We start from the raw sequence: 56,285 nt of genomic DNA on the forward strand, positions 1-56,285 counted from the left end.
GCCACTCGGTCCAGCCGGGACCGCCCGGCCTCTCCTCGGTCCAGCGCACGATGCCGCCGCCCACGGCGGCGTAGGCGGCGAGCCGCCCGTCGGTGGGGCAGATGCCCCCACACCCCCGGAGTGCGCCGGCTTCGCGCCGCGGGGTCCCCGCCGGGTGGCGATGCCGTGCCACCGCGCTCTCTCAGCCGATGGTGACGACACGCGCCCAGGACGGCGGGGTGTCCGGGACGTAGTCGGGGTTCTCCTCGGACACGGCGCGGACGGGACGGGGGAAGAGACCGACGACGGTGCGGCAGGGCGGCTGCGCGGAGGGCCACGACGTCTGACCGTCCGTCAGGGCGACGATCACGTCCGGTCGGGGCCGGGAGCGGAGCGCCCGGGCGAAGCCGGAGCGCAGATCCGTTCCTCCGCCGCCGACCAGCTCGATGTTCTCGGCGCGGCAGAGCGGGACGGCCACCCCGGCCGCCGCGTCGCAGGAGATCACCGAGACCAGGTCGCGCCGCCCGCCCACCGCCCGCGAGATCGCCGCCACCTCCAGCAGCGCGCTGCCCAGCTCGGCGTCGCTCACCGACCCGGAGGTGTCGATCACGACGCAGACCCGGGGCGGCGTTCGGCGCAGGCTGGGCAGCAGCACCCCGGGGACACCGGCCGAGCGCCGGGACGGACGCCGGTAGCTGTGGTCCTCGCCCACCCCGGGCGCACCCGCCGCCGAGCGGACCGCCGCCCCCAGCAACTGCCGCCACGGCTGTGGTGGATGGAACGCCTCGTCCGCCCACCGGCGCCACCCCTCCGGAGCGTCGCCCGGCCGGCCCTTGATCCCCTCGGCGACCCGGAAGCGGACCGCGTCCCGCTGCTGCCTGCTCAGCCCGTGTGCCCCGTCGGGCCCCAGCTCCCACGGCCGGTCCTGCCCGTCGGCACCACTGCCGCAGTCCAGCCAGGCCAGGTCCGCGGCGAGCCCGGACATCGACGCCGTCCGCAGGTACTCCTCCATCAGCCGCCCGTCGGGCAGCCGCAGCAGCGACGGCAGCACCGCCCCGGCAGGCAGGGGCAGACCGTCACCGTAGATGTCGTCGTTGATCTCGAAGTCGGCGGCGATGTTCCGCCGCAGCCTCTCCCAGCCTTCGGCCGAGGGGACCCTCCCCCTGCCTCCGGCGGGGGCACCCCCACTCTCGCCTCGCTCGCCCGGCCCGTGCTCCGCGTGCTCCCGCGCATACCGCTCGCCGCGCCCGTGGTGGTCCCGGAGCAGATGGGAGACCTCGTGCACCCAGACGCCCGCCAGCTCCTCCACCGGGGTGCGCTCCACGAAGCCGGGGGAGACGTAGCAGCGCCAGTGCGCGTCCACCGCCATCGTCGGCACCGACCGGTCCTCCACCACGTGCAGCGCGAAGAGCGCGGCGGCCAGGTAGGGGCGGACCTTCACCGCGTGCAGCCGGGCGGCCAGCAACTTCTCCATGTCCAGCGGGAGTCCGGGCCGGCCGTCCGGCCCGCCGGAGCCGGCCGGCGAGCCCGGCACGGTGGCCCGCACCGGGCGCGGCGGCGCGGGCGGGGACATCGGGCGCGGCACCGGGCGCGGCCCCCGGCGCTTCGCGGCCCCTGTCATCGGCGCGACCCCGTCGGACGCCCGGCGTCGGCCGCCGCCGCGGCCCGCCCCACCGACCGGTCCGCCCGCCGGGCGAGACCGACCACACCGGCCAGCCGCTCCACCGCCTCCGGTACCTCCCAGTCGTCGCGCCGCAGCGAGGCCAGCGCCGATGCCGGGGCGACCAGCAGGTCCGGGGCACCGGTCTCCAGCGCCCGGACCAGCACCGCCCACCCCGCCTCCCACCGCTCCCGCTCCGGCCGCGCCCCGACGGCGGCCACGACCGCCTCCAGCGCGGCCTGACGCAGATCGCCCCGCACCGGCAGCTCGGCGGAGGCCGGATCGGCCAGCAGCGTCTCCGGGTCCGGCAGGTCCATCCGGTCCAGATGGGCGAGGAGTTCGAGCCCCGGCCCGTCCCCCACCGCACCGCGCACCAGCAGCGCCAGCACCTCCCGGGAGACGGAGGCCGCCGTGCCGAAGGCCAGCAGGGTCAACGCAGCCTCCCAGCTCCGGGGCGAGGGCCAGGCACCGCCGCGCCGCGTCTCGGTGTTCGGCAGCCGGTGGATCAGTGTCGGCCGGGCTTCCAGGAAGCCGCAGACCGCGCGCCGGGCGAAAGCCACCGCCTCCGAAAGCCGCTCCGGCACCAGCCGGGGCAGCTCCGCACGGGGCCAGACCCCGCCCAGCCCGCGCACCACCACCTCCCGGTCGTGCACCCAGTACAGATGCACGAACCGGTTGGCCAGCGGCGGGCTCAGCTCCCACCCGTCCGCCGCCGACGCGCGCGGATTGGCGGCGGCCACGATCCGCACCCCCGGCGGCAGTTGCAGCGCACCGACCCTCCGCTCCAGGACGACCCGGAGCAGCGCGGCCTGGACGGCCGGGGTGGCGGTGGAGAGTTCGTCCAGGAAGAGCAGCCCCCGCCCGGCCCGCACGAGCTCCACGGCCCACTGCGGCGGCGCCATCGGCACCCCCTGCACCGCCGGGTCGTCGCCCACGACGGGCAGCCCGGAGAAGTCGGACGGTTCGTGGACGCTGGCGATCACGGTCGTCAGCGGCAGGTCGAGGGAGGCGGCGAGCTGCGTCAGGGCAGCGGTCTTGCCGATGCCCGGCTCGCCCCAGAGCAGTACCGGCAGGTCGGCCGCGACGGCCAGGGTGAGCGCCTCGAGCTGTTCGTCGGGGCGCGGCTCGGTGGTGTTCTGCCGCAGGAGGGTCAGGAGGTCGTCGGCGAGGGCGAGTTGGGGGCGGGATGCGGATGCGGATGTGCCGGCGGTGGTGGGTGCGGACGTGCCGGCGGCCGGAACCGGGGCGGGCAGGAGGGTATGGGAGGTCATGGGCATCACCTGGGGTGGGATATAGGGAACGGGACGGCCCGTCCGGGATGTCGTGGGGCGCGGAAGGCGCAGTGCGAGCGGACTTGGGGTGGGGGTTGGGGGGGTGGGGTGGCCGGTCAGCCGGTCAGCCGGTCAGCCGGTCAGGCCGGTGCGGGGCCGGGCCCGGCTGCTCCGCTTGCGACGCACCGCGAGAGGCGTACGGCGGTCGAGCCGGGGACGGTGGCCGGCGTCCGCGTGTCCGACGCCCGAGGCGTTCCCGCCCCCTGCCCCACCGGCACCGGGGTGCACGGCGACCAGCCCCGAGCGGAAGAGCCCGTGGTCGATGCGGCGCGCCGCGGCCGACTCCAGCTCCTCCCGGAGCGGCCCGTCGCGCAGGATCGCACCGGGGCCGAGCAGCCCTTCGACCACGGCCAGCGCCCCGGCGACGTCACCGTGGCCGAGCCGCTCCCGGACCGCGGGCAGTGCCTCCGGGTTGCGGTGCACCGCGTCGATCGCCCGCAGACAGGGCAGCGCCGGGCCGCCGAGCGCCACCAGCAGTTCTTCCCGGCGCAGTTGGGCCGCGTCGTGATCGATCGCCGTCAACACACCGTCCCGCAGCGCGATCCGGTGGACCTCGCCCCGGCATTCCACCCGGTGCGGATCGCCGGGCTCGGGGGCGGCGCCGGCCGCCGGTGCCGAGCCGTACGCCGCCACGTAGCCGGACGCCGTCAATGCCGCGGCGACGAGCGGATGCAGCCGGTCGGCCGCGACCAGCCCGGCCCGCAGCAGCTCCAGGTCCGGAAGGACCCGGACGGCCGCCTCTGGCAGCACCGGCAGCGCCGCGACCTCCTGGGGCGGGAGCGCCTCCCTCAGCGGCCGGAACGTCGGGGCATGGCTGTCGTCGGGGGCGACGAGTTCGAGCACGGCGCGGCTCCGCGCACCGAGCCGCACGGTGAAGGCCCCGCGAGGGCGGCCCTCGGCCCGCAACAGCAGTTCCGCCTCGGCGGCCCAACATGCCGACACCCACGAGTCGTCGTGGACGGTGGGCCGAGCGGGCCGATCCGGCAGATCTGGCGCATACAGCAGACCCATCGGGCCAGGCCGGCCGGGTGCGCGGGGCCGGTCGGGCGGCCCCATGGACGGTGTCCCGCCCGCACCGCACCGTCGCGCCAGCTCGCCGCTCCGCCCGGCGTCCCACAGATGCCGGTGCAGGTCGAGCCGGAAACGCCGGTCGGGATGCGGATGCGGGTGCTGAGGGTGCCCGGGGACACCGTTCCCCGACTCCTCCCACAGGGCCAGGGACATCCGCTGTCCGGCGTCCGCCCGGGCCGGCGGCGTCCGCACCACCAGTTGCAGCGGCGTGGCACCGGAACGCCCGTAACGGGCAAGGGAGATGGTGAGGCCGGGGCGGAGCCGCCCGTCAGGGGCGGTCCGGGGCATGTGCCAGCGGAGCAGATCCGGCGCCAGCCGACGCAGATCTGCACGGAGCCGGGTGACGAGATCGGTGCCGTGGCGGTCGCGCACGGCGCGCAGATCGAGATCGACGTCGATCCGGGCGGCGGCGCAGGCCCCCGCCCAGTCACCGACCGCACGCCGTGCGGTCGCGGTCTCGATCATGGACAGTGGCACGGCGTACTCGCGCACGCGCTGCCACATCAACAGGCGGGCCGGAATCGGATTCGCGAAGTGATGTGCCATCAGCACTCACCTTGCGCGAATGATTCCCCCAATCCGTACGAGGAGAAGTTCTTCATCCCCGGCATCATAAGCACCACGATGTGGATCTGTCAGTCCACTTCGACCGCCCGACCCCTCGGTCGGTGTGCTGCCCTGTCCGGAGGTCGCGACGCCCTGCCGAGTCACCAGGGGATGACGGCCAGGGCCTCCACCTCGAGCAGCAGTTCCCGTCGGAAGAGGGCGGCCACCTGACCTGCCGTGCCGGCCGGCGGACGCGCGGTGTCGACGTAGGCGTCGCGGGCGGCACGCACCTCCGGCAGGACGGCGATGTCGGTGACGTAGTAGGTGAGCTCGGCGACGTCCGCGAATGTGGCGCCACCTGCCGCCAGGCAACGCTGACCTGGCGCGCCTGGGCAGCGGCGTCGCCCTCGCCGACCACATGTCCCTTGCGTGCTCATCCTGGCTGCACCTCGTCGAGCGATGGTTCGCCGAACTCACCACCAAGCGGATACGACGAGGCGTCCACAGGTCCGTCCAAGCCCTGGAGAAGGGCGTCCGCAACTGGATCGCAGCCTGGAACACCGACCCGAAGCCCTACGTCAGAGCCGGGCTGGCACTCAGCCGACGACAACCCGACTTCAACCTCGATGTGGCGCCGGCCGGGCAGGACGCACCGGCCGCCGTGCACCGCGCCTCGATGTCAGCGTCGCTCGTCGGTGCGCCGAGGCGTGCACGCCGGCGCGGGCATCGGCATGTCCACCGCACGGGCCAGGGCGGCGGTGACGGGGACGACGTAGCCAGGGAGACGGACGGCTGCCCAACCGGCGGCCAGCTGGAGGAAGTCGGCCAGATCGCGCTGGGCGCCCGCGAGCAGGCGGCGCAGTTCGGTGACGGACACTTCGATCACGGGACTGTCGTCCCGCTCCGCGTCGACGGTCAGCCGGACGACATCGCCGACGCGTTCGGCAAGCGGGCTCGGGTCGTGGCCGAACCAGCCGGAGCCGCCGTCACCGTCGAGGACGCCGAACCATTCGCGCCAGTCCTCGAGCCCGCTGCAGCAACCCGGTACCAGGGTGGCCCCGATGGCGGTGTCGGTGATGCGCAGGCCCCCGGACGCGAAGAGCGGGTCCATGGTGAGCAGTCCGTGCAGAAAGCTTCCGAGCGGGTCGCCGGGGTGCGGCGGGCGGTCGTCGTGCTCCGGATCGATGTCGTTGCACGCGGCGATACGCATCACCGCCGTGCCGACCTGAGCCGCGTCGAGCGCACCGTTCAGCGGCAGGAAGCCGTACGGCTCGGAGTCGGCCACCGGCCAGAGGTCGAAACCCGCGGGTACGTACGTCTCCAGGACGGGCTGCAAGGCGATCACCCGGAGAGTGTGCGGCACGTCCCGACCGCGCCGCATCCGGATTTCGGTCGGCTCCCGTGGCCACCTCCTCGCGTCCGCGGTCGAAGGGAGGACCGGCACCACGGCGAGGAAGGTCATGTCCGGCGGGGAGGTCCAGACGCCCGCCAAGGGGGTGATGACGTATCCATCATGACAGGTCAGCGAGGGTTTTCGTAGGACGAACGGCATAGCCCCGGGAGCCTTGTTGGCCGCTGTCCGCGGCTCGCAGAATCACAGGGCGGACCGGCCATGCCGAGAACATCCGTTCGGTGTTCTCCTGGGAGAGGCGCACTCACCTCATTCTTGAACCTCTCCGGCCCCTGTTCGACGAAGGAGTCGTTCTCGCACGCCGACTGGCCGAGACGGACGAGTACGCAGGCCGGGCCGTGCTCGCCAGAGCGCTGACGGACAGGTCCACGCTCCTCGTCGCCGCAAAGCGGTACGCGGAGGCGCGGGACGACTTCCTGGAGGCGACCGGACCGCGCGGCTGACGGCGGCAGCACGCCCGCGTCCGCCCTCGCGTGAGCCCGCGTCGGTGACCGGCCCCGACCAGGCCCGGAGTTGAACGCCGGGGCCGGGACGGACGTACCTGTGGGCGGCCGTGCGATCCGTGCGGCCGACCACAGGCAGGGGAGGCACGTCTTGGCCGGCAGCAACGTCACGGCGCTGTTCCGCGCGTCCACCGCGCACAGCCCGTCCTACTTCTCCCTGAACAGGGCGGGTGGCGGCGCCGAAGAGATCCTCGACTTCTGCATCCCCTGCAACCCGTACTTCCCCACACCCGCCATGTTCGACGAACTCGGCCGGGGACTGCGCGAGATCCTCACCTACTACCCGAGCAGCGCCGACACCATCATCGGCGAGCTCTGCCGGCTGCTGGGCCTCAACCCGCAGACCGTCGCCATGGGCAACGGCTCCACCGAACTGATCACGTGGATCGACCACCTGCTGGTGCGCGAGTCCCTGGCCGTGCCCGTACCGACCTTCGGCCGCTGGACCGACCAGCCGATGGAGACCGGCAAGCGCGTCGACATGCTGCTCCTGCCGGAGGCACGCGGGTTCGCCCTCGACCCCGCAGCCTTCGTGCAGTTCGTCCGGAGCAGAGGCTCGCGCGCCGCCGTCGTCTGCAACCCGAACAACCCCGACGGCGGAATGCTGTCCAAGCAGCAGGTCGTGTCCCTCCTCGACCAGCTGCAGGACCTGGACCTCGTCGTCGTCGACGAGTCGTTCCTCGAATTCGCCGAGGGAGGCCAGGAGGCGAGCGTCGCCGCCGAGGCCGTGCTGCGGCCCAACGTGATCGTGCTGCGCAGCCTCGGCAAGAACTTCGGCCTGCACGGAGTGCGCTTCGGCTACCTGGTGGCCAACCCGGCCCTCGCCACGCGCGTCCGGGGCGCCCTGCCGAAGTGGAACCTCAACTCCTTGGCGGAGACCGTCGTCTTCATGCTGGCCGAGCACCGCGAGGAGTACGCGCAGAGCCTGCGCCAGGTGTGCCGCGACCGGCAGGAGATGATCTCGCGGCTCTCCCAGGTGCCGGGCCTGACCGTCTACCCGTCCCAGGGCAATTTCGTCTACGTCCGCCTGCCCGAAGGCGCGGACGGACAGGTCCTGCGGGACCGGCTGCTCGCGGAACACGGCGTCCTGGTCCGCGAATGCGGCAACAAGATCGGCAGCTCCAGCCGGTTCGTACGCCTCGTCGTGCGCCCCGACCCCGATGTGGTGCGGCTCGTCTCGGCGATGGAACTGGTGCTGTACGGGCAGCAGACCCCCGTCCAGACACCCCCGCCCTGGCCGGAGCCGGTGCGTCCGATGCTCGCGCAGGCCGGCCCGCTCGCCCTCGCCCAGCAGCCCCTCGCCGCCCAGGGCCTCGTCCCGGCAGACGGAGGCGGCCGGCCCGCCGTCCAGGCCGGGGCCATGGCGGCGGGCTACACCTCCGGCACCGCCGCCGTCGACCGCCTGATCGCCCCGAGCTGACCACCCCGGGGAGCCGGAGAGGCCCGCCGTCCGGTCCGGACGGCGGGCCCGGGGCGCACCGCGCCCTACGCGTAGGCGAACGGCTGGTACTCGGCCAGCAGCCTGAAGTCCCGGTACAGCGCGTCGAAGTCACGGTTCCACACCAGGAACGTGCCGCCCACCGTCACCAGGTCCGAGGTGCCGTCGACCCGGTCACCGGGGCGAACCGTCCACCGCATCTCGTACGAGCTGTCGATCTTCGGCTCCAGCCGCTCGCCGACCACTCCGGCGCGCAGCGGCATGCACGCGTCGAAGCAGTACACCTGCTCGCCCTCCCACCGTCGGCTGCGGACACCGCTCTCGATGCCGAACGCGACGTTCACCAGGGCCTCGCCGTAGTGGCGCTGCATCGCGGCCAGACCCGACATGCCCTTGAAGCGCGCACCGACCTCCAGGAACACCAGCTCGTCGTCCCCGGTGAGGAACAGCTCCAGATGCGAGGCGCCGTCCGGCCTGCCCAGGGCGTCCAGGGCCTTGCCGGCGAAGGCGACCATGCGCGCCACGCGCGGGTCGTCGTCGAGCAGGTTGATGTCGGCGTTGACCCGGCCGCCGGCCACGTCCGCCGAGTTCACCAGGTACTCGGTGACACCACCGAAGACGGTCTTCCCCGCCGCCGAGATGATGTTGACGCTGTAGATGCGGCCGTCGATGAACTCCTCGTACTCGTACGCCCGTCCCAGCTCTCCGTCCTCGGGAAGCGCCGCGAAGTCGTCGTAGCTCTCCACGGTGACGACGCCGATGGAGCCCGCGGAGTCGGTCGGCTTGAGCACGAACGGCAGCCCGACCCGGCCGGTGATGTGGTCGAAGTGGGCACGGACGCCCGCCCGGTGCCGCTCCGGCTCCCAGGAGCCGAACGCCGGCGCGCGCACGCCCGCCGCCGCCACCCGCCGCTTCATCTCCAGCTTGTCGAGGAAGGGGATCACATCGGCGGGGTACGGCCCCGAGAGCCCGAGCCGCTCGCGGATCTCCGCCGCGCCCAGCACGTTCTGCTCCAGATACGTGTGGACGGTCAGCCCGTCCCGGCTCGTGCCCCGCAGCAGCGCGGCGACGATCTCCGTCCCCGCGTCCACGTCGATCTGCGGGGTGAGGAGCGGGGACGGGTCGGCCTCCGCCGTCGGCACGACATGGACCTCGTCGAACCAGCCGCGCCACTCGTCGGTGAGGTGGGCGGCGTCGGGCGTGGAGAAGATCCCGACGAGCCGTACGGACTCAGGGTCCTCGAACAGGGCGGGGTCGAACGCCTCGAGGCCCCGGGTGCCGATGAACACGGCGGTGTGCGGTGCGGCGTGCGCGGGGGCCAAGTCGGCGGCGGTCATGCCGTTTCCTCCTTCGTGGGACGCCCCGCGGCCGGGGCGGTCACCGATACGAGCGGGCGGGCGGGCAGGGTGCCCGCGGGGCGGGAAGAGCCGGGCTCCGGGGAGCCGGGGGCGGTGCGCTGCCGGCGGCGCAGGGCGGCGTACTCCCAGCCCGCGACGAGCAGCACGATCACGGCCACGTCGATGCCGATGGCCCATTCGACGCCGATGGTGTCCATGCCGAGCGAGAAGGCGAAGCCGGCCAGCGCCATGAGGCTGTAGTAGACCGCCGTCAGCAGCCCGACCACCGAGGACACCCGGCTGTCGGGGGAGTGGGCGATCAGCCGCTTGTACTGGTGGGCCCAGACGACCTCACCGGCGAAGACCAGCAGCACGAACACCGCGAGCGCGGGCCCGAGACCGCCGCGTGCCAGTGGCAGCACCGCGTACATGAGGGCCGCGAAGCCGACGAGGGCCACGGTGAGACGCGCCTGCAGGCGCTCCGGCACCATCCCGCGCCGGCTCAGGTACTGGTAGACGAAGACGCCCGCGAACACCGCGAGCCACTCGGCGGTGAAGAAGACCGCCATACCGGACCGGCCCATGCCGAACCAGAGCTCGGGCACCGCGGTGATCAGCACCTCGTACGTCGCCTGGAGCGCGGTGACCGCGAGAACGATGTAGAAGAAGGCGGAGGAGATCACGGGGCTGCGGGCGATGAGGACGGCGGCCGAGCGCAGGTTGGCGACGACGTTCTCCCTGACTCCGGCGCTCTCCCGCCGTGCCGCCTCGATGCGCCGCCGGTTGGGCCGCACCAGCGCGAACAGCGCGGCCGACAGCAGGAACGTCGCCACGTCCAGGAGCACGACCGTCCGCAGATCGACGAAGCGGAGGATGAAGCTGCCCACCGCTCCGGCCGCGGCGATGGCCAGGAAGAGACTGGAGTTGAAGACCGTCGAGTAGGTGTCGGTCTGCTCCTCGTCGAAGAACTGCACCAGCGCCTTGACCCGGGCCGCGTTCACCGCGCTGCCCAGCAGGGCGCGGGCGAAGACCACGCCGACGGCGAGCGGGAACATCCGGGGCGACAGGGCGCTCAGGAAGAGCAGGGTGACGGCGGCGGCCACCACGTTCAGCAGCACGAGAAGCCTGCGCGCGTCGGCACGGTCGATGTACCGGGTGGCGAGCAGGCCGACGAACAGGTTCGCGATCCAGTCGGCCGCGAAGACGGCCGAGGCGAGCGTGGCACTGCCGGTCTCGCCGTAGACGAACGCCACGTACGAGATCATCAGCAGCTTCGAGCCGAACAGCGAGACGAACGACGCGACGTAGGACAGAAGGAAGTTGCGGTTCAGGTAGACGCCCATGACACGGTCCTCGGTAGGCGTGCGGACGGGGCCCGCCGGCGTCGGCGCGCTGCGGGCCCCGCTGCTCACACAGCTGAAGCGGCGGTCACGGGCGGTGGACGCTCTCGGGCCACTTCTTGTCCTCGCCCACCCGCGACACCAGCGGGATGTCCCGGATGTCGTCGTGGTTGAGGACCCACATCAGGAACCGCTCGAGACCCATGCCGAAACCGGAGGTCCGCATGGGCAGTTCCTGCTTCATCTCGGCGTACCAGGCGTAGTCGCGCTCGGGCACCTGGTGCATCACCAGCGCCTTGCGGATCTGCTCGGCGTTGGAGTGGCGCTCACCGGAGCCGACGACCTCGCCCATGCCGAAGAACAGGTCCGCGTTGGCCGCGGTGCGCTGCTCCTCGTCGCCGAAGGCCTGGTAGAAGGGCACCGAGAGGTGGTCGAAGTGCGTGACCCACATGAACTCGTTGACCATCTCCATCAGCTTGTGCTCGCCGCGGCGGGTCAGCGTGCGCCAGGTGCCCTCGTCACGGACGCAGTCCTCCTCGCCCTCCAGGAGGGAGACGGCCTCCTCGAACGTGATCCGCGGGAAGTGGCCCTTGTACTCGGCCATGCGGCTCAGGTGCGAGGTGTCGCCGGCGGCGGCCGCGATGCGGTCGCCGTACGCCTCCAGGGCGGCCCCGGCGAGCGCCTTGACGTAGCCCTCGACGTAGTCGATCAGCTCGTCTATGCCGCCGGGGATCTCCGCCTCGCTGTGGCTGTACTGGTTCAGGTGCGTCGTGTCCGGCTCCTCGCCGCGGAACGACGGCATGATGTTGTAGCAGCCGCCGGGGGCGAGGCGCATGCCGTACTCGAGCATGAACTGGTTGGAGTCCGGCAGGTACGTGTCGACCCCGTTCACGGTGACCGGTACGGGCTCGGAGTCGCTGCCGAGGCCCGTCGGGCACGTGATGGTGCGGACCGTCAGCGGGAGGTAGAGCGCCTTGAGTCCGCGCGACGTCGCATACTCGGCCGTGGTCCTGTGGATCAGATCCTGAAGATCGGCCACGAGTTTGTACCACGGCGAATTGAGAGCCTTCAGGAATTCGCCGGGCTCATTTCCCCACGCGTTCGGCGGCCGGACGGCTGCGGGCTTGACGGAGGAAGTGGTCGTGGTGTCCAGAATCGTCATGTTTCCACTCCAGTTCAGCGGTGATCGACGGTGATCAGCAAATGCATCGGTAGCGTCCAGGGCGACCGCTTCGATACGCGGCCGGGCGATCGAGACGTAATCCTCGGAATTCAGCGCGACGGAAAGGTCGAGCCGGGCCGCGTTGAAGAAGATCTCCTCCTGCCGCAGCAGTTCCGGATCCACCACCGCTTCGAGATCGGGGTGGAACGAGAACGGCGTGATCGAACCGCACACCGCTCCCGCCAGCTCCTCGGCGGTGTCCCGCTGCGCGAAGGAGACGTCCTTGCCCCCGTAGAGGCGCCGGATCCCCTCCAGGTCCACGAGCCGGTCGCCGGGGACGACGGCCAGGACGTACCGGCTGCTGCGCTTCGTGATCTTCACGCGGACGACAATGCATTTGGCGGCCTGGTTCAACGGGTGTCCGCGCAGCCGGCTCGCGACGTCCGTACGGCCCTCCGGTGCGTGGTGCAGCAGCCGGAATCGTGCTCCCTCGCTCTCGAGGAGTTCCAGAATTCGCCCGCACACCCCGGTGTCATTGTTGAGGTCGAGGAGTTCGGATGGCGGAGCCATGTGATTTCCCCCATCTGGCGCCCAGGCGACCAATTGTTTGGCCGCCGAGTACGCGAATGACGGTAGGCGGGCGGTCACTTGGCCGAGAACGCGTGCCGGGTGACTTCATCAGGTTTCCGGCGGCCGCCGGTCGCGAGCCGGTGGAATCCCGGCCGCGCGGTACGCCGCCGACCTACGGTGGTTCGCCGGAAGCACCGGAGACGGTCACGGGTCACACCGAAAACGGGAGACGGATCCGAGAGTGCCGGCAGCGGGAACCGCGGGCCCGGCCCCATCGGCACCGCCGCCCGGCAGCGGCGCGGGCCGCGACGGTCGGCCTGTGACGGCGCATGCGGCGGCGAGCGCGCCGACGGCACCGGCCCCGAACTCGACGTGGTTCGGGGCCGGTGCGCAGTGGGGGCGTGACGGGGCCGTGCGTGGATGAACAGGTCCTGCCGGCCCGGCGGCGTGCTGGATGTCGAAGAGCGGTGGTCGCGGGTCGCCAGCCGGCGGCCTCGGTGTGCCAGATCTCCGTTCCCGGGTACGCCGTCGTCACCGTCAGGTGCACGATCTCCGGTACGGCGAGGGCGAATTCGCGGACGAGCCGGAAGCGTTCCGCGTCCCAGGCCGGGTCGACGATGAGGTTGATCGCGACCATCATGCCCACACGGCGCGCCGCCTCCAGCGCCCGGAGGTTGTCGTCGGGGCTCACGCGCCTGCGGGACAGGTGCTGTCGGGCAACGTCGGGGCGGGGCCGCGTCCGTCCGCGCAGACGATGGCGGGAACGTCCGTGAGTCCTCCGTCGCGGGCGGCCCGGAGCAGAGGCGCGACGGCAGGTTCCCCAGGTTCCCCCTCGCCGCGCACGATCGCGTCGACCGCGCCGCCGGCCTTCTGTCTCCTCGGCCCTGCCGTCCGTGGGAGCCAGGCCGTCGCCGACCGGTGTGCCCAGGTGACGGACGGCGCGGCGCTCAGGAGGATCCGTCCGGCGCGCCGGGGGCTGCGCGCGGGCGGCGGTGTGCGCGGGGAGCCGCGCCGACCCGGCGGCACGCGCGGTACGAGCACCGCGGTGCCGCCGGGTCGTGGGCGTCAGGCCGCGGCGGGAGCGGCCTGGGCGGTCACCTGCTGGATGACCTCGGTCAGGGAGGCCACCACCTCGGCGTCGTCGGCCGGGTGCGTCGCGGCGAAGCGCGTCACGGAACCGGGGATGGACAGCTTGACGTCCTCCAGCACCGCGGCACCCGCGATCCCAGCGGCCTTGCGGGCCTCGTCCTGCGCCCAGACACCGCCGTACTGACCGAAGGCGGTGCCGACGACGGCGACCGGACGGCCCGAGATGGCCCCGGCGCCGTACGGGCGGGACAGCCAGTCGATCGCGTTCTTCAGGACGGCCGGCATGGTGCCGTTGTACTCGGGCGAGAACAGCAGGAGCGCGTCGGCGCGGCCGGCGGCCTCGCGCAGCAACGCGGCGGCGGCCGGTACGGCGCCCTCGACGTCGATGTCCTCGTTGTAGAAGGGCACGTCCGCGAGTCCCTCGAAGATCTCGATGTCGACGCCCTCGGGAGCGTGCTTGACGGCCGCCTCGGCGAGCTGGCGGTTGTGCGAGCCGGCACGGAGGCTGCCGACCAGGGCGAGGATGCGAACAGACATGGGAACTCCTGAAGGCGCTGGGGAGAGTAAACCGGACCGAGGTCCGTTTACTGTTGTACCAGTTAACCGGACCGCGGTCCACTTCTCGGTTTTCCGGGCTACCCTGGAGGCATGACCGGCCGCCTCCCGTCCCTGCCCCTCCTTCCGCCCGGCGCCGACGGCGTGACCGTCGTGACGGAGCCCGCTCTCGGCCCGGTCGGCGGACCGCCGGCCCTGCGGGCGGACGCTGCCCGCAACCGCACGCGGCTCCTGGAGGCCGCCTCGGGGCTGGTCGCCGAGTGCGGGGCCGCGAACCTGACCATGGAGGGGCTGGCCGCCGCGGCCGGAGTCGGCAAGGGCACCGTCTTCCGGCGGTTCGGCGACCGGGCCGGCCTGTTCCTGGCCCTGCTCGACCACCGCGAGCGGCAGCTCCAGGCCGCCTTCCTGTCCGGCCCGCCGCCGCTCGGTCCCGACGCCCCGGCGGACGAGCGCCTGCACGCCTTCGGACCGGCCGTGCTGCGCCACGAACGCGACCACCACGAGGTGATCCTGGCCGCCCGGACGGACCCGGTCCGCCCGTACAGCGTGCCGGCGGCACGGCTGCGCCTGACCCACGTGACGATGCTGCTGCGCGCGACGGGCGCGGCCGGTGACGCCGAACTGATCGCGCACACACTGCTCGGCTACCTCGACACCGCCCTGGTCCACCACCTGGTCGCCGGACGAGGAATGCCGCTCGACCGCCTGGAGACGGGCTGGCACACGCTGGTCGACCGCCTGGCGCCGCCCCGCTGACACGGCGGAGGCCGTCGCGCCCGCCGATGGAATCGTCCCGGGTTCCGTACGCCGCAGGCGGTTCGGCGATCCCTTCGCCGTCCGGACCCCCGCCGGCCCGACCGGCCCCCGAAGACTTCCGGGCAACGACGCCCGACCCGCAGCCCGGGCTCCCCACGCCGGAGGCCGGGGGAGGCCGGGCTGTGCTCCGACAGACCCCCTGCCGAGTCCGGCCGTCGGGGATCGCGCCCCGCACGGAGCCCGGTACGACGCGTGCGCATCCAGCCGGTGGATGCGCGTGCCTGAACAGAAACGGTCGTCTCCGACATCCCCATGGCCGCGCTCGTCGCGGTGATGATCATGGTGTCGGTCGCCACCTTCGACTGGCACTCCGTCCGGCCGGCCACCCTCAAGCGCATGTCGGCCGGTGAGACCACGATCATGGTCGTCGCGGTCGCCGCCGTGGTCGCCACCCACAACCTGGCCATCGGCGTGGTGCTCGGCTCGGTCACCGCCATGGTGGTCTTCGCCAAGCGCGTCGCCCGCCTCGCCCACGTCTCGGCCGTGATCGACCCCGACGGCCCTACAAGGATGACCCGGACGACATCGTCAGCGACCTCACCGGCGCGCACATCTGGGACGCCTCCTCGGTCGCGGCGCTGGACGCGATCGGGGCCAAGTACGGCCGGCTGGGCACGAAGGTCACCGTCGTCGGCCTGAACGCGCCCAGCGCCGAGATGCGCGCCAGACTCGCCGGCCGGCTCGGCGCGGGCCACTGACGCGGGTCCGCGGCGTACGCCTGTCGGCCGGCCACGACCGCAAGGCGGTCCGGCCGGCCGACGTCATGCTGGAATGGCGCCCCGCCGCGTGACCCACCGCCCACCGGGCCCGCCCCACGACCGAAGGACGTACTCCCCGTGCTCGTCGCCCGCTCCGTCGCCCTGTTCGCCGTCGCCGCCCTCTTCGAGATCGGCGGCGCGTGGCTCGTGTGGCAGGGAGTGCGGGAACACCGCGGATGGATCTGGATCGGAGCGGGCGTGATCGCGCTCGGCCTGTACGGATTCGTCGCCACGCTCCAGCCGGACGCGAACTTCGGGCGCGTCCTCGCCGCGTACGGCGGCGTCTTCGTGGCCGGATCGATCGCCTGGGGCATGGCCGCCGACGGCTACCGCCCCGACCGCTTCGACGTCGCGGGCGCGCTGATCTGCCTCGCCGGCATGGCAGTGATCATGTACGCACCGCGAGGCGGCTGACGCCCGCCGCCTCGGCGTCGCCGACGGGCTGCGCACCATCGCCACCGATCGCTGAGCGTGCGCAGTCCGGGGGGCGCCCGGCCCCGTGCCGGGCAGGACGGGCGCGCGGCCTACCGGGCCCGGGCGACGAGGAGGGCGACGTCGTCGTGGTCGTCGGGGTGGCGCAGGCCGTACAGCAGGAGGTCGCAGACTTCCTCCAGGGGCCGCTGGGGTTCGTCGAGAAAGCCGAGGAGGACGTTCAGGCGGTCGTCGATGGAGTGGTGCCGGGTCTCGACGAGGCCGTCGGTGTAGAGGACCAGCAGGTCGCCGGGGCCGAAGTCGGCCGTGATGGTCTCGAACGGGATGCCGCCGACGCCGAGCGGGACTCCGGTGGGCAGTTCGAGCAGCGCGGGGACGTGGCCGGGGCGGGCCAGCGCGGGCGGCATGTGCCCTGCGTTGGCGATGCGGCACTGCCTCGTGCGGGGGTCGTACACGGCGTAGAGGCAGGTCACGATGTAGTGCTCCAAGTCGCAGGTGATCTTGTCCAGGTGCTGGAGGACGGCGCCCGGGTCGAGGTCGAGGTCTGCGTAGGCGCAGGTGGCGGTGCGCAGCCGGCCCATGGTGGCGGCGGCGTCGATGCCGTTGCCCATGACGTCGCCGACGACCAGCGCGGTCTTGTCGTCGCTCAGGGGGATGACGTCGTACCAGTCCCCGCCGACTTCACTGGTCGCCTGGGCGGGCTGGTAGCGGGAGGCGACTTCCAGTCCCGTGAGGTGGGGCGGGTGTTCGGGCAACATGCTGCGCTGGAGAGTGAGGGCCGTGTTGCGCACGCTCTGGAACCAGCGGGCGTTGTCGATGGCCACGCCGGCGCGGCCGGCCAGCTCACTGGCCAGTACGACGTCGTCCTCGTCGAACGGGAGCGGGTTGCGGGTGCGTTTGAGGTCCAGGGCGCCGAGCACCTCGCCGTGCGCGATCAACGGCACGGCGAGGTAGGAGTGGACGCCGGCGCGGGCCAGGAGCGCCGTGGCCTCGGCGTCACGGCCGATCCGCCGCAGATCGCGGTCGCCGACGTGGCGCACCAGCACCGGCCGCCCGGTGTGGACGCACAGGGTGACCAGGCGGTCGCCGTCGTAGGCGGCCAGGTCACCGAGAGGGTCGGCGGCGTCCAGAGCCACGGTGGGGTGGGCCGCTTTGAGGGCGAGGGCGCGGAAGAGCTCCGGACCGTCGTCCGGCCTGCTCGTGCGGCGGCAGGCAAGGGCGGAGTCGAGGACGTCCACGGCGACCACGTCGGCGAGCTCGGGGGCGGCGATCTCCGCCAGTTCCTGGGCGGTCCGCTCCACCTCCAGAGTGGTGCCCACGCGGGTGGAGGCGTCGGCGATGAGGGCCAGGCGCCGCCGCGCCCGGTCGGCCTCGGCGGCCGCGCGGTGCCGCTCGGTGACGTCGACGACCGAGGTGGCGGCACCCAGGACCCGCCCGCCGGGGTCCTCCAGCCGGTAGAAGGAGAGGGACCAGGCGTGCTCGTTGGCGGGGTCGGCCGGAGGGCGGCCCACGTGGTACTGGTCGAGCAGCGGGGTGCCGGTCGTGAGCACCTGACGCAGGGCCGACTCGATGGTGTCGATGTCGGGCAGGGGCAGCGCCTCCCTCAGGTGACGGCCGATGTGGTCCGCGGCTGGTATGCCGTCGATTCGCTCCAGTGCCGGGTTGACCAGGAGATACCGCAGGTCGGGGTCCATCAGGGCAAGCCCGATCGGGGACTGGTTGATCAGCCGCTCGCACAGGGCCAGATCGGTCTCGACGCGCTGGAGCAGGGCGTGATCGGCTGCGATGCCCAGGGCGTAGACATCTCCGATCTCGTCCAGCAGCCGCATGTTGCGGAACTCCACCAGGCGACTGCTGCCGTCCTTGTGCCGGACGGGAAAGGCGCCGGCCCAGCTCCGGCCGGTCTCGAGCACCTCCCCGAACAGACTGACCACAGCCTGCAGGTGCTCGGGGTGGATGAACAGGCGCGCTGCGTACTTGCCAAGGGCTTCTTCCGCGGTGTAGCCGAAGAGCTCCCCGGCCTGAGGGGTCCAGAACACGATGCGCCCCTCGGCGTCGACGACCACCGCGGCAACGCTGAGCACATCCAGAAGGCCGGTCGGCCGGGGCGGCTCGGGGCCGTACTCGTCACCGTGGGACCGGAAGGATTCGGCTGTCATCCCAGATCCTCCTCCACCGGCCCGCAGAACGTGCCGACCTCGGGGCCATCGGCGCACACGTGGGTTCTGACCACCGGCACTTCCATGCTGCCCCCGGCCGTCTGCCTCGCGCAGCCCGTTGGCCTGTCCCAACGGGGTGCGGCGCCGCTCGGCGGCTCCCCTGGCACGTCTGCTTCCCGGAACCTCCCGTCGGCCCTCCGCTCGGGGTGGGAGGGGTGGCGTTCGAGGCCGCCGAGATCGAGCTCGCCGAGAACAGTCTGCTCGGCCCTCTGCACCAACGGCCTCATCGAGGGAGCCGACCGCGCCATGGAACTGGGCATGTCCCGACTCGCGCATCGGTGGGGTGCTCGGTACCGGTACACGGCCGACGCAAAGATCATCCGGGCCGAACAGGAGATCCCGTGAACGGCAGGACTCCGCGTCGACCGGGGCGTGGTGTCCGGGCCCGAGCGGAACCTTGTCGAGATGAGAAACATGAGAACAGCACATTCATGACTTCTCTTCGACTTCCGCTGAGGTTCTTCCCGGCTGGCCAGCATGGCGGAGCGTCGCCGACCTCCCCTCGGTCGGCGCGCACAGCTCGCCGCTTCGCACACTCCGCCCATCCAGGAGACGAGATGCCGCTGAACCGCAGGGAATTGCTGAGCCGATCGGCGCTGGCCGGCGCCGGGGTCATGCTCATCGGCAGTGTGGAGGCACTGCTGACGGCGCCCGGTGCCGTCGCCGACACAGCCGCGACGGGCGGGGCCGTCGGCTACGGCCCGCTGGTCCCGGATCCCCAGGGCATCCTCGCCCTGCCCGAGGGCTTCTCCTACCGGATCCTGACCCGCACCGGCGTCACCACGCTGGAGTCCGGCCAGACCACGCCGAGCAACCACGACGGTACGGGCGCCTTCGCGGCCGGCGACGACGATGACGATGACGACGCCGTAACCCTGCTGGTGAACAACCACGAGATCGACGACCCGCTCGGTGTCGCCGAGCACCCCGTGCCGCACCTGGACGGCCTCGTCTACGACCCGGCGGCGGCCGGCGGCTGCACCGTCGTCGAGGTGGCCGACGACTCCGTGCGCGAATGGGTCGGCATCGCCGGCACCTCCACCAACTGCGCCGGCGGCGTCACCCCGTGGGGCACCTGGCTCACCTGCGAGGAGACCGAGGACAAGGCCGGCGTCAACGGCATGACCGAGGACCACGGCTACGTCTTCGAGGTCGACCCCCAGCACGGCAGCTCGGCCAATCTCGCCCCCAAACCGATCAAGGCTCTCGGCCGTTATGCGCACGAGGCGGTCGTGGTCGACTCCTACCGCGGCCACCTGTACCTCACCGAGGACGCCTCCAAGCCCAACGGCCTGCTCTACCGCTGGACCCCGCCGGTCGGTTTCACCCACGGTCCCGGCAAGCTGCGGGCCCTGGCCGACAACGCGGGCGTGCTGGAGGCGTTCAAGTGCTTCGATGCCGCCGGCCAGTACGTCGACGACCTCTCCCGCGCGACGAAGGTCGGCGCCGTGTACCGCGTGGACTGGGTGAAGGTCCCGGACCGCGACGCCGTCACCACCTCCGTGCGCAAGCAGTTCCTGGCAGGTGAGATCACCCGCTCCCGCAAGCTCGAGGGCATGTGGTGGGGCGACGGCGGCGCGTACTTCGTCTCCAGCTACGCCCGCGCCGAGAGCCCCGGCACCCCGCACGACGGCCAGGTGTGGTTCTACGACCCGCGCAGCAGCACCATCACCCTCAAGGTCCTGCTGGCGGTGAACACCGACGTGTCCCAGGACGGCGCCTACGACGGCCCGGACAACATCACCGTCTCCCCGTTCGGCGGCCTGGTGATCGCCGAGGACGGCGACGGTGTGTCGCACCTCTTCGGCGCCACGGCCGACGGCCAGACCTACCCGATCGCCCGGAACGAGCTCAACGTCGGCACCGCGGAGGCGCCGGAGTACAGCGAGTTCGCCGGTGTCACCTTCTCCGCCGACGGCAGGACGTTGTTCGCCAACATCCAGGACCCGGGCATCCTCGTCGCCATCACCGGCCCCTGGACGGGCGACGACGGCGACGACGACTAAAACCCTGTCCCCACCCCCGCTCCCCAAACCCCAACTCCCCTACGCCGTTCGACGGCAGCGGTTCAACGGCGTGCCGCTGCCGCCCCTCTCTCCCCGCAGTGCCAACTCTCCTCACCAGGAAGCTGACATGCAGCCCTTCATCGATCACGCACGCACCTTCCCCGCCTCCCGCGGTACCGAGCTGGGCGGCCTCGCCGCCGGGCAGTCGCCGTCCGTCCTGTTCATCACCTGCTCGGACTCACGGGTCGTCCCCTCCCTCATCACCGGTGCCGGTCCGGGCGAGCTCTTCGAACTGCGCACCGCCGGCAACATCGTCCCGTCGTACCACGCCGGCCCCACCTCCGAGGCCGCGACCATCGAGTACGCGATCGAGGTGCTCGGGGTCTTTGACATCGTGGTCTGCGGACACTCCCACTGCGGCGCCGTCGGCGCGCTCGTCCGCGGTGACGACCTGTCCGGCGTGCCCGCCGTCCGTGACTGGCTCGGCCACGCCGCCGAGAAGCCGGCCGGCGCGCAGGACGACCCACAGGTCGCCGAGGCCGTCCAGCACCACGTCCTGACGCAGGTGATGCGGCTGAAGTCCTACCCGAGCGTGGAGGCCCGCCTCCAGGACGGGAAGCTGGGGCTGCACGCCTGGTTCTACGAGGTGCACACCGGCACTGTGCTGGCGCACCGGTCCGAGTCCGACTCCTTCGAGACGCTGTGAGTGATCCGATGAACACCACTTTCCCGAAGACCCCGAAGACTCTGAAACAGGACTTCGCCGCCTCCGTCGTCGTCTTCCTCGTCGCCCTGCCGCTGTGCGTGGGCGTGGCCGTCGCCTCGGGCGTGCCGGCCGAACTCGGCATCGTCACCGGCATCGTCGGCGGCCTCGTCACCGGCTTCCTGCCGGGCAGCCAACTCCAGGTGTCGGGCCCGGCCGCCGGTCTGACCGTGCTCTGCTTCGAAGCGGTCCGCGAGCACGGGCTGCCGGCGCTCGGCGTGATCGTCCTCGCGACCGGTCTGCTCCAGCTGTGCATGGGCGCGCTGCGCTGGGGACGCTGGTTCCGGGCCATCTCCGTCGCCGTGGTCGAGGGCATGCTCTGCGGCATCGGGCTCGTCCTGATAGCCGGCCAGCTGTACGCCATGACCGACACCAAGGCGCCGTCCTCCGGCGTCGACAAGATCCTCGGGCTGCCCGGGATGCTGGCCCATGTGCCCAACTCGGCCGCGGCCGTGGCGTCCCTGCTGCTCGGCGCGGGCACGATCGCCGTCCTGGTGCTGTGGCCGAAGCTGCCGCGGAAGGTCCGGATCGTGCCCGGCCCGCTCGCCGCCGTCGCACTCGCGACCATCGCCTCGCTCGCCTTCGCGCTGCCCGTCCACAACGTGACGGTGAAGGGGCTGTTCGCGGCGATCCAGCCGCCCACGCTCACCGGGTTCGGCGGGCTCGCGGACGTCGGGATGCTCACCACCGTGCTGGCGTTCACGCTGATCGCCTCGGCGGAGAGCCTGTTCAGCGCGGCGGCGGTCGACCGGCTGCACGACGGTACCCGGACCGACTACGACAAGGAGCTGATGGCCCAGGGCGCGGGCAACACCGTGTGCGGTCTGCTCGGCGCGCTGCCGATGACCGCGGTGATCGTGCGCAGCGCGGCCAACGTCCAGGCGGGCGCCAAGACCAAGGCGTCCCGGGTCCTGCACGGCGCCTGGCTGCTGCTGTTCGCGGCGCTGCTCCCGGCCGCGCTGGGCGTCATCCCGATCCCGGCGCTCGCGGGCGTCCTGGTCTTCTCCGGCTTCAAGCTGATCCCCCTGAAGGGGCTCGCCTCGCTCTGGCGCGGCCACCGAGGCGAGGCCGTGATCCTGGTCGCCACCGCGGTGTCCATCGTCGCGATCAGCATGTTCGAGGGCGTACTGATCGGTCTCGCCCTCGCGGTGGTCAAGACGGCCTGGGAGGCGTCCCACGTCAAGCTGGAGATCGTCGACAAGGGCGCGGGTCCCGTGCAGGCGCACGTCAGCGGCAACGCGACCTTCCTCAGGCTCCCGAAGATCCTCGACGCCCTGGAGGCGATCCCGCAGGACCGCCCCGTCGAGCTGAACCTGTCCCGGGTGCACCACCTCGACCACGCCTGCCGTACGGCCCTGGAGAACTGGGCGGAGCGGCACGGAGCGGCCGACACCGCATCGGCCAAGGTCATCATGGCCGCCTGAGCGGGATGCGGGGGCGGCGCCGTACGGGGTGCCGCCCCCGCGCACACCGTCGGCGCATGGCTCATACACAAAGTTCAGGAGCAGGTCATGCGCCGAGCAGGCCGCCGCCGGGCTCCGCTGGTAGCTGTTCAGGACGGGTCCGATGTCGGAAGGCCCCTGCATCAGGACACCGAGGAGGTTGTACCCGCGTGACCCGCAGCCAGCGTCTCGCCGCTCTCGCGGCCGGCGTAATTCTGCTCGTCGGAATCCCCGTCTCCGGAGCCCATCAGGTGCCGCCTCCGGATCTCGGCGAGCCCGTCGTCGTCGGGCGCATGGGACCCGGCCACACGAGCGGTTCCGTACCGTCTCCGGACGGCCGGGCGACGGAGCGGACCCCGACCCGTTCACCGTCCCCCGGCGCGACGACAGGGATCGCGGACGCGCACGAGGACGAGTACGGCGGCGAGGACGCCGTCGCTTCCGCGCCCACCGGTGCGGAGCAGGCGGACGCCACGCACCCCGACCGGACGGACACGGCGCAGCCCGTGTCACCGAAGCCCCCCGTGCCCGCCGGGGATGCCTCCGACGACGATCGGACGCCCACCTACAGCCCCGCGGCACCGGCCACCCCTCGGACGCCGAGCACACCGGCGGGCGACGACGGAGACGACGATGACACCGGTGAGGACGGCTGAGCCCGCACCGCCGAAGCAGGCCGTCGGCACGCCCGGGCGCCACCCGCTCCGGTCGATCCACGCGCGCCTGCTCGGACGGATGGTGCTGCTCGTCGGACTGACCCTGGCGAGCCTCACCGGTGCGGAATCCTTCATCCTCACGGCCCGCCTGAACGAACGCGTCGACCGCGAACTCGCCCACGACATCGAGGCGTTCCGCTCCTTCGCGACCGGGACCGCGGGCGGTTCGGGGCCGGCCCCCGGCACAGTCCGCGCACTCTTCGTCTCCTACCTGGAGGGGTACATACCGGAGCATGGCCAGACCGTGATCACCCTGGTCGACGGAGATCCGTACCGCCGCTCCGCCGAGGAGCCGCCGGCCCGCCTGGACACCGACCACGCGCTGATGGGCCGGGCCGCAGCCGTCCGCTCACCCTCCTACGGGGATGCCAACAGCCCGGCGGGCCCCGTGCGGTTCGTGGCCGTGCCCGTCGCGGTAGCGGGCGACCCGGCGCGGGGCGTGCTCGTCATCGCCACCTTCACCCAGCAGGAACGCGACCACATCAACGACTCGATCCGCATCCAGACCTATCTCGGCCTCGGCGCCATGCTGCTCTCCGCGTGCGTCGGCTGGATCTTCGCCAGCCGTATCGTCGCTCCGCTGCGGGTCCTGGGGGACACCGCCCGCTCGATCCACGAGTCGGACATCACCCGCCGCATCCCCGTCCACGACCGAGACGAGATCGGTCAACTGGCAGGAACTTTCAACGACATGCTCGACCGCCTGGACGACGCCTTCACGACGAAGCGCCAGTTCATGAACGACGTGGGTCACGAGCTGCGCACCCCCATCACGATCGTGTTCAGCCAGCTGGAGACACTCCCTGACGACCCGGCGGACCGCGCCCAGACGGTGGCGGTCATCACCGACGAACTGCGGCGCATGCACCGCATGGCGGAGGAACTCCTCATGCTGGCCAAGGCCCGCCGCCCGGACGCCCTGCGCCCCGAGGACCTCAGCCTCTCCGAACTGATCGAGGAGGTGTACGTGAAGGCAGCCGCGCTGGCCGAACGCCGCTGGCTCCTGGACTTCGTGGAGGACCCGCACCGCGACACCCTCCACGCCGACCGCCAGCTCCTGACCCAGGCCATGATCCAACTGGCCCAGAACGCCGCTCAGCACACCGAGGAGCACGGCCGTATCTGGATCGGCGGCCGGGCCGGAGCCGACAGGGTCGAGCTGTGGGTCAAGGACACCGGTCCCGGCATTCGGCTCGCCGACCAGCAACGCATCTTCGAGAGGTTCACGAGGGCGGAGGAAAGCCGCGGCCGGACAGGGGCTGGGCTCGGACTCGCCATCGTCAAGGCCATAGCCGAGGCGCACCACGGCGAGGTCCAGGTGGACAGCAGTCCGGGGCGAGGCGCGACCTTCACCCTGCGCATCCCGTATGTCACGCGCGCCCTGAACGGCGGCCTTCGGAAACCATGAGCCAGAGCAGACAGCCCCGCCGCCATCTCCTCATCGCCGAGGACGAGGCCCACATAGCCTCCTACCTCTCGGAACGCTTCACCGCCCACGGCTTCCGCACCACTGTCGTCACCGACGGGGAGACGGCCCGGCGCGCGGCCATGTCGGGCAGATACGACCTGATGCTCCTGGACATCGGACTGCCCGGCGAGGACGGCTTCACCGTCGTCACCCGCCTCCGCGCGGCATCCAGCGCCCTTCCGGTCATCATCCTCACGGCCCGGGACACCGTCGCCGACACGGTGTACGGCCTGGAGGGCGGCGCCGACGACTACATGACCAAACCCTTCAGCTTCGACGAACTCCTCGCCCGAGTCCGCCTGCGCCTGCGCCTGCGCGAGACCGACAGCTCCGTCCTGCGCCGCGCCGGAATCGCCCTGGAGACCCGCACCCGCCAGGCCTATGTCGACGGCCGGATCATCCAGCTCAGCGCCCGTGAGGCCGCCCTGCTGGAACACCTCATGCGCAACGCCGGGAGGGTGCTCGGCCGCGAGGACCTGCTCTCCGACGTCTGGGGGTACGAGGCGTCGGAGGGCTCCAACATCGTCGACGTGTACGTGCGTTACCTCCGCCGCAAGCTGGGCGCGTCCAGAATCACCACGGTGCGGGGGCAGGGCTATCGGCTGGAGGGTGACGAACTGGACCCCGTGCGCCGGCCCCGGTGACCTCCCGCAGGTCGAGGGCATGGTCGTGGACCCGGTGAACGCACGGCCGGAGGGTCCCCGACCGATGTCTGAAAGAGGTTCTCCCAACGCTCACTTTCCGTTGGGAGAGGGACTGAGCGTCTGCTCCTAGGGTGGCTCGCGCCGCCCCCTGGTCAAATGCATCGAGAGGACTCCCATGACAGGCAAGTCCGCCGGAAGACCGACCGGTTCCGGTCTTGAACGACGCACCCTCCTGCGCGGGGCTGCCGTGGCCGCAGCCGCGTCCGTTCCCTTCCAGGCCCTCACGGCGCGGACAGCTGCAGCCGCACCCGTCAAGCTGGAATTCGATGCCGGATACGGCCCGCTGGGCCCGGTCAAGGACCAGGCGACCGGCCTGGAACTGCTGCAACTGCCGCGCGGGTTCGAGTACATCTCCTACGGCTGGACCAACGACCGCATGGACGACGGGGTGCCCACCCCGAGCGCGCACGACGGGATGGCCGCCTTCCGGTACGGGGACCGGGTCCACCTCGTCCGCAACCACGAGCGCGGCGCCGGACCCGCCTTCACCGCCCCCGCCTACAACCCCGAGGCCGGCGGCGGCACCACCACGCTGGTCTTCGACCCGGACGCCGGCCAGTGGCTGGAGTCCTACGGCAGCCTCGGCGGCACCATCCGCAACTGCGCCGGCGGTCCCACCCCGTGGAACACCTGGCTCACCTGCGAGGAGACCTTCTCCACGACCGCCGGCAAGCGGCACGGCTACATCTTCGAGGTGGCCTCTGAGGGCAAGGGCAACCCTGAGCCCTACAGGGCCATGGGCCGGTTCAACCACGAGGCCGTCGCCGTCGACCCGGCGACCGGCTATGTCTACGAGACCGAGGACCGCGGCGACGCATCGCTCTACCGGTTCGTTCCGGCGGTCGCGGGCGACCTGTCCAAGGGTGGCCGGCTCGAGGCCCTGCGCATCGGCACCACCACGTACGACACCCGCGCCGACGGGGAGAAGGCGTACGGCACCGTCTCCTGGGTGCCCGTGGACGACGTCGACCCGGCGACGGACACGGTACGGCTCCAGGCACAGGCGAACGGCGCCGCGGTGTTCAGCCGCCTCGAGGGCGCCTGGTACGGCAACGACCGCATCTACGTGATCACGACCGACGGTGGTCCCGCCCGGCAGGGCCAGGTCTTCGAACTCGACCCGGCGACCGACGAGTTCCGGGTGCTCTTCGCCTCCCCGGGCTCCGACGTCCTCAACGCGCCGGACAACATGTGCGTCAGTCCCCGCGGAGGCCTGGTGCTCTGCGAGGACGGCGGCGGCACCGAGTACGTCCACGGGCTCACCGTGGAGGGCGAGATCTTCCGCTTCGCCGCCAACAACGTGGACCTGCGAGGCGGGACCGCCGGCAAGAACGTCGCGGCGGCCGACCACCGGGGGTCCGAGTGGGCCGGTTCGGTCTTCGAGCCCAAGAACGGCAACTGGCTGTTCGTGAACGTCCAGACCCCCGGCATCACGTTCGCGATCACCGGCCCCTGGTCCCAGGGCACCCTCTGATCCGTCCGCCGGGCGCGCCGCCCGCTCGTCGTGGCGCGCAGGGCTGCCGGGCCGGAGTCAGAGACAGGCCCGGCAGCCCTCGACCGATCACGCCTCGGACAACCAGGAGTCTCCGTCCTGGGGCTGCCGTACCGACCACCTCGTGCACAGGATCGGCCCGGCCGCGGCGTGAGACGTGCCGCGAGTGCCCATGACCCCGGTGTCGACGGGTCACGCATCGACCACCCCTCATCGAAGCTGATCCGGAACGGCAATGCGTCAAAGCCACGTCATGTGTTCCCTCAATGGCTGATGAGCGCCGGCCGGCCACACGGCTCCGGAGCTACGACCCCGGTGTCAGGGGCTGGTCCGGGGAAGGCGGCTCCCCGGAGCCTTCCCGACGGTCGTCCGTGAGACGGCGCCGAACCTCCTCCGCCATCGGGTCCCGCAGGGAATCGAGGATCTCGACCGCCTCGGTCAGTGCCCCCCGAGCGACAGCCGCACGGCCGGCGGTGGTGAGCTGTTCGCCCAGCCGGACCAGCGAGCGGGCCAGCCCCAGCAGGTCGCCGACCCGCCGTCGCACATCAACGGCCTGCTCGTACCAGCCGATCGCCTCACTGGTCCGGCCGACGGTTCGGCACACGTCCCCCAGCCCGTGCAGGGACTTGGCTTCCGTCGGCAGATCCGCCGTCCCGCGCGCACCGGCAAGAGCCACTTCGTATTCCTCGTACGCCTGAGCGGGCCGGCCGAGGATCAGATTCAGCGCTCCGATCTCAGTCAGAGTGATCGACTCGCCGCGTCGGTCACCGTTGCTCCGGTGGATCGGCAGTGCCTCCCGCTGGCGCTCCAGTGCTTCCTCGTGCCGTCCCATGAGGCGGAGCGTCCAGGCGAGGTTGTAGATGCTCGTCGCCCGCCACTTGGTGTCGCCTATGTCCTGACTGATCGCCAGCGCTTCGGTGAAATGGCGCAGGGCGTCCTCATGGCAGCCCATGTCCGATTCCGCCCCGGCGAGACAGATCAGGCTCCAGGTCTCGGCCCATTGGTCGCGCAGGCGGCGCGCGGCCCCGACCGCGGTGCTCGACAGTTCGAGCCGGTAGGTGTTGTGCCTGCGCAGACGCAGGAAGTACACCAGCGCTACCGGGAGCTTCCACGCCACGTCGTCCAGGCCGAGCTCCACAGCCTGACCCACGGCGGGGACGAGGCTGGGCAGTTCGGTGTCGCACCACTCGAGGGCGGCCGCAGCCCCCTGGAACGGCGCGTGCTCCCGGTCCGCGTGGCCTTCGAGCGGCACGTGCTGCCGTTCGGGAACGAGAACCCGGTCGGCGGCGTCCGCCATCCAGAGGTAATGAGACAACTCGCGGTGCAGAGCCTCGGCCCGTGCCTCCGGGGTTTCCTCTTCCGCGACCCGTTCCCGGGCGTAGTCCAGCAGCAGGTCGTGGTACCTGTATCGTCTCGTTCCCGTCACCTCCAGCATGTTCACCGCTGCCAGCCCGCGCAGCACACGCAGGGTCTCGTTCTCGGGCAGGGCTGTCAGCGCGGCAGCCGTCGATACAGAGAAATCCGGCCCCGCATGGAGCGCGAGCAGCCGGAACGCCCTGGCGGTGGCGGGGGAAAGTTGCTGGTACGACCATGAAAACACCGTGCGAACCCCGATTCCCTCGTCCAGTGTGGACAGTGCTTCGAGTCGGCGGCCGTCACCGGTCACCTCCTCGATCAGCTCGCGCAGACTCGTTCCGGAGCCCGCCTGCTGCGCGGCGATCCGGACAGTGAGCGGGAGGCGGCCGCAGCCGAGCACCAGCCGGGTCGCGCCGTCCGTGTCGCGGTGACCCGACAGACGGCGGAACAGCTCCACCGCCTGAAGCGTGTCGAGGGGTCTGACCGGCACGGGCGTGGCGCCGTCCACGGCAGTCAAGCTGCCGAGCCGGTTCCTGCTCGTGACGATCGTGAAGCAGCCGGGCGTGGACGGGAGCAGCGGCCGCACTTGCTCGGCACTGCCCGCGTTGTCCGCCACCAGCAGCACGCGTTTTCCGTCGAGCAGGGACCGGAAGAGCGCGGACATGGCGTTCAGATCGCTCGGCACCCGGTCGACGGGCGCGCCAAGGGCGGAAAGTAACCCGTGAAGGACCTCTTCGGGCCGGAGAGGAGCGAGCCGGTCGTAGCCCCTCAGGTTCACGTAGAGCTGGCCATCTGTGTAGCGGTCTCTGGCGCTGTGTCCCCAGAAGACGGCGAGGGCGCTCTTGCCTACCCCCGCCGGCCCGGAGATCACGGCGACCCCGTTCATCGTCGTGGCGAGTTCGCTCAGCGTGGCCAGGACGTCCGTCCGGTCCGTGAAGCAGGTCGCGGCACGGGGCAGCTGCCTCGGCAGCGGCAGGGCGTCTCCAGAACCGTGCACACCGCCGTAGACGGTCCCTGCCTGCACCACGTATCTGGCGCGGCCGTCGAAGGCGTTATTTCCGCCGTCTGCGTTCATGCGCGCGTTCCGTTCCTTCGTGGTGCGGACGTGCGGCGAGGAACCGCCGTCGACGGTGTCGGTTCAGCGGCCAAGCGGTCGATCGTGGCACGCAGACCCGCCGCGAACCGCGCTCCGGCAGGGGCCCATGCAGCCTCGGTGGCGAGGGCGTCCACGGTGACGTCGGCCCATGTCAGATGGCGGTGGAATGCCGAGACGGCCTGCCGGACCCGTTCCGGAGCGCCCGGAGCCCCCCGGCGTGGCTGCCTCGTGGAACGCGCACGCCACAGCTCCGCCAGGGCCACCTGGGCGTAGAGGCCGTAGAGCGCCTGCTTCACAGGCAATGGACCGGTCCACCAGGGTACTGACAGGGAGACGGACTGGGCGGAGTCGAAGAACGCGTACGCGTCCATCAGCGCGGCAAGTTTGCCGCGCTGGAACTCCTGGAGCATGGCGGCGGCGGCATCGGTGGTTCTCGCGGGCATAGCCAAGGCCACGGCACCGAAGGACCGCCCCCGGACAGGGGCGAGGGAGTCCGGGTTTTGTGGCATCACTCCCAAGGGGACCACTGCCCGTAGCCCGGCCAGCAGCGGTGCCGCGTACTGCGGTACGAGCAGGGACAGTTCGCGTCCCGCGCGACTGAGAGCGACCTGCCAGCCGGTCCACTGCCGCTGGGAAAGACGGTCGAGGGCGGCGGAGTCGTGGCGGGCGCGGTACGGGTCGAGGTCCTCGACGGCGACGGGTAGCCAGGGTGTCGACAGACGTCTGACGCCGATCCAGCCGCGGGGCGGCCGGCCGGTCCGCTCAATAGTGACGACCGCGGTATGCCCGGCGCGTTCGACCTGCATCGCACCCAGGCCGGGAAAATGGGCCAGGCCGGCCCTCACGGGCAGGGACAGGCGCGTCGTGATTCCGGCTCGCCGAGCGACGGCTGCTGCGATGCCGGCGACGTGCGCCCGGTCGCGCTCGCTGTTCTCGGCGCCGTCGGGGCGAAGGCAGTGCGTCGCCCATGTCCGGACGAACGGGTGACGGAGGACCTCCGCTGTTTCAACCGGATGACTGCTGTCCAGCTCGATCAGGAGCTCCCGGCCGAGAGCGGCTGCCACCGCGAGGTCCGACGTGCCGTCTTGCGGGTCCAGCCCCGCTATGAGGGCTCGGGTCAGCGAAAGCTGCACGTCCTCGAGAGCCTTCGTTCCTTCAACCGTCCCCGCACCGGCTGCGAACGCGTCGAAGGCGCCGTCCGGCAGGTGATGGATGACGGGCCGTGGGGGATCACCGTCACGCGGAGCCGCGATACCTCGCGTCCGCGCCGCTGGAATCTCCGACGCCAGAACCATGAGATCGGCGCAGTACACCGACGGATTGTCGAAACCGTTACCCGGTCGGTAGCGGTGGGCGTAGAGACCGCCCCCACAGATTCGGACCACCGGGCAGGCGAGGCACGTGGCACAAAGATCGGCGTAGCCCTGGTTCCGCGCGGCGACGCCGGGATGAGCCATGAGGCGGTCCACACTGTGCGTGAAGATGGACATGCCCGTTGCGGGCGCGCCGTCGTACGCGGTCTTCAAGGAGTCCGCCTGCTCCCAGGATCCGTCGGTATCCACCACGGCGAGAGTGACGGGCCGAAACCCAACGGCTTCGCTTCCGCTCGCTTCGTTCCAGGAGGCCGCCACGAGGGCATCGAACAGCCGGATCGGAACGGGCCGACGGTCGGCGATCCAGCGTGAATGGATACGGCCCAGCCAGGCGGCATAAGGTGCCGGTGCTTCTCCGTGCCGGGCTGGCGGATTCGCCCATGTGGCATGCGGCAGCAGAAAGTCGAGCCGAGGCGGCGCCTCTTTCAACAACGCCTCGTACACCGCGATCGGGTCGTTCGCGACGTCCACGGTGCAGAGGATTCCGCCGTAGAGGTGACGAAAATCCGGGCGCCTCAGCAGGGCGAGTCCGCGCAGTGCTCCGGCATGGCTGCTGCGGCCATTCGCGTACCGACGGTGCCGGTCGTTCGAGGCCCTGTCGCCGTCGAGGGAGACACCCAACTGCACCCCCAATGCGTCGAAGAGTTCGCAGAACCGCTCGTTCAGGGTCACACCGTTGGTCTGGACGTGCAGACTGAGCCGGACGACGTTGTCCAGAACTGCTCGGATTGTTCTGATCAGCTCGCGCATGCGCGAGATCCCGAGAAGGAGCGGTTCGCCTCCGTGGAGAGTGATGCGCACCATTGGGATCGCATGATTTTCCACGTGTTCCGCGATGCGCTTCGCAACCTGTTCCGCGACGGCTGGACTCATCGTCCGTGGCTTTTCCCGCCAGCTCTGGTCCGGATGCTCGTAGACGTAACAGTGATCACAGGCGAGGTCGCAGGCGCCGTGGACCTTCAGGACGAACTGGTCGATGAAGGGAAGCACTCGTCCCCGCCGATTTCGGAGTTGAAGGCTGCCATCCGGGCGGGAAGGTCCGAGGCGAGGACGCGGTCGCGAAGTTCCGTGACCAAGTCGGTGGAATCAGCGAAAAGGCTTGCCAGTGAGGTATTTCTGAGATCAGGAAGCGGACGCCCGATAAGTTCGATATCGCTCATGGTCACCTTTTCTTCCTTGGGAGGGAGATGATGGCCGATCGGGAGTGCTGAGTTCCCGGACAGGAGGAGATCGCACGACATGAGAGGAAGTCACCGAACGGCCCCCCAGGGTACCTTGGAGTAGCAGTGGAGCACTCTTCTGTCCTCGTCTAATCGGCTCTTCGTCCATGGTAATGCCGTACACTGGCCCCGTGGGTATAGAACTTGAACGGGCGTCACAAGTCGTACTCCGTCCGGTCGTTGCCGCCGACGAGGCAAGGTTTCTTGAACTGGTCCGCATCAGCGCGGATTTCCACCATCCTTGGGTCGGACTGCCTCGTACGCCCAGCGGGTTTTCGGCCTACCTTGCGCGATCGGGCCAGTCTGCCGCCGCCTGCATGGTGCTGTGCCTCAAGGACCAGGGCGATCTCGTGGGAATGATCAACATAAACGGCATCGTGCGTGAGCCTTATCACCGGGGCGTACTGGGGTATGCCGCATTCCTTCCCTATGCCGGCCAGGGATACATGTCGGCGGGAGTGGCGCTGGCCGTGCACCATGCCTTCGAAGGGATTGGCCTGAACCGAGTGGAAGCCGACATTCAGCCGGGCAATACGGCGTCCCTGAAACTGGTCCAGCGGCTCGGCTTCCGGAAGGAGGGTCTTTCCCCGGGCTTCATCAAGATCGCTGGGGTTTGGTGCGACCACGAGCGCTGGGCGATTACCGCGGATATGGACCTTCCTGTCGTGCGCGGGGAATGATGCACGCGGGCCAGGGGCACGGGACCGGCATCACTCCATTGTCAGGCCGCCGTGGATGTCGCGAACCTGCACGACGTTCTTGGCGTGACCGTGAAAGGAGTTGGCAACGCCGTCAGTCGCTGCCTGATTCCAGAGAGACTGGCACTCCTGCCGGAAGGACGGGTCGTGTGTGAACTCCTCGTTCAGGGCGGTCGCGAGCTGCGCTTCCGACTCGGGCACGTCCGGGCGGCCCGCGAAGCGTTCCCTGATCCGCCGAAACAGGGCGGGGAGGGCGGCCCCTGTGGATTGACCCGCTCCGGTGGCGACGCCGGCGGCGAGGGCTCCGGCAATGGCAAGGGACAAGGGATCCATGGATGTCCTCCACTCGGCGTGTGTGCCGTGTCCATCATGGGGGGCGCAGAGGTGCGCGCACCATAGGGCCTCGCCTGGAGCGACAGCCGGCGGTCGGGGGCCTGCTCGCCCGCCGAGGGGACGGCGTGAGCCGGCCACGGGAGTGTCGGGCTGTCGGGTGACAGTTCGTGCACGGGGCGATCTGGTCGCGGACTCGCCCGCGTCGGTACCGATCGTGCAGAGGGCGAGGCCGCCCTCGTGAACGAGGGCGGCAGCGAGCTCGCGGCACTCCAAGGGGTGAGTTGCTCCGTTCAGGCCGGTTCGTCAGGGGAGGAGCAGAATGGCGGCCTTTGCTTCGGCTCGGGTCGTGCCCGGCGGGCACGGACGCCGCCAGGCAAGGCGTAAATACTGCGGCATCCAGTCGCAGTACTGCCTCAAGCCCCAGACTCTCCGGCGACGAGATAGAACCGGCATCGATCGCAGCCATGTACAGATCGGCCGGACGAGTTCGGCTGTGGCATCGGTCAGCTGACGGAGTCCATGAAGCTCAGCATCCGGCGGTTGACCTCCTCGGCGTGGTCGATCTGCGGTCCGTGGCCGGTGTTCGAGACGATTTCAGCGCGGGCGCCGGGTATCAGGCGTGGGATGCGCTCCACTTGCCGCTGTGGATGCACAAGGAGGCTGCGCTTGCCGAGTACCAGGTAGAGCGGGGTGCGGATGGTGGACAGTTCGTCGTCGGACAGGGGCAGTGGAGCCGGGCGGCGTATGCGGTAAGCGCGGACGCCCAGTCTGATCATCGTGCGCAGCTCCGGGACGACGAGGACCGGCTGCTCCAGCCAGGCCGCCAGTCGGGGGCGCAGCGCCTTCGGTGCGAAGGTCGCGAAGAGGCTGACGAAGATCCAGACGAAGAAGCGCAGCCCCACCTTCTCCAGCCCGCCGGGGTCGAGCAGCGTGACCGAGGCGAGGCGGCCGGGCCTGCGGTGCGCTTGGTTGAGGGTGAGCCAACCTCCGTAGGAGGAACCGACGAGGTGCACGCGGTCGAGTCCGAGGCCGGTGAGCGTCTCCTCCAGCCACTGTGCGGCGCGTTCGGGTTGATGGATGGGTTCGCGCTGCACGCTGCGTCCCGGATCGCCTGGGGTGTCGATGGCGTAGACGGGGCGATCGGCGCTGAGAGCGGCGGTGTTGGGGTACCACATGGCGGAGCAGGAGCCCGCTCCGTGCACCAGGACGACGGGGGTGCGTGACCGGGCGGCCGGGTCCGCAGGGCCGTACCGGTAGACGTGCGTGGTGCCGAAGGAGGTCTCCACATCCGTTTCCGCGAGCGCGGGCGCCCCTCGTGCATAGACCGCGTCGCAGGCCGCGAAGTAGCGGTCGCGCAAGGCCTCGCTCGTGTAGCGGCCGACGTCGGGCTGGGTACGGGTCGTGGACACGGCCACCTCCGGGCTATCGAGTCTTCGTGATACGAACGTACCACATTGGTGGTACGGCTGTATCATCGTGACCGAGGACAGCCCCAAGCCAGGGCGACCGATGAACGGGGAGGCAGCCGATGCCCAGGCGCGTGGACCACACAGAACGGCGTACCGAGATCGCCGAGGCACTCGTCCGGGTCGCCGGGCGACGCGGCCTGCACGCCGTGGGGATGCGCGACGTCGCAGCGGAAGCGGGGGTGTCGCTGCGGCTGGTGCAGTACTACTTCGAGACCAAGGAAAAGCTGCTGCTCTACGGGCTGCAGCATCTGGCGGAGCGATTCGAGGAACGGGTCGCCGCCCGGTGCCGGGCCGCCGGGGAGAGCCCGGGACCGCGCGCGAAGATCGAGGCGCTGCTGATGGCGTCGTTGCCGACCGACGAGGAGAGCCGCGCCTTCCACCTCGTCTACACCTCGTACGCCATTCTCGCCGTGACCGAGAAGGCACTCGCCGCCCAGCCGTTCATTCAGAACCCCGACGCAGCCGAGGACGCCCTGACCGAACTCCTCCGGCAGGCACAGGAAGCGGATCTCATTCAGCCCGGTGTGGACGTCCGGTTGGGGGCGGTCGGCCTCCTCGCCATGTCTGCCGGACTCGGCACCAGCATCCTCGTCGGCCAGCGCAGCTCACCATCCGCCGTCGCAGTCCTGGACCACCACCTGAACCGGATCTTCCAAGGAAGCCGGCGCGGTTCCCCGACGCAGCGGACGCCGGAGTGACGTCATGTCCCGGATCTCTGTGAGCCCGGTGATCAGCACCTGACTCCCGAAGTCACCGGACAGCGCTGTCGTTGGGAGTGGATGAAGCCAGTCGCCGTTGAACCGAAGACGGGATCTACGATCTTCATATGAGTGACCAGGGCTCGGCAGCCGAGGAGTTGCGGACCGCTCGGCTGTCGCTGCGGCGCCCGACCGAAGCCGACATCGATGCGATCTTCGAGATCCACAATGATCCTCGGACTTGCCTGCACAATCCCTCGGATGCTCTCGCCCGGTTCGAGGAGGCCGAGGAGCTCTACCAGGGCTGGAACGACCAGTGGCAGCGGTGCGGCTACGGGTACTGGGTCGTCCGACGCCACGGCTCCGGTCAGCAGCTGGGTTTCTGCGGGATCAAGCCCATGGACCTGCACGGGAGGCGGGTCCTCAACCTCTTCTACCGCTTCGCTACCTCGGCATGGACCGAGGTGCTGCTCGTGCTCGAAGGCAGGCTGGAACTGAGCGTGCAGGGCGCCGAGGTGACGGTGGGGCCGGGGGAGATGTACGTGGTGGCGGCAGGCGCCCGACATGCCGTTCGCACGGGGAGCCACGGCACCCTGGTGATCGTGGAAGGGCCCCGAGGGGCGAGAGCGCTCAGGCGGCGCGCAGCGATCGGCAGGCGTTCGTCCCGCTTGTCGTGTCACTGCACGTCGCGCACAGCGAGGAGTTCAATCGCCGCTCCGGACGATTCCAACAACGGCGCAGCAGAGGAGCGCCGAGGGTCGCCTCGGTAGGCGGCGAAGTCTTCGTCGCTGGGAAAGCTGACGAGGTGGGCTTCGACACGGTCGTCCAGAGTGCGCAGCCGCCGTTCCAGTCGTCCCCCGTGCTCGGCAAGGAGCGGCAGAACGGCGGTCTCGTAGGCGTCGAAGGCACTCAGCCGTCCCTCCGGTAGCCGTGCAAGCATCAGGTAGGTGACAGCCACGGAATCCCTCTCCTGCAAGCGGCGATCTTGTAGGCAGTTCTGCATCCGAACGCGCGCCCCGTGACGCCTCTCCAACGGTCGATCTGCCGGTGCCCCTTGGGCGTCTCGGGCGCGACGACTTGGCTACGTTGCCTACAGCCAGTCCCGCCGCTTGAAGATGAAGTACAGACTCGTGCACACCAGTGCCATCAGGCCGATCGCGAACGGATAGCCGAACGTCCAGTTCAGCTCCGGCATCGCGTCGAAGTTCATGCCGTAGATGGTCCCGACCAGTGTGGGGGCGAACAGGATCGCCGCCCACGACGAGATCTTCTTGATCTCCTCGTTCTGCTCGAAGCCCGCCTCCGCCAGCGCCCGCATCTCCGCGTTCTGCTGCTGGGTCACCAGCGTCGCGTTCACCGTGAGGATGTCCGCGAGTGCCTGGCGGAAGCCGTCCACGCGTTCGCTGGTGTGGGTCACGTGGTCGGCGACGTCGCGCAGATAGCGCTGCAGTTCCTCGTGCGTGCCGTACTTCGCGAAGCCCGCCATCAACCCGTGCAGCATCGAGACGAGGGGCCGGGTGGCGCGCTGGAACTCGACCATCTCGCGGGACAGTTCGTAGATACGGCGCGAGACCGCCGGGTCGCCGCCGAAGACCTCCGTCTCGATCTCGTCGATGTCGTTCTGCACTCCGGCCACGACCGGGGCGTAGCCGTCGACCACCGCGTCCAGGATCGCGTAGAGCACCGCCTCCGGGCCCAGCGCGAGCAGTTCGGGCGTCTGCTCCATGCGGTGGCGCACCGCGGACAGGTCGGGGGCCGCGCCGTGGCGGACCGTGATCAGGAAGTCCTTGCCGACGAAGACGTGAAGTTCACCGAAGTCGACCTCCTCCTGGGCGTCGAGATAGCGGGCGGCCCGCAGGACGACGAAGAGCGTGTCGCCGTAGCGTTCCAGCTTGGGCCGCTGATGGGCCTCCAGCGCGTCCTCGACTGCCAGTTCGTGCAGGTCGAACTCGGCCGCCAGGGAGTGCAGTTCGGCCTCGCTCGGCCGGTGCAGGCCGATCCACGCCATGCCGCCCGGGTACTGGCGCAGCTGGCCGAACGTCTCCGCCAGCGACTCGGGGTTCGCCACGCGCCGCCCGTCGCGGTACAGCGTGGCCTGCACCACGCTGCCCTGGTCCTTGGCGACGGGCGGGGCCACGGGCGGCTCCGCCCCCGGTGCGCGGCCCGCCGGACGCTTCGCGGGGGGAGCGGCGGGCCGGCGGCGCCAGTGGTGCCGCTTGGGGGAACGTGCCATCGCGATCTCGCCTCCCACCTCGTCGTACGGCCGAGCGGGACGTGCGCCGGGCCCGGTGCAGGATATCCGCACACGTGGTCGGCCCCGGCACTCGTCGAGGACAGAAGCTGTCCGCAAGGCTGGGTAGCGTACGCGCCATGACGACCAAGACGGTGAAGACGACGTATCCCAGGCTCGGCACCCGCGCGCTCAACCGCGCCACCCTGGAGCGGCAGATGCTGCTGCGTCGCGCACCCCGATCGGCGACGACCGCCGAGGGCGCCGTACGGCACCTCGTCGGGCTCCAGGCACAGAACGTGAAGCCGCCGTACTACGCGCTCGCCGCCCGCCTCGAGGGCTTCGACCCGGGTGAGCTGTCGGCGGCGATGGCCGACCGCCGGGTCGCCCGCATGGTGACCATGCGCTCCACCATCCACACGCACACCGCCGACGACTGCATGGCGCTGCGGCCCCTGGTGCAGGCCGCGCGCGACCGCGAACTGGGCCAGTTCAGGAAGGGGCTCACGGGCGTGGACCTGGGGCGGCTCGCGGCCGTCGCCCGCGACCTCGTCGAGGAGGAGCCGCGGACGATGAAGGAGCTGCGGGAGGCACTGCTCGCGCACTGGCCGGACGCCGACCCGTTCGCCCTCTCGGTCGCAGCCCGCTGCACCCTGCCCCTCGTGCAGGTCACCCCGCGCGGCCTGTGGGGGAGCAGCGGGCAGGTCGCGCTGACCACGGCGGAGCACTGGTTCGGCAGGGAGACGGAGCCGGTGCCGGCACCGGACGACACCGTCCTGCGCTACCTCGCGGCCTTCGGGCCCGCCTCCGTCAAGGACTTCCAGACGTGGTCGGGGCTGACCCGGACGCGCGAGGCGTTCGAGCGGCTGCGGCCGGATCTCCTCGTCTTCCAGGACGACCAGGGCACTGAGCTGTTCGACGTGCCGGAGGCGCCCCGTCCGGACCCGGACACCCCGGCGCCGCCGCGCTTCCTGCCGGAGTTCGACAACCTGCTGCTCTCGCACGCGGACCGGAGCCGCGTCGTGCCCGCGGAGCACCGGACGCGCACCTGGAAGGGGAACCAGGCCTACCGCACCTTCCTGGTCGACGGCTTCCTGGCGGGCGTCTGGCGGCTGGAGGAGACGAAGGACACCGCGACGCTGACGGTCCAGCCGTTCGCCCCGCTGACGCGGGAGCAGCGCGCCGAACTGACCGAGGAGGCCGCCGGTCTGCTCACCACCATGATTTATGCGCGGACGCACGACGTCCGTTTCGGGGCGGTGGGGGAGACGGGCTGACCGTCGCGGGGTGCACCCCGCTTCTACCCCACCGCTTACGGCAGTACGCCGCCCCGGCGTGCCGCCGCGACCGCCTCGCCCTGGCTGTGGGCGCCCAGCTTCCGCATCGCCGAGCGCAGATACGCCTTCACCGTCTCCGGCTTCAGCCCCAGCCGTTCCGCCGCCGCCGCGTTCGTCGCACCGGACGCCACGCAGCTGAGCACGTCGACCTCGCGCGGGGCGAGCGATACCCCCGCCGCAGGCGCGGCGGCGCCGGCGGAGGCCAGCCGGCCGCACACCGCCAGCAGCTCCGCGCGCAGCGCCGGGTCCGCGATTTTCGGGGCCAGCGCCCGCAGGTCACCGTGCACCTCGCGGACCGTCTCCCAGGACCGCCGGTCCTCGTCCGCCCCCGGGCCGGCGCCCGTCCCCGGTCCGCGTACCCCGGCGAGCAGTTGCCCCGCCTCGTCCCGCAGGAGGAGCGCCTGCTCCACGTCGCGCGCCGCGGCCACGGCCTCGTCGAGGACCCGGTCGCCGAGCGCCACGGGCCGGCGCAGCGCGCCGTACAGCACGCCGCGCACCCGGCGGCGTACGACGACCGGCACCGCGACGACCGACCGCAGTCCCTCCGCCGCGACCGCCGCGTCGTACTCGTGGCTGATGTGCCGGGCGGTCGGGTAGTCGGTCACGGTGCACGGCCGGGACAGGGCCATCGACTTCCCGCCGAGCCCGTTGCCGGTGCGGATGGCGAGTCCGCGCAGCGCGTTCGTCGCCGCTCCGGTCAGTTCGGCGATGCGCAGCGGACGCGCGTCGTGCACCAGTCCGCCGAAGGCGACGGGCAGCCCGGTCGCCCGCCGCAGGCGTACGAGCGCGGCCCGCATCGCGACCGCTTCGTCCGGTCCGCCCACGCGCAGCTCCTCCCGCCGGTGCCCAGCTCCGGGACGACACCCCCGTATGGGGGTAGTGAGACCCAGGTCACCGATTACACGATGTGCGAGGCCCGTCCCGCAACGAGGAGGCAACATGACGTCTGGCGGCGCGACCGAGAGGTTCCGGGCTGCCCGGGACTTCCTGCTGGAGCACCGGGAGGACTACGCGGGCGCCTACGAGGGCTTCGCCTGGCCCCGCTTCGAGCACTTCAACTGGGCCCTCGACTGGTTCGACGCCATCGCCCGGGACAACGACCGCACCGCGCTGCACATCGTCGAGGAGGACGGCGGCGAGGTCAGGCGGACCTTCGCCGAGATGGCGGAGCGTTCCGATCGGGTCGCCAACTGGCTGCGCGGGCTGGGGGTGCGGCCCGGCGACCGGGTCGTCGTCATGCTCGGCAACCAGGTCGAGCTGTGGGAGACCGCGCTCGCCGCGATGAAGCTGCGGGCCGTCGTCATCCCCGCGACGCCGCTGCTCGGGCCGGCCGATCTGCGGGACCGGGTGGAGCGCGGCCGGGCGCGCCATGTGATCGTGCGCTCGGAGGACGCCGCCAAGTTCGCGGAGGTGCCGGGCGACTACACCCGGATCGCCGTCGGCGACCGCGTCCCCCACTGGATCGCCTACGAGGACGCGTACGGGGCGGCCGCGCCCTTCGTGCCCGACGGGCCCACCCGCGCCGACGACCCGCTCATGCTGTACTTCACCTCCGGCACCACCGCCCGGCCCAAGCTCGTCGAGCACACTCATGTGTCGTACCCCGTCGGCCACTTGGCGACGATGTACTGGATCGGCCTCCGACCCGGCGACGTGCACCTGAACATCTCCTCGCCCGGCTGGGCCAAGCACGCCTGGTCCAACCTCTTCGCCCCGTGGAACGCGGAGGCGACCGTCTTCATCCACAACTACACCCGCTTCGACGCGGCCCGGCTCATGGCCGAGATGGACCGCGCGGGCGTCACCAGCTTCTGCGCGCCGCCGACCGTGTGGCGCATGCTGATCCAGGCCGACCTCGGCGGCCTCGCCCGGCGCCCGCGCGAGGTCGTCGCCGCCGGTGAGCCGCTCAACCCCGAGGTCATCGAGACGGTGCGGCGCGAGTGGGGCGTGACCATCCGCGACGGGTTCGGCCAGACGGAGACCGCCGTGCAGGTCTCCAACAGCCCCGGCCAGCTGCTCAAGGCGGGCTCCATGGGCCGTCCGAGCCCCGGCTACACGGTCGAGCTCCTCGACCCCGTCACCGGCGAGCCGGGCGCGAAGGAGGGCGAGATCGCGCTCGACCTGTCCACCGCCCCGGTCGGCCTGATGACCGGGTACCACGGCGACCCGGAGCGTACGGCCGAGGCCATGGCCGGGGGCTACTACCGCACCGGGGACATCGCCGCCCGGGACGACGACGGGTACCTGACGTACGTGGGCCGGTCCGACGACGTGTTCAAGGCGAGCGACTACAAGATCAGCCCCTTCGAGCTGGAGAGCGCGCTGCTGGAGCACGAGGCGGTGGCCGAGGCCGCGGTCGTGCCCGCCCCCGACCCGGTGCGCCTCGCCGTGCCGAAGGCGTACGTCGTCCTCGCCGAGGGCTGGGAGGCAGGGCCCGACACCGCCAAGGTGCTCTTCGAGCACTCGCGCGCGGTCCTCGCCCCGTACAAGCGGATCCGCCGGCTGGAGTTCGCCGAGCTGCCCAAGACGGTGTCGGGGAAGATCCGCCGCGTCGAGCTGCGCCGCCTCACGGCGGAGGGCTCGTCCGCCGAGTACGTGGAAGGGGACCTGCGATGAAGCTGTCCTACGCGCACGGCACGAGCGGCACCGCGCTGCTCGGCGACACGATCGGCGCGAACCTCGACCGCGCGGTCGCGGCCTGGCCCGACCGGGAGGCGCTCGTCGACGTGGCGTCGGGCCGCCGCTGGACGTACGCCGAGTTCGGCGCGGCCGTGCGCCTGCTGGCGCGCGGACTGCTCGGCTCCGGCGTCGCCAAGGGGGACCGGGTCGGCATCTGGGCCGTCAACTGCGCGGAGTGGGTGCTGATCCAGTACGCCACCGCGCGTATCGGCGCCATCATGGTCAACATCAACCCGGCCTACCGCGCCCACGAGCTCGAGTACGTCCTGAACCAGGCCGGGATCGCGGTCCTCGTCGCCTCGCAGACGCACAGGACGAGCGACTACCGGGCGATGGCCGACGCCGTCCGTGCCTCGTGTCCGCGGCTGCGGTCCGTGCACTACATCGGCGACGCCTCCTGGGACGCGCTGGTGGCGGCGGCCGCGTCCGTCACGGAGGACCGGCTCGCCGCGCGTGAGGCGGAGCTGTCCTGCGACGACCCCGTCAACATCCAGTACACGTCGGGGACGACCGGGTTCCCCAAGGGAGCGACGCTCTCCCACCACAACATCCTCAACAACGGGTACTTCGTGGGCGAGATGATCGCCTACTCCGAGCAGGACCGCGTCTGCATCCCCGTGCCCTTCTACCACTGCTTCGGCATGGTCATGGGCAACCTCGCGGCCACCTCGCACGGCGCGTGCATGGTGATCCCCGCGCCTTCCTTCGACCCGGCCGCGACCCTGCGGGCCGTCGCCGACGAGCGGTGCACGTCGCTGTACGGGGTGCCGACCATGTTCATCGCGGAACTCAACCTCCCCGACTTCGCCGCCTACGACCTCGGTTCGCTGCGCACCGGCATCATGGCGGGCTCGCCGTGCCCGGTGGAGGTGATGAAGCGGGTCGTCGCGGAGATGAACATGGCGGAGGTGTCGATCTGTTACGGCATGACGGAGACGTCCCCCGTGTCCACGCAGACGCGTCGCGACGACGACCTGGAACGCCGTACGGGCACGGTCGGCCGCGTCATGCCCCACGTCGAGGTCAAGGTGGTCGACCCGGGCACCGGCGTGACGCTGCCGCGCGGAGAGGCGGGCGAGCTGTGCACGCGCGGCTACAGCGTCATGCTGGGTTACTGGGAGGAGCCGGGGAAGACGGCGGAGGCCATCGACGCGGGCCGCTGGATGCACACCGGTGACCTGGCCGTGATGCGCGAGGACGGCTACGTCCAGATCGTGGGCCGCATCAAGGACATGATCATCAGGGGCGGGGAGAACGTGTACCCGCGCGAGATCGAGGAGTTCCTCTACACGCACCCCAAGATCGCGGACGTGCAGGTGGTGGGGGTGCCGGACGAGCGGTACGGGGAGGAGATCCTCGCCTGCGTGATCCCGCGTGACGCGGGGGACCCGCCGACGCTGGAGGAGATCACGGAGTTCTGCCGGGAGCGCCTGGCGCATTACAAGATCCCGCGCCGGGTGGAGATCCTGCCGGACTTCCCGATGACGGTGAGCGGCAAGGTCCGCAAGGTCGAACTCCGCGACCGCTTCAGCTGATCCGGGGGCTGCGCCCTGGGCCGGGGGCAGCCCCCCGGCCCGGAGGAGGTGGGACACCGCGCCCGTCACCCCGGGCCGCCCCCGCACGACGGCGCCCCGCCCCGGCCCGGCGACGTCTCGTCCGCCATGAAGCCCCTCTCGCGGCTGCCGCGCCCCAGAAGGCCGCCGTCCCGCGCGAAGTGGGGGAGGTGCAGCAGGAGCGCCCGGTCGCCGTGCAGCGCCACGGACATCTGCACCCGCGGCACGCTCGCGCTGCCGCGCAGCGGCCGGTCCGGCAAGGGGTGGGCCTCGCGCAGCGAGGCCAGCAGGTGGCGTGCCGCCGGCGTCTGACGCGGTACGAACCAGAGCGCGACGGCTCCCGCCACTGGCACCGCCGCGGCAGCCGTCGCCGCCGGGGAGCCGGTCGTGGCCATCAGGCCGGCCGCGACCGTCACCGGCACCGCGACCAGCAGCGCACGGGCCGCGTGCCAGCGCCTGCGGGGCCGCAGCAGACCCTGGGCCGCGCACTGGTCGCGCAGGCCGTCGAGGGCGCGTTGCACCCGCGGCACGGTGAGCAGCACCTGGATGCCCACCGGGCGGCGCAGGGAGGTGTGGACGGCGAGCTGCAGGGGATCGCGGACCGCGGTCCCCCAGCCGTCGATCCGTACCGTGCCCCTGCGCCCGCTCGTGACGACACCGCGCTGCTGGAGGGCGACGAGCGCCACGGTCACGGCCGCCCGGCGACCGCCCCGCAGGAGGGCGACGGACTGCGGGCCGGGCGCACCGGTCGCGTCCGCGCCGGGCGTACCGGCCCTCAGGAGCACGGCCGCCGCCGCGAGCACCACGCACGCCGCTCCGGTGAACCACCACATGTCGAGGGGCATCACGCCCACCTCCCCCGAGCCGTGTCCGCGGCTGTAGGAGATATGTGCCCGTCCGTACGGGGGCCCGAAGCCCGAAACGGCCGATTCTGAGCTTTATTTGAGATTCGGACCGGTTGCGGAGGCTACGTGCCGATCGTGAGCAGCTCGTCCGCGGGTGCGTTGACCGGCTGGGGGCAGCCCGTGAGGTCCATGACGAACAGCGGGATGCCCAGCCTGTCCGCGCGAGCCCGCGCGTCGTCCGCGTAGCCCGCGAGGGAGAAGAAGACGCTCTGCGCGGACGCGCTGAGTCCGTTCAGCCACAGGCACTCGATGTCGCGGAGGCCGGTCGGCCGGGTCGACGGATCGACCTGGGCCACCACGCCCTCCCCGCGCAGGTCGATGCCGGACACGGGTCTGACCTCCGGCTGGACGACGTCCTTGAAGCCGAGCCACCGCAGATACATCGCTGCGGCCGTCACCGCGTCGCGTGCGGTGCGGATGGTCACCGGACGGAACACGGGACGGGCCGCCGTCGCGGTGGGGGGCAGCGGTAGGTGCGCGGGGCCGGGGGCGTCCGGCCTCGCGGTCGCGGCGGCCTGGCCGCAGTCCGGGGCGGGTGCGCTCACCGGGCGCACCAGGATGCGCAGCACGGTTCCGCAGGCGCAGCCGAGCTCCGGCTGCGGCCACTGGTCCTGCCGCTCGCAGAAGGGGCAGCGCACGGTCACCCAGTCGTCGGTCCAGGTGCGATGGGTGATCGGCTCGGGGGGTGCGCCGCGCAGCAGCGGGGGAGCGAGCGGCGCGCCGCAGGCGCACGGGTAGACGGGCGGTGCGTACAGATGGTCGCGGCGGCAGGCCGGACAGCGCACCGGCACGCTTTCGATCGTCACGACCCCTCCCCCTCCTGGCTGCCGTCCATCGTCCATCAACGGCCGGGAGTTGGCGAGCCACTTCCCGGACTGCGCCCCCTGCGCTCCGGAGCCGCTCCCTCGCCTCCCGCCTCCCTTGACGCCGGACCGGGCTCGTTTTACATTACTTCCGTATAGCAGAACTAGACTTCCGTATTGCGGAATAAATACTGGACACCGACGCGGGACGACGCTCTCAGGTGGCGCGACAGAGCCGATCCCCAAGGCCGGAGCAGGAGCACCCCATGCCTCGTATGACCGCCGCCCGAGCGGCAGTTGAGATCCTCAAGCGTGAAGGCGTCACCCACGCGTTCGGAGTGCCGGGCGCCGCGATCAACCCCTTCTACCGGGCGCTCAAGGAGGGCGGTGGCATCGACCACACGCTCGCGCGTCACGTCGAGGGGGCCTCGCACATGGCCGAGGGCTACACCCGTGCCACGGCGGGCAACATCGGTGTCTGCATCGGTACCTCCGGCCCCGCGGGCACCGACATGATCACCGGCCTGTACTCCGCGATCGCGGACTCGATCCCGATCCTGTGCATCACCGGCCAGGCCCCGGTCTCGAAGCTCCACAAGGAGGACTTCCAGGCCGTCGACATCGCCGCGATCGCGAAGCCCGTCACCAAGAAGGCCACCACCGTCCTGGAGGCCGCCCAGGTCCCGGGCGTGTTCCAGGAGGCCTTCCACCTGATGCGCTCCGGCCGTCCCGGCCCGGTCCTCATCGACCTGCCGATCGACGTCCAGCAGACGGAGATCGACTTCGACCCCGAGACCTACGAGCCGCTGCCGGTCTACAAGCCGCGGGCCACCCGCGCCCAGGCCGAGAAGGCCATTCGGTTCCTTCTGGAGTCCGAGCGTCCGCTGATCGTCGCCGGCGGCGGCATCATCAACGCCGACGCCTCCGGCCTGCTGGTCGAGTTCGCCGAGCTGACCGGCGTCCCGGTCATCTCCACCCTGATGGGCTGGGGCACCATCCCGGACGACCACGAGCTCAGCGCCGGCATGGTCGGTGTGCAGACCTCGCACCGCTACGGCAACGCGACGTTCCTCGAGTCGGACTTCGTCCTCGGCATCGGCAACCGCTGGGCCAACCGCCACACCGGTTACAACCTGGACGCCTACACCAAGGGCCGGAAGTTCGTCCACGTCGACATCGAGCCCACCCAGATCGGCAAGATCTTCGCCCCGGACTACGGCTTCGCCTCCGACGCCAAGGCCGCCCTGGAGCTCTTCATCGAGGTGGCGAAGGACCTCAAGGCCGAGGGCAAGCTGCCCGACTTCGGCGAGTGGGCCGCCTCGACCCAGGAGCGCAAGGCCACCCTGCTGCGCCGCACGCACTTCGACAACATCCCGATGAAGCCGCAGCGCGTCTACGAGGAGATGAACAAGGCGTTCGGTCCGGAGACCCGCTACGTCACCACCATCGGCCTCTCCCAGATCGCCGGCGCGCAGATGCTGCACGTCTACAAGCCGCGCCACTGGATCAACTGCGGCCAGGCCGGCCCGCTCGGCTGGACGATCCCCGCCGCGCTGGGCGCCGCCACCGCCGACCCGGAGACCCCGATCGTCGCGCTCTCCGGCGACTACGACTTCCAGTTCATGCTGGAGGAGCTGGCGGTCGGCGCGCAGCACAAGATCCCCTACGTCCACGTCCTGGTGAACAACGCCTACCTGGGCCTGATCCGGCAGGCCCAGATCGGCCTCGACATCAACTTCCAGGTCAACCTGGAGTTCGAGAACATCAACACCCCGGAGATCGGCGTCTACGGTGTCGACCACATCAAGGTCGTCGAGGGCCTCGGGTGCAAGGCGATTCGCGTCACCGACCCGAACGAGCTGGGCGCCGCCTTCGAGGAGGCCAAGAAGCTCGCCGCCGAGTACAGCGTCCCGGTGGTCGTCGAGGCCATCCTGGAGCGTGTCACCAACATCTCGATGAGCAAGACGGTCGACATGAGCGACGTGACGGAGTTCGAGGAGCTCGCCACCGAGCCCGGCCACGCCCCGACCGCGATCAAGCCCCTGAAGGTCTGATCCGCCGCCCTCCGGGGCGAGGAGGCCCGGTCCGCAGCCGCGGACCGGGCCTTCGCCGTTCCCGGGCGCCTGGCGCTGCCGGCAGGGGCCCTTGAGGGGCCGCCGGTTCTCGCACCTCGCTCTTTGCTGTCGTCGCTGTCGTCGGGGCCGTCGGGGCCCTGGCGGCGGAGGTGCGGGAACGCGGGCGGGGCAGATCCCGGGCGTGCGGGGAACCGCCACGGCTCCCGCTCTGTCTCTTCCCCGGGCGGCACACGCCGCCCGCGGTCACCGCGGCGACGCGGATCGACGGGGAAGGACGCCGTGGCGGGATTCCGGCCGGACTGGCGGGGGTTGCTCGTCGCCTTGCCGCCGGTGGTGGCGGTGCTGTGGCTGTGGGTCGCGTACGTCGAGGACATGGGGATCAGGGAGGCCACCGTGACCGCGGTGGTGGCGGCGGGGTTCCTGTGCGTCTTCTCCGTGGCGGAGGACGCGTGGGAGCACTGGCGCGGGCGTCGCCGCGGGGACGACGGAGCCGCCGGCGGGGACAGGGGCGGCGAGGCGTAGACGGATCAGGGCCCGGTCTCTGTGCGCAGACCGGGCCCTGATCACCGAGCGCGACGTACGGGACCGTAACCGACTCCGCGCTCTGTCTGTGAAGTTGTTGCCGCCCGACGGTGCGAGGCCGGCGCGACAGGACGTTCGCGCCGCCGGGCGGGACCTGGGAATCGCCCGGGACCGCGGCGGGGCGATCGGCCGCCGGTCCTCCTCACGTCAGGTCGGAGAGGGGGACCGGCGCCTTCACCACCGCACTGGCATCGCACGTCCGCCGCGGTCCTCAAGCTGTCCGCACCGGTGACCACCCCTCATCCGGGCCACCGATCCGGACCGCGCACCGTCGCCGGCAGGACGCCGGCTCCGGTGCGCCGTCGGTGACTAGTCCTCGCGCAGGGCGCGGACCGCCTCCTCCACGCGCTTGCCGTAGTCGGCGTCGGCGGCGTGGAAGTGGGCCAGGTTCTTCTCGATCACGTCGTCGCGGGTGACCTGCGACAGGCCGCCGGCGATGTTCGCGACCAGGCGCTGCTTCTCCTCCTCCGACATCAGGCGGTAGAGCTCACCCGCCTGGAAGAAGTCGTCGTCCTTGACGTGCGCGGGCGCCGCGTGGGTGCCGGTCCAGCCGGTGACGGCCAGCGGGGCGGAGAGCGCCGCGTCCGTCTGGGCGGGACCCGCGTACGAGTTGGGCTCGTAGTTCTTGTCGTGGCGCGAGCCGTTGCGGGTGGCCATGAGGCCGTCGCGGCCGTAGTTGTCCGCGACCGCCGCCTTGGGCGCGTTCACCGGCAGCTGCGTGTGATTGACGCCGAGGCGGTAGCGGTGGGCGTCCGCGTAGGCGAAGAGTCGGCCCTGGAGCATCTTGTCCGGGGACGGACCGATGCCGGGCACGAAGCTGTTCGGGGAGAACGCGGCCTGCTCGACCTCGGCGAAGACGTTGTCCGGGTTGCGGTCGAGAACCAGGCGGCCCACGCGCTGCAGCGGGTAGTCGCTGTGCGGCCACACCTTGGTGAGGTCGAACGGGTTGAAGCGGTAGTCCGCCGCCTCGGCGGCCGGCATGACCTGGACGTAGAGGGTCCAGGACGGGTTCACACCGCGCTCGATGGCCTGCAGCAGGTCCGTCTGGTGCGAGTTGGCGTCCTTGCCGACCAGCTCGGCCGCCTGCTCGGACGACAGGCAGCGGATGCCCTGGTTGGTCTTGAAGTGGTACTTCACGAAGAAGGCCTCGCCGGCCTCGTTGGTCCACTGGTAGGTGTGCGAGCCGTAGCCGTTCATGTGGCGGTACGAGGCGGGGATGCCGCGGTCGCCCATCAACCAGGTCACCTGGTGTGTCGCCTCGGGGGCGTGTGCCCAGAAGTCCCAGACGTTGTCCGGCTCCTGACGGCCCGTGAAGGGGTCGCGCTTCTGCGAGTGGATGAAGTCGGGGAACTTGATCGGGTCCTTGATGAAGAACACCGGGGTGTTGTTGCCGACGAGGTCGTAGTTGCCCTCCTCGGTGTAGAACTTCACCGCGAAGCCGCGCGGGTCGCGGACCGCGTCCGCGCCGCCGAGCGAGTCGGCCACGGTCGAGAAGCGCAGGAAGGTCTCGGTGCGCTTGCCCACCTCGGAGAGGAAGTCGGCCTTCGTCCAGCCGGTGACGTCGTCGGTCACCTCGAAGTAGCCGTACGCGCCGCTGCCGCGGGCGTGGACCACGCGCTCCGGGATGCGCTCACGGTTGAAGCGGGCGAGCTTCTCCAGCAGGTGCTGGTCCTGCAGGAGCAGCGGGCCACCGACGCCGGCGGTGGCGGAGTTCTGGTTGTCGGCGACCGGGGCGCCGGACTCGGTCGTAAGCACGCGCTTCGACATCGTGACCTTCCGATACGTACGGGAGCTGCTGGCGGTGCGAGGAGCGTAAGGACGCCCCCGACCTTACGTCAACAGTTTGTTGAAATTGAGGGAGGGTGTTCCGGCCGGTGCCGGCGCCTGGGCGCGACAGGACAGGTGTCAGCGCCGACACCGACCGGGGTTCAAGGGGCCGTTGCCCGAGTGGGCGGGGCCTCAGTGGGCTGTGGCCCGCGTTCCCGGGACAGGGCGTCAGGCCTGCGTGCCCGAGAGGCGCTCGACGGCGCGCAGCAGGGCCGAGTGGTCCAGGCCGCCGTCGCCCTGGGCGCGCAGGGAGGCGACCAGCTGGGCCACGACCGCGCCGACCGGCAGGGCGGCGCCCACGTTGCGGGCGGCGTCGGTGACGATGCCCATGTCCTTGTGGTGCAGGTCGATCCGGAAGCCGGGCTTGAAGTCCCTGTTCAGGAAGTTGTCCTTCTTGCGCGTCAGCACGGTGGAACCGGCCAGACCGCCGTTGAGGACGTCGAGCGCGGCCTTCAGGTCCACGCCCGACTTCTCCAGGAAGACCACGGCCTCGGCGCACGCCTGGATGTTGACCGCGACGATCAGCTGGTTGGCGGCCTTCACCGTCTGGCCCGAGCCGTGCGGACCGCACAGCACGATGGTCTTGCCGAGGGCCTCCAGGATCGGCCTGGCGGTCTCGAAGTCCGCCTGCTCGCCGCCGACCATGATGGACAGCACCGCCTCGACGGCACCCGCCTCGCCGCCGGAGACCGGGGCGTCGAGCACGCGGATGCCCTTGTCGGCGGCGGCCTTCGCGAGGTCGATGGAGGTCTGCGGGGTGATCGAGGACATGTCGATCAGCAGCGCGCCCTGCTTCGCGTTCTCCAGGATGCCGTCGGGGCCGTAGCAGATGGCCTCCACCTGGGGCGACGCCGGAACCATGGTGATCACGACGTCCGCGTCCCGGACCGCCTCGGCGATCGAGGAGGCCGCGGTGCCGCCGGCCGCGGCGAGGCGGTCCAGCTTGTCCTGTTCCAGCGTGAAGCCGGTGACCTGGTAACCGGCCTTCAGCAGGTTCTCGGACATGGGCGAGCCCATGATGCCGAGCCCGATCCAGGCAACCGCCGGGCGGGAGGAATCGGCGAGAGTGCTCATGAGGGTACCTCTTTCAAAAAGCTTGCGGGGTAAGTCAGTTGGCCGCTCGGGCCGCCGCGGGCAGCCAGTCGAACGACTCGGCGCTCGGGCGGTCGCCGGCCTTGTACTCCAGGCCGACCCAGCCCTCGTATCCGGCCTTCTTCAGCTCGTCGAGGAGCTGCTCCAGCGGGAGCGAGCCGGTGCCCGGAGCGCCGCGGCCCGGGTTGTCGGCGATCTGGACGTGACCGGTCTTGTCCGCGTGGGCCGCGATGACCTGGGAGACGTCCTCGCCGTTCATGGACAGGTGGTAGATGTCCAGGAGGAACTTGGCGTTGCCGAGGCCCGTCGCCGCGTTCACCTTGTCGACGACCTCGATCGCGGCGGGCGCGCTCACCAGCGGGTAGAGCGGCGACTCCGGCTTGTTCAGGGTCTCGACCAGCAGGATCGCGCCGATGCGGTCGGCCGCGCGGGCCGCGAGGACCAGGTTCTCCAGGGCGAGGGCGTCCTGGATCTGCGGGTCGACGCCGTCGACGCGGTTGCCGTAGAGCGCGTTGAGCGCCGTGCAGCCCACCGAGGCGGCGAAGTCGGCGGCCACCTCGATGTTGGCCCGGAAGCGGTCGGACTCCTCACCCGGCACGGAGAGCGCGCCGCGGTCGGGGCCCGGCAGCTGCCCGGCGTAGAAGTTCAGGCCCACCAGCTGGGTGCCGGCGTCGTCGAGCGCCTTCTTGAGGGCGTCGAGCTCCGCCTGCGGCGGGGTGGGGGTCTCGATCCAGGGCCACCACAGCTCGACCGCCGTGAAGCCTGCCGCGGCGGCTGCCGCGGGACGCTCCAGGAGCGGGAGTTCCGTGAAGAGGATCGAGAGGTTCACATCGAAGCGCTGGTCCGCGTATCCCATGAGGGCTGTGCGCTCCTTCCGTATTGCGGAAGTTTCTTTCTGCTTAATGGAATTCTGTCGAGCGGTGGCCTGAGCTGTCAAGACACGGACGCAAAAAAGCGCCTCCGAGCTGGGACGGCGCGGCCTGCTGGGCTGCTGCCGTCCCGGCCCGGAGGCGCGGGAGGGGGAGGCTGGGGCTCTAGAGGGCGTCGACGGCGCTCACCTTCCAGCCGGCGTCCGTACGCGTCATCGTCATGCGCACCCGGTTGAGGTCGACCCGCGAGCCCGTCACCTGGGTGCTCGTGGTCACCTGGTTGACGAACAGCAGGACGACCACCTTGTCCGGCGACGCCGACACCACCGACGCGGCCGGGGCGCCGCCGTCAGGCGGGCGCACCACGGAGGCCTTGACCGTGCCGCGGTACTTCGTCGCCGTCGGCGCGACCACCGTCTTCGTGGTCCTGCCGTACTCGTCGCGGAACGAGCCGGTCAGCCAGGTGCGTGCGGTCGCGAAATCCTTGTCCAGCCGGCGGTGGTCGTACGACAGCACCACCGGCGCCGCCTTGCGGGCCGCCGCCAGCGCCTCGGTCCGCGCGGCGTCGGTGTCCCGGCCGCGGACGTACTCCCGCCCCAGCACGCCGGCCGCGACCAGGGCCGCCACCAGCAGCACCGCCAGCGCGGCGCACACCCGGCCGCGCGTGATCCGGCGGCCCCGCGTGACCTCCGCGGCCACCAGCACCCGCCCGACGTGCTGCTCATCGGGCCTGCGCGCCTGCGAGACGTCGTCCGGGGCCTCGGCCGGGACCTCCGTGAGAGGCACGGCACGGGACGCCGCCGCGAGGCCCGAACCGCGCGGACCGCCCGAGGAGCCCGGCGCACCGGACCTGACGCGCTCGGTCTTCTTGGCCGCCGCTCGTGCGGCGGCGGCCATCGTGCGCTGCCCCGCCGACGCGGCGCCGCGCCCCCGGGTCGTCGGATTCGCCATGGTCCTGCTCCTCACTGCTGGTGGTACGGGGTGGGCGTCGGGCGGTCAGCCGACGAACTCGACGTTGGAGGTGAGCCAGCGACCGCTCTCGAGCACCAGGTCGAGCTGCAACCGGTAGGTGCGCGCCTGTCCCTCGGGCGCGGCGGTGTTGGTCACCTTGCTGTCGGCGACGACGAGCACCCGGGCCGACCGCTCGTCCGCCCGCGCGATGCCCGCCTCCAGCACCTGGCCCTGCGACACCGACTTGTTGGCGGCGACGAGCTTCGTCAACTCGGCGGTCTGCGCGGTGAACTGCTCCTTGAAGTCGCCGGTCGCGCCCTTGAGCACGTTCGCGCTGTCGCGCTCGTAATGCCGGTAGTCGAGGGAGGTGAAGTTCAGCGCCGACTGGCGGGCGGCGGCCAGGATGTCCTGCTGCCGCTGCGTCTCGACACGCTGCTCGTACACCTCGACGCACAGCCACCCACTGAGCGCGGTGACGACGACGGTCCCCACGGCGAGCGCCGCGGCCGTCAACCGGCCGTGCGCCACCCGTCCGGCGGCTCGCCGCAGCCCGCGCAGGCGGGCCCCGCGAGCGCCCGCCGCCTCGCCCTCGTCGGCGTCTCGCGCCCCCGGAGCGTCCGAGTCGTCCTGCCCACCGACGGCCTCAGGGGCCTGCGGCTCGTCCTGCGCGCCCGCGGTCGACGATGCCCGCGCCGCCTGTGCGCCCGAGCTCTCGGGACCCACGTCGGCGCGGTCCTGCGTCGCGACACCAGCCGCCTGTGCATCCGGCGCCTCGGGCGCCGCCTCGCGGCGGTCGCGCGCCGCCGTGGCGTTGTCGGTCATGCCATCGGTCCCACGAGCAGCCATTGCCACGAGTCCTTTCCGAACGTGCTCTGTTCGCCGCCCGTCGAACCGATCTCGACGAGCGTGCCGCCCGGCCCGGCGAGGGTGCCGGTCTCCGGGTCGTACGGGGTGACGTGCGCCGCCTGCCGCGCGCCGCCCGGCCCCGAGGAAGCGCCGGGCGCGTTCTGGGCGCCACGCACCGAGGTACCGCTGCCGCGCGGCTCGGTGCAGCGTGCCCCGGTGTTGGCGGGCCGCTGAGAGGTGTTCGCCGGGTCGCGCCGCTGGGTGCCGTAACCCTGGCGGCACGGCGGCGGGTCGTCGGCGTTCACGACCATGCCGAAGTGGGTGGTGCCGTCGCCGGGGATCACGGTGTAGCTGCCGGCGACGATCACCGGGAACGTGACCAGCGCCTGCTCCACCCCGGGCAGGCGGGCCACGGTGACCTGGCCGCCGCTGATCAGATTGGAGAGCAGCACCGGCAGATGCGTCTCGTTGGACTTCAGCAGCGAGTCGACCTCCTGCGCCGCCGGGGCGCTGTTGCCGACCAGCCGCCTCAGATCGCCGTCACGTGCCTTCAGCTCCGCGGTCAGCGCGGCCAGGTCGCGGGAGAACGACGTGATCGCCGATCCCTTGTCGCTCTGGGTCTTCAGCACCACCCGCGAGTCCTCGATGAGCGAGGTCGTCTCGGGCAGGTTCTCCGAGGCCGACTCGACCAGCAGGTTTCCGGAGTCGACCAGCTTGCTCAGATGCGGCCCGGTGCCGGCGAAGGCCTTGCCGAGTTCGTCGACCGTGACCCGCAGATCGTCCTTGCCGACCGAGTTCACCAGCCGGTCCAGGCTGAGGACGGGCGCCGTCGGGGGCAGCGGGACCCTGGTGTCGGCGCGCGGGATCTCGCTTCCCTCCTGCAGATACGGGCCGCTGGAGCGGCGCGGCTGGAGGTCGACGTACTGCTCGCCGACCGCGGACCGGTTCGCCACCACGGCCAGCGTGTCCGCCGGTATCCGGGTCCCGTCCTCGATGTCCAGCGCCACCGAGACACCGTCCGCGCCGGCGAGCCGCAGGTCACCGACCCGGCCCACCGGAACACCCCGGTAGGTGACCTCGGCGCCCTGGAAGATGCCGCCGGAGTCGGCGAAGTCGGCCCGCACGGTGTATCCGCGGTCCAGCAGGCTGTCCACCAGGCCGGTGTACTGGGCGCCGACGTAGGAGCACCCCACGGCGGTGACCGCGGCGAAGGCGATCAACTGGCCCCTGACCGTACGTGTGATCACGGCTGCATCCCCTTCAGCATCAGCTCGGCCAGTGCCAGATCGATCCCTGCGGGCAGCCGGCGTCCGTCGCCGGACGCGTCCTCGTAGGAGGCGTGGCTGCCGGTGCACACCGGCGGACACAGCGGTCCGTCGCCGCCGGGGGCCGGGGGAGCGCCCGGCGTCGGGGCGCCGGGAACCGAGGGGGGCCCGGTCGGCAGAGGCGCTTCCGGCAGGTCGGGCACCTCGGGCGTGCCGGGAACCTCCGGCAGCCCGGGCTTTCGCGGGGTGCCGGGCTTCTTCGGCTCCTCCGCGAGGTTGCCGTAGATGCTCGCGAGGTCCAGGTCCGCGGTGATCTTGAGGTTGACGTAGTCGCCTTTGATGGCACCGGTCGCGTTCCGTGGGAACGGATAGGTCGTCAGGAGCTCCAGCGAATTGGGGAGATCGCTGCCGGCCTTGTTCAGCTCCTGCAGGATCGGCTGCAGGCTCTTGAGGTTGGCCACCGTGTCCGCGCGGGAGGTATTGATCACCTTCGTGCCCGTCTTCCCCAGCTCCGAGAGCGAGGTCAGCATCGCCGTCAGATTGCGGCGCTGGTCGGCCAGCACCTTCAGCGCGCCGGGCATCGTGTCCACGGCCTGCGCGATCGTCTTCTTCTCCGCGGCCAGCCGCTTCGCCAGCCGGTCGATGCCCTTGAGGGCCCGGACGATCTCCTTGCGCTGCTCGTCGAGCCCGCCGATGAACGTGTCCAGCTCGCCGAGCAGGTCCTTGACCCGGTTCTCCCGGCCCTCCAGGGCCTTGTTCAGCTCCACGGTGATCGTCTTGAGCTGCGCCACACCGCCGCCGTTCAGCAGTGCGGAGAGAGCGGAGAGCACCTCCTCGATCTCGGGGTTGCGCCCGGTGCGCGACAGCGGGATGCGCGCACCGTCGGTGAGCCGCCCGCTGGGTTCGATGCCCACCGGCGGGGACAGGGCCACGTACTTCTCCCCGAGCATGCTGGTCTGCCGCAGCTCGGCGATCGCGTTGCCGGGCAGCTTCACATCGTCGGCGATACGCAGCCGCACCCGGGCGTGCCAGCCGACCAGTTCCACCTCCTCGACCGCGCCCACGGTGACGTTGTTGACCTTCACCGCCGACTGCGGGACCAGGTCGAGGACGTCCCTGAAGTCGGCCGTCACCTGGTAGGCGTTGCCGTCGGCGGCCGCGCCGCCGGGCAGGTTCACGTCGTACAGGCCGTTGAATTCACAGCCGGTGAGCAGCACGGAGCCCATGGCCGTCACCAGGGCCACGGCCCTGCGCCTGCGGGGTGCACTCATGCGCGTGCCTCCAGGATTCCGCCGAGCGTCCGGTCGACCTGGCCGGTGCCCGGCACGGGGCCGGAGGCCGGCACCTTGGGCAGCGAGTCGAACAGCTTGTCCAGCTCAGCGCAGTCGGGGTTCTTGCCCCCGGCGTCGCCGGTGGTCTTCAGCAGCGAGCACAGCAGCGCCGCCGGGTCCTGCGGATGGTCGGGGTTGTTGCGGGTGTCGAGGGTGCCGGACGAGGGGTTGTACGCGTTCTGGAGGTTCGACAGGCCGGTGGGCGCGACCTCCATCAGCTCCGCCAGCGCCGCCCGCTGGGTGACCAGCACCTTGGTGACCTTGCTGAGTCCCTTCACGTCCTCGGTCAGCGCCTGCTTGTTGTTCTTCACGAACCTCGACACGTCCCCGAGCGCCACTCCCAGATGCTTGAGAGCCGCCGCGAGGTCCTTGCGCTCCCCGGCGAGCTGATCGGCGACCGCGGCGAGACTGTCGTTGAACGACCGCACGCTCTTGTCGTCGGCGGCGAGCGCCGCTGTGAACACCTGCAGATTGCGCACGGTGCCGAACAGGTCCTGCCGGCCGTCGGACAGCGTGGTGACCGCGAGGGACAGGTCCTCCACCGTCTGGTGCATCTGTTCGCCCTGGCCGTCCAGATTGTCGGCGCTCACCCCCAGCAGCCGTGAGAGCGAGCCGTCCTTGTTGGCACCCTTCGGACCGAGCGCCTCGGCCGTCGTGTGCAGGCTGTCGAAGACCCGGTCCAGCTCCACCGGCACCGCCGTGCGGCTCTGAGGGATCACCGCGCCGTCGCGCATCACGGGCCCGCCCTTGTACACCGGCAGCATCTGTACGTAACGGTCGCTGACGACCGAGGAGTTGATGATGGCGGCCTGGGCATCGGCCGGGATCCTGCGCCCGGGCTCGTACTCGAGTTCCACGCGCACCCGGCCGCCCTCGGGGACGATCTCGG

45 protein-coding genes and 4 pseudogenes (1 of these 49 running past the window's edge) are annotated in these 56,285 nt (G+C 71.2%); 21 read left to right on the top strand and 28 right to left on the bottom strand.

Annotated features, from left to right (window positions below):
- Positions 1–181: 181 nt before the first annotated feature.
- The 4 genes and pseudogenes from ACWD0A_RS20645 to ACWD0A_RS20660 all read right to left on the bottom strand — a co-directional run.
- On the bottom strand, positions 182–1,453 hold the full coding sequence (locus ACWD0A_RS20645; protein ID WP_451300272.1) for a vWA domain-containing protein: 1,272 nt from the start codon (positions 1,451–1,453) through the stop codon (positions 182–184).
- A 143-nt stretch (positions 1,454–1,596) separates the two neighbouring features.
- Positions 1,597–2,910: an AAA family ATPase gene (locus tag ACWD0A_RS20650; RefSeq protein WP_451300074.1), complete on the bottom strand. Its 1,314-nt coding sequence runs from the start codon at positions 2,908–2,910 to the stop codon at positions 1,597–1,599.
- Positions 2,911–3,042: 132 nt separating this feature from the next.
- Positions 3,043–4,587 (bottom strand): hypothetical protein, encoded by a 1,545-nt coding sequence (locus tag ACWD0A_RS20655; RefSeq protein WP_451300076.1) that lies wholly within the window; start codon positions 4,585–4,587, stop codon positions 3,043–3,045.
- Between the two features lie 161 nt (positions 4,588–4,748).
- A pseudogene (locus ACWD0A_RS20660) lies at positions 4,749–5,014 on the bottom strand (RidA family protein); the annotation flags it as partial.
- On the opposite strand from ACWD0A_RS20660, the pseudogene ACWD0A_RS20665 reads away from it, so the two are divergent.
- Positions 5,003–5,167: pseudogene (locus ACWD0A_RS20665) on the top strand (IS630 family transposase); the annotation flags it as partial. The pseudogenes ACWD0A_RS20660 and ACWD0A_RS20665 overlap by 12 nt on opposite strands.
- A gap of 99 nt (positions 5,168–5,266) precedes the next feature.
- Here the strand turns inward: ACWD0A_RS20665 and ACWD0A_RS20670 are convergent.
- Positions 5,267–5,932 (bottom strand): hypothetical protein, encoded by a 666-nt coding sequence (locus ACWD0A_RS20670; RefSeq protein ID WP_451300078.1) that lies wholly within the window; start codon positions 5,930–5,932, stop codon positions 5,267–5,269.
- Between the two features lie 287 nt (positions 5,933–6,219).
- On the opposite strand from ACWD0A_RS20670, the gene ACWD0A_RS20675 reads away from it, so the two are divergent.
- Together ACWD0A_RS20675 and ACWD0A_RS20680 are read left to right on the top strand one after the other, a co-directional pair.
- Entirely contained in the window at positions 6,220–6,441 is a 222-nt protein-coding gene (locus tag ACWD0A_RS20675; RefSeq protein ID WP_451300080.1) for a hypothetical protein, read from the top strand.
- A gap of 151 nt (positions 6,442–6,592) precedes the next feature.
- A complete protein-coding gene (locus tag ACWD0A_RS20680; RefSeq protein WP_451300082.1) occupies positions 6,593–7,921 on the top strand; it encodes a pyridoxal phosphate-dependent aminotransferase in 1,329 nt (442 codons plus the stop codon).
- Between the two features lie 65 nt (positions 7,922–7,986).
- On the opposite strand, the gene ACWD0A_RS20685 is transcribed toward ACWD0A_RS20680, so the two are convergent.
- The 5 genes and pseudogenes from ACWD0A_RS20685 to ACWD0A_RS20705 form a co-directional block, all read right to left on the bottom strand.
- Positions 7,987–9,276, bottom strand: coding sequence for an ATP-grasp domain-containing protein (locus ACWD0A_RS20685; protein ID WP_451300084.1), 1,290 nt, complete (start codon positions 9,274–9,276; stop codon positions 7,987–7,989).
- Positions 9,273–10,619, bottom strand: coding sequence for an MFS transporter (locus ACWD0A_RS20690; protein ID WP_451300086.1), 1,347 nt, complete (start codon positions 10,617–10,619; stop codon positions 9,273–9,275). Before ACWD0A_RS20690 ends, ACWD0A_RS20685 begins: the two co-directional genes overlap by 4 nt.
- An 85-nt stretch (positions 10,620–10,704) precedes the next feature.
- Positions 10,705–12,348 carry an amino acid--tRNA ligase-related protein gene (locus tag ACWD0A_RS20695; protein ID WP_451300088.1) on the bottom strand — a complete coding sequence of 548 codons (1,644 nt, stop codon included), beginning with the start codon at positions 12,346–12,348 and terminating at the stop codon, positions 10,705–10,707.
- A 435-nt stretch (positions 12,349–12,783) separates the two neighbouring features.
- Positions 12,784–13,054, bottom strand: a pseudogene (locus tag ACWD0A_RS20700) (hopanoid C-3 methylase HpnR); the annotation flags it as partial.
- A 359-nt stretch (positions 13,055–13,413) separates the two neighbouring features.
- Positions 13,414–13,974 carry an NAD(P)H-dependent oxidoreductase gene (locus ACWD0A_RS20705; RefSeq protein ID WP_177149017.1) on the bottom strand — a complete coding sequence of 187 codons (561 nt, stop codon included), beginning with the start codon at positions 13,972–13,974 and terminating at the stop codon, positions 13,414–13,416.
- A gap of 111 nt (positions 13,975–14,085) precedes the next feature.
- Here ACWD0A_RS20705 and ACWD0A_RS20710 point away from each other — a divergent pair, with 111 nt between their 5' ends.
- The 3 genes and pseudogenes from ACWD0A_RS20710 to ACWD0A_RS20720 all read left to right on the top strand — a co-directional run bounded on the left by ACWD0A_RS20710 (position 14,086) and on the right by ACWD0A_RS20720 (position 15,980).
- Positions 14,086–14,748, top strand: a complete 663-nt coding sequence (locus ACWD0A_RS20710; RefSeq protein ID WP_451300090.1) for a TetR/AcrR family transcriptional regulator — start codon at positions 14,086–14,088, stop codon at positions 14,746–14,748.
- 170 nt (positions 14,749–14,918) lie between these two features.
- Positions 14,919–15,506, top strand: a pseudogene (locus tag ACWD0A_RS20715) (SulP family inorganic anion transporter); the annotation flags it as partial.
- 138 nt (positions 15,507–15,644) lie between these two features.
- The gene (locus ACWD0A_RS20720) at positions 15,645–15,980 is read left to right on the top strand and encodes a YnfA family protein (protein WP_451300092.1); all 336 of its coding nucleotides are present in this window, start codon (positions 15,645–15,647) and stop codon (positions 15,978–15,980) included.
- Positions 15,981–16,090: 110 nt separating this feature from the next.
- Here the strand turns inward: ACWD0A_RS20720 and ACWD0A_RS20725 are convergent, their stop codons facing one another.
- The gene (locus tag ACWD0A_RS20725; protein ID WP_451300094.1) at positions 16,091–18,157 is read right to left on the bottom strand and encodes a SpoIIE family protein phosphatase; all 2,067 of its coding nucleotides are present in this window, start codon (positions 18,155–18,157) and stop codon (positions 16,091–16,093) included.
- A 617-nt stretch (positions 18,158–18,774) separates the two neighbouring features.
- Between ACWD0A_RS20725 and ACWD0A_RS20730 the strand changes: the two genes are divergently transcribed.
- The 7 genes from ACWD0A_RS20730 to ACWD0A_RS20760 all read left to right on the top strand — a co-directional run bounded on the left by ACWD0A_RS20730 (position 18,775) and on the right by ACWD0A_RS20760 (position 26,790).
- Positions 18,775–20,223, top strand: a complete 1,449-nt coding sequence (locus tag ACWD0A_RS20730; protein ID WP_451300096.1) for an alkaline phosphatase PhoX — start codon at positions 18,775–18,777, stop codon at positions 20,221–20,223.
- 127 nt (positions 20,224–20,350) lie between these two features.
- On the top strand, positions 20,351–20,929 hold the full coding sequence (locus ACWD0A_RS20735; RefSeq protein WP_451300098.1) for a carbonic anhydrase: 579 nt from the start codon (positions 20,351–20,353) through the stop codon (positions 20,927–20,929).
- Positions 20,930–20,937: 8 nt separating this feature from the next.
- Positions 20,938–22,410: a SulP family inorganic anion transporter gene (locus ACWD0A_RS20740; RefSeq protein WP_451300100.1), complete on the top strand. Its 1,473-nt coding sequence runs from the start codon at positions 20,938–20,940 to the stop codon at positions 22,408–22,410.
- 188 nt (positions 22,411–22,598) lie between these two features.
- Positions 22,599–23,084 carry a hypothetical protein gene (locus tag ACWD0A_RS20745; RefSeq protein ID WP_451300102.1) on the top strand — a complete coding sequence of 162 codons (486 nt, stop codon included), beginning with the start codon at positions 22,599–22,601 and terminating at the stop codon, positions 23,082–23,084.
- Complete coding sequence (locus ACWD0A_RS20750; protein ID WP_451300104.1) at positions 23,071–24,552, top strand: sensor histidine kinase; 1,482 nt, start codon at positions 23,071–23,073, stop codon at positions 24,550–24,552. The genes ACWD0A_RS20745 and ACWD0A_RS20750 overlap by 14 nt, the downstream gene beginning before the upstream one ends.
- Positions 24,549–25,256 (top strand): response regulator transcription factor, encoded by a 708-nt coding sequence (locus tag ACWD0A_RS20755; protein WP_451300106.1) that lies wholly within the window; start codon positions 24,549–24,551, stop codon positions 25,254–25,256. Before ACWD0A_RS20750 ends, ACWD0A_RS20755 begins: the two co-directional genes overlap by 4 nt.
- A gap of 175 nt (positions 25,257–25,431) precedes the next feature.
- Positions 25,432–26,790 carry an alkaline phosphatase PhoX gene (locus tag ACWD0A_RS20760; protein ID WP_451300108.1) on the top strand — a complete coding sequence of 453 codons (1,359 nt, stop codon included), beginning with the start codon at positions 25,432–25,434 and terminating at the stop codon, positions 26,788–26,790.
- A gap of 322 nt (positions 26,791–27,112) precedes the next feature.
- Here ACWD0A_RS20760 and ACWD0A_RS20765 read toward each other — a convergent pair whose 3' ends face one another.
- Genes ACWD0A_RS20765 through ACWD0A_RS20775 form a run of 3 tightly spaced genes read right to left on the bottom strand, consistent with a single transcriptional unit; the run spans position 27,113 to position 31,793 of the window.
- The gene (locus ACWD0A_RS20765) at positions 27,113–29,239 is read right to left on the bottom strand and encodes an ATP-binding protein (protein ID WP_451300110.1); all 2,127 of its coding nucleotides are present in this window, start codon (positions 29,237–29,239) and stop codon (positions 27,113–27,115) included.
- The gene (locus tag ACWD0A_RS20770) at positions 29,236–31,623 is read right to left on the bottom strand and encodes an FxsB family cyclophane-forming radical SAM/SPASM peptide maturase (RefSeq protein WP_451300112.1); all 2,388 of its coding nucleotides are present in this window, start codon (positions 31,621–31,623) and stop codon (positions 29,236–29,238) included. The genes ACWD0A_RS20765 and ACWD0A_RS20770 overlap by 4 nt, the downstream gene beginning before the upstream one ends.
- A complete protein-coding gene (locus tag ACWD0A_RS20775; RefSeq protein WP_451300114.1) occupies positions 31,593–31,793 on the bottom strand; it encodes a hypothetical protein in 201 nt (66 codons plus the stop codon). Before ACWD0A_RS20775 ends, ACWD0A_RS20770 begins: the two co-directional genes overlap by 31 nt.
- Before the next feature lie 191 nt (positions 31,794–31,984).
- Between ACWD0A_RS20775 and ACWD0A_RS20780 the strand changes: the two genes are divergently transcribed.
- Positions 31,985–32,533 (top strand): GNAT family N-acetyltransferase, encoded by a 549-nt coding sequence (locus ACWD0A_RS20780; RefSeq protein ID WP_451300116.1) that lies wholly within the window; start codon positions 31,985–31,987, stop codon positions 32,531–32,533.
- Between the two features lie 30 nt (positions 32,534–32,563).
- On the opposite strand, the gene ACWD0A_RS20785 is transcribed toward ACWD0A_RS20780, so the two are convergent.
- Positions 32,564–32,884: a hypothetical protein gene (locus tag ACWD0A_RS20785; RefSeq protein WP_451300118.1), complete on the bottom strand. Its 321-nt coding sequence runs from the start codon at positions 32,882–32,884 to the stop codon at positions 32,564–32,566.
- Between the two features lie 503 nt (positions 32,885–33,387).
- Entirely contained in the window at positions 33,388–34,299 is a 912-nt protein-coding gene (locus tag ACWD0A_RS20790; RefSeq protein WP_451300120.1) for an alpha/beta fold hydrolase, read from the bottom strand.
- Between the two features lie 113 nt (positions 34,300–34,412).
- Between ACWD0A_RS20790 and ACWD0A_RS20795 the strand changes: the two genes are divergently transcribed.
- The gene (locus ACWD0A_RS20795) at positions 34,413–35,051 is read left to right on the top strand and encodes a TetR/AcrR family transcriptional regulator (RefSeq protein ID WP_451300122.1); all 639 of its coding nucleotides are present in this window, start codon (positions 34,413–34,415) and stop codon (positions 35,049–35,051) included.
- A 128-nt stretch (positions 35,052–35,179) separates the two neighbouring features.
- Positions 35,180–35,821 carry a GNAT family N-acetyltransferase gene (locus ACWD0A_RS20800; RefSeq protein WP_451300124.1) on the top strand — a complete coding sequence of 214 codons (642 nt, stop codon included), beginning with the start codon at positions 35,180–35,182 and terminating at the stop codon, positions 35,819–35,821.
- Between the two features lie 320 nt (positions 35,822–36,141).
- Here the strand turns inward: ACWD0A_RS20800 and ACWD0A_RS20805 are convergent, their stop codons facing one another.
- Entirely contained in the window at positions 36,142–37,284 is a 1,143-nt protein-coding gene (locus ACWD0A_RS20805) for a magnesium and cobalt transport protein CorA (RefSeq protein WP_451300126.1), read from the bottom strand.
- Positions 37,285–37,421: 137 nt separating this feature from the next.
- Here ACWD0A_RS20805 and ACWD0A_RS20810 point away from each other — a divergent pair, with 137 nt between their 5' ends.
- Positions 37,422–38,558: a winged helix DNA-binding domain-containing protein gene (locus ACWD0A_RS20810; RefSeq protein WP_451300128.1), complete on the top strand. Its 1,137-nt coding sequence runs from the start codon at positions 37,422–37,424 to the stop codon at positions 38,556–38,558.
- Between the two features lie 35 nt (positions 38,559–38,593).
- On the opposite strand, the gene ACWD0A_RS20815 is transcribed toward ACWD0A_RS20810, so the two are convergent.
- Positions 38,594–39,415 (bottom strand): helix-turn-helix transcriptional regulator, encoded by an 822-nt coding sequence (locus tag ACWD0A_RS20815; protein WP_451300274.1) that lies wholly within the window; start codon positions 39,413–39,415, stop codon positions 38,594–38,596.
- 142 nt (positions 39,416–39,557) lie between these two features.
- On the opposite strand from ACWD0A_RS20815, the gene ACWD0A_RS20820 reads away from it, so the two are divergent.
- Both ACWD0A_RS20820 and ACWD0A_RS20825 read left to right on the top strand, forming a co-directional pair.
- Entirely contained in the window at positions 39,558–41,234 is a 1,677-nt protein-coding gene (locus ACWD0A_RS20820; protein WP_451300130.1) for an AMP-binding protein, read from the top strand.
- Entirely contained in the window at positions 41,231–42,832 is a 1,602-nt protein-coding gene (locus ACWD0A_RS20825) for an AMP-binding protein (protein ID WP_451300132.1), read from the top strand. Before ACWD0A_RS20820 ends, ACWD0A_RS20825 begins: the two co-directional genes overlap by 4 nt.
- A 65-nt stretch (positions 42,833–42,897) precedes the next feature.
- Here ACWD0A_RS20825 and ACWD0A_RS20830 read toward each other — a convergent pair whose 3' ends face one another.
- Together ACWD0A_RS20830 and ACWD0A_RS20835 are read right to left on the bottom strand one after the other, a co-directional pair.
- A complete protein-coding gene (locus ACWD0A_RS20830) occupies positions 42,898–43,695 on the bottom strand; it encodes a TIGR04222 domain-containing membrane protein (RefSeq protein WP_451300134.1) in 798 nt (265 codons plus the stop codon).
- A gap of 122 nt (positions 43,696–43,817) precedes the next feature.
- Positions 43,818–44,555, bottom strand: coding sequence for a hypothetical protein (locus ACWD0A_RS20835; protein ID WP_451300276.1), 738 nt, complete (start codon positions 44,553–44,555; stop codon positions 43,818–43,820).
- A gap of 269 nt (positions 44,556–44,824) precedes the next feature.
- Between ACWD0A_RS20835 and gcl the strand changes: the two genes are divergently transcribed.
- A complete protein-coding gene (gene gcl, locus ACWD0A_RS20840) occupies positions 44,825–46,612 on the top strand; it encodes a glyoxylate carboligase (protein WP_451300136.1) in 1,788 nt (595 codons plus the stop codon).
- 300 nt (positions 46,613–46,912) lie between these two features.
- On the top strand, positions 46,913–47,155 hold the full coding sequence (locus ACWD0A_RS20845; RefSeq protein WP_451300138.1) for a hypothetical protein: 243 nt from the start codon (positions 46,913–46,915) through the stop codon (positions 47,153–47,155).
- Between the two features lie 369 nt (positions 47,156–47,524).
- Here the strand turns inward: ACWD0A_RS20845 and ACWD0A_RS20850 are convergent, their stop codons facing one another.
- The 8 genes from ACWD0A_RS20850 to ACWD0A_RS20885 all read right to left on the bottom strand — a co-directional run.
- Positions 47,525–48,982 carry a catalase gene (locus ACWD0A_RS20850; RefSeq protein WP_451300140.1) on the bottom strand — a complete coding sequence of 486 codons (1,458 nt, stop codon included), beginning with the start codon at positions 48,980–48,982 and terminating at the stop codon, positions 47,525–47,527.
- Positions 48,983–49,210: 228 nt separating this feature from the next.
- Positions 49,211–50,116, bottom strand: coding sequence for a 2-hydroxy-3-oxopropionate reductase (locus ACWD0A_RS20855; protein ID WP_451300142.1), 906 nt, complete (start codon positions 50,114–50,116; stop codon positions 49,211–49,213).
- Positions 50,117–50,150: 34 nt separating this feature from the next.
- Complete coding sequence (locus ACWD0A_RS20860; protein WP_451300144.1) at positions 50,151–50,990, bottom strand: TIM barrel protein; 840 nt, start codon at positions 50,988–50,990, stop codon at positions 50,151–50,153.
- Between the two features lie 178 nt (positions 50,991–51,168).
- Entirely contained in the window at positions 51,169–51,954 is a 786-nt protein-coding gene (locus tag ACWD0A_RS20865; RefSeq protein ID WP_451300146.1) for a hypothetical protein, read from the bottom strand.
- Between the two features lie 45 nt (positions 51,955–51,999).
- Positions 52,000–52,776: a hypothetical protein gene (locus ACWD0A_RS20870; RefSeq protein ID WP_451300148.1), complete on the bottom strand. Its 777-nt coding sequence runs from the start codon at positions 52,774–52,776 to the stop codon at positions 52,000–52,002.
- Positions 52,773–54,047 (bottom strand): MCE family protein, encoded by a 1,275-nt coding sequence (locus ACWD0A_RS20875; RefSeq protein WP_451300150.1) that lies wholly within the window; start codon positions 54,045–54,047, stop codon positions 52,773–52,775. The genes ACWD0A_RS20870 and ACWD0A_RS20875 overlap by 4 nt, the downstream gene beginning before the upstream one ends.
- On the bottom strand, positions 54,044–55,336 hold the full coding sequence (locus tag ACWD0A_RS20880) for an MCE family protein (RefSeq protein WP_451300152.1): 1,293 nt from the start codon (positions 55,334–55,336) through the stop codon (positions 54,044–54,046). Before ACWD0A_RS20880 ends, ACWD0A_RS20875 begins: the two co-directional genes overlap by 4 nt.
- Positions 55,333–56,285, bottom strand: the 3' portion of a protein-coding gene (locus tag ACWD0A_RS20885; protein ID WP_451300154.1) for an MCE family protein. The gene runs 205 nt beyond the window's last position; the window shows 953 of its 1,158 coding nt (coding positions 206–1,158); the start codon falls outside the window, past its right edge; the stop codon is at positions 55,333–55,335. The genes ACWD0A_RS20880 and ACWD0A_RS20885 overlap by 4 nt, the downstream gene beginning before the upstream one ends.

This window comes from Streptomyces sp. NPDC002867, assembly GCF_053591895.1.

What these genes read in the sequence shown, in the direction of transcription:
- ACWD0A_RS20645 (WP_451300272.1), bottom strand. Translation starts at nt 1,453, where the DNA reads ATGGAGAAGTTGCTGGCCGCCCGGCTGCACGCGGTGAAGGTCCGCCCC.
- ACWD0A_RS20650 (WP_451300074.1), bottom strand. Translation starts at nt 2,910, where the DNA reads ATGACCTCCCATACCCTCCTGCCCGCCCCGGTTCCGGCCGCCGGCACG.
- ACWD0A_RS20655 (WP_451300076.1), bottom strand. Translation starts at nt 4,587, where the DNA reads ATGGCACATCACTTCGCGAATCCGATTCCGGCCCGCCTGTTGATGTGG.
- ACWD0A_RS20685 (WP_451300084.1), bottom strand. Translation starts at nt 9,276, where the DNA reads ATGACCGCCGCCGACTTGGCCCCCGCGCACGCCGCACCGCACACCGCC.
- ACWD0A_RS20690 (WP_451300086.1), bottom strand. Translation starts at nt 10,619, where the DNA reads ATGGGCGTCTACCTGAACCGCAACTTCCTTCTGTCCTACGTCGCGTCG.
- ACWD0A_RS20695 (WP_451300088.1), bottom strand. Translation starts at nt 12,348, where the DNA reads ATGGCTCCGCCATCCGAACTCCTCGACCTCAACAATGACACCGGGGTG.
- ACWD0A_RS20705 (WP_177149017.1), bottom strand. Translation starts at nt 13,974, where the DNA reads ATGTCTGTTCGCATCCTCGCCCTGGTCGGCAGCCTCCGTGCCGGCTCG.
- ACWD0A_RS20710 (WP_451300090.1), top strand. Translation starts at nt 14,086, where the DNA reads ATGACCGGCCGCCTCCCGTCCCTGCCCCTCCTTCCGCCCGGCGCCGAC.
- ACWD0A_RS20725 (WP_451300094.1), bottom strand. Translation starts at nt 18,157, where the DNA reads ATGACAGCCGAATCCTTCCGGTCCCACGGTGACGAGTACGGCCCCGAG.
- ACWD0A_RS20730 (WP_451300096.1), top strand. Translation starts at nt 18,775, where the DNA reads ATGCCGCTGAACCGCAGGGAATTGCTGAGCCGATCGGCGCTGGCCGGC.
- ACWD0A_RS20735 (WP_451300098.1), top strand. Translation starts at nt 20,351, where the DNA reads ATGCAGCCCTTCATCGATCACGCACGCACCTTCCCCGCCTCCCGCGGT.
- ACWD0A_RS20740 (WP_451300100.1), top strand. Translation starts at nt 20,938, where the DNA reads ATGAACACCACTTTCCCGAAGACCCCGAAGACTCTGAAACAGGACTTC.
- ACWD0A_RS20755 (WP_451300106.1), top strand. Translation starts at nt 24,549, where the DNA reads ATGAGCCAGAGCAGACAGCCCCGCCGCCATCTCCTCATCGCCGAGGAC.
- ACWD0A_RS20760 (WP_451300108.1), top strand. Translation starts at nt 25,432, where the DNA reads ATGACAGGCAAGTCCGCCGGAAGACCGACCGGTTCCGGTCTTGAACGA.
- ACWD0A_RS20765 (WP_451300110.1), bottom strand. Translation starts at nt 29,239, where the DNA reads ATGAACGCAGACGGCGGAAATAACGCCTTCGACGGCCGCGCCAGATAC.
- ACWD0A_RS20775 (WP_451300114.1), bottom strand. Translation starts at nt 31,793, where the DNA reads ATGAGCGATATCGAACTTATCGGGCGTCCGCTTCCTGATCTCAGAAAT.
- ACWD0A_RS20785 (WP_451300118.1), bottom strand. Translation starts at nt 32,884, where the DNA reads ATGGATCCCTTGTCCCTTGCCATTGCCGGAGCCCTCGCCGCCGGCGTC.
- ACWD0A_RS20795 (WP_451300122.1), top strand. Translation starts at nt 34,413, where the DNA reads ATGCCCAGGCGCGTGGACCACACAGAACGGCGTACCGAGATCGCCGAG.
- ACWD0A_RS20800 (WP_451300124.1), top strand. Translation starts at nt 35,180, where the DNA reads ATGAGTGACCAGGGCTCGGCAGCCGAGGAGTTGCGGACCGCTCGGCTG.
- ACWD0A_RS20805 (WP_451300126.1), bottom strand. Translation starts at nt 37,284, where the DNA reads ATGGCACGTTCCCCCAAGCGGCACCACTGGCGCCGCCGGCCCGCCGCT.
- ACWD0A_RS20810 (WP_451300128.1), top strand. Translation starts at nt 37,422, where the DNA reads ATGACGACCAAGACGGTGAAGACGACGTATCCCAGGCTCGGCACCCGC.
- ACWD0A_RS20815 (WP_451300274.1), bottom strand. Translation starts at nt 39,415, where the DNA reads ATGCGGGCCGCGCTCGTACGCCTGCGGCGGGCGACCGGGCTGCCCGTC.
- ACWD0A_RS20820 (WP_451300130.1), top strand. Translation starts at nt 39,558, where the DNA reads ATGACGTCTGGCGGCGCGACCGAGAGGTTCCGGGCTGCCCGGGACTTC.
- ACWD0A_RS20825 (WP_451300132.1), top strand. Translation starts at nt 41,231, where the DNA reads ATGAAGCTGTCCTACGCGCACGGCACGAGCGGCACCGCGCTGCTCGGC.
- ACWD0A_RS20830 (WP_451300134.1), bottom strand. Translation starts at nt 43,695, where the DNA reads ATGCCCCTCGACATGTGGTGGTTCACCGGAGCGGCGTGCGTGGTGCTC.
- gcl (WP_451300136.1), top strand. Translation starts at nt 44,825, where the DNA reads ATGCCTCGTATGACCGCCGCCCGAGCGGCAGTTGAGATCCTCAAGCGT.
- ACWD0A_RS20850 (WP_451300140.1), bottom strand. Translation starts at nt 48,982, where the DNA reads ATGTCGAAGCGCGTGCTTACGACCGAGTCCGGCGCCCCGGTCGCCGAC.
- ACWD0A_RS20855 (WP_451300142.1), bottom strand. Translation starts at nt 50,116, where the DNA reads ATGAGCACTCTCGCCGATTCCTCCCGCCCGGCGGTTGCCTGGATCGGG.
- ACWD0A_RS20860 (WP_451300144.1), bottom strand. Translation starts at nt 50,990, where the DNA reads ATGGGATACGCGGACCAGCGCTTCGATGTGAACCTCTCGATCCTCTTC.
- ACWD0A_RS20865 (WP_451300146.1), bottom strand. Translation starts at nt 51,954, where the DNA reads ATGGCGAATCCGACGACCCGGGGGCGCGGCGCCGCGTCGGCGGGGCAG.
- ACWD0A_RS20870 (WP_451300148.1), bottom strand. Translation starts at nt 52,776, where the DNA reads ATGACCGACAACGCCACGGCGGCGCGCGACCGCCGCGAGGCGGCGCCC.
- ACWD0A_RS20880 (WP_451300152.1), bottom strand. Translation starts at nt 55,336, where the DNA reads ATGAGTGCACCCCGCAGGCGCAGGGCCGTGGCCCTGGTGACGGCCATG.